Source organism: Succinatimonas hippei YIT 12066, assembly GCF_000188195.1.
GTDB classification, from domain to species: Bacteria; Pseudomonadota; Gammaproteobacteria; order Enterobacterales; family Succinivibrionaceae; genus Succinatimonas; species Succinatimonas hippei.
Genome location: NZ_GL831017.1, coordinates 30354 through 71199, shown reverse-complemented (window position 1 = coordinate 71199; position 40846 = coordinate 30354). Strand labels below are relative to the sequence as shown.

The following is a 40846-nucleotide window of genomic DNA, read 5'->3' as shown; positions in this document are numbered from 1 at the left end:
ACCAAGATATTGATCAACCTAACTTCAGTTCTAGCAAAAACTTAGTTGAATATGGAAAAGAGGAAAAGGCAATAGTTGATCTAGTTTTGCAAGATCCTAGGATTACACAGCAAGAGATGGCTTTAAATTTGGGGTGGACACCGGCAAAAGTAAAATACTATATTGCAAAGCTTAGACAACGTAAATTAATTACCCGTAATGGAAGCAGTCAAAAGGGAGAGTGGAAAATTCTTAAGAATTGATTCAACGAAAAAAGGCTGCAGATTTTTTCTACAGCCTTAAATTTTTTAACTTGTGATTAAATCAATCATTAGTTACGCTTTAAAGCACGCCAGGCAATATCCTTGCGATAGAACATGCCGTTGAAGTGGACTTTCTCAATGAGTTTATAGGCGCGGTCACGAGCGTCTTTGATATCATCGCCTAAAGCTGTAACGCATAAAACACGTCCGCCGGAGGTTACTACTTTGCCGTCAACAGATTTGGTTCCTGCTTCAAAAATTTTGGTGCCTTCAGGAGTTTTTTCATCAAGTCCTGAAATTTCGTCACCTTTGCGCGGTGATGCCGGGTATCCTTCAGCTGCAAGGACAACGCCTACTGCAGGACGAGGATCGTATTTGACCTCAAGTCCTTGAAGTCCGTTTTCCTTAGCACCTTTAAGGCATAAATCAACTAAATCTGACTGCATGCGCAACATGATAGGCTGGGTTTCAGGATCGCCGAAACGGCAGTTGAACTCGACAACGCGGGGAGCTCCGTTTTTACCAATCATAAGACCTGCATAGAGGAAACCGAAGTAAGGAATGCCGTCTTTACGCATACCTTCTAAAGTCGGATTAATGATCTCATTCATGACACGGTCATAAACGTCTTTAGTTACAACGGGAGCCGGAGAATAAGCGCCCATGCCGCCGGTATTAGGGCCGGTATCTCCATCGCCGACACGCTTGTGATCTTGGCTGGTTGCCATCGGAAGTGCGTTAATGGAGTCGGACATAACGATGAAGGAGGCTTCTTCTCCTTCCATGAACTCTTCAATGACGACGCGGGCTCCGGCATTGCCGAAAGCATGATCGTCAAGCATGGAGTGGACGGCGGAGATTGCTTCATCTTCGGTCATGGCTACGACTACGCCTTTGCCTGCTGCAAGACCGTCAGCTTTAATAACAATCGGAGCTCCTTGCTCTTTGATATAAGCGCAGGCTTTTTCGGCATTGTCGAAAATTTCGTATGCGGCGGTAGGAATGTTATGGCGCTTTAAAAAGTCTTTGGTAAATGATTTGGATCCTTCAAGCTGTGCTGCAGCTTTGCTGGGTCCGAAAATGGTAAGGCCTTCAGCTTTAAAAGCATCAACGACGCCGTCAACGAGAGGTGCTTCAGGTCCGACAATGGTCAGATCGATTTTATTGTCTTTGGCAAATTTTACTAGGCCCGCAATATCACCTACGGAGATATTGACGTTTTCCATTTTCTCTTCACGGGCGGTACCGGGGTTGCCCGGAGCAACAAAAACCTTGTCGGCAAGGGGAGAAAGAGAGGCACGCCAAGCAAGAGCATGTTCACGTCCGCCGTTGCCGATTACTAAAACTTTCATTTAAGACTCCTTTAATTAGTGGCGGAAATGACGCATGCCGGTAAATACCATGGCAATACCGTGTTCGTCAGCTGCCTTGATCACTTCTTCATCACGAATAGAACCGCCCGGCTGGATAATGCACTTAATACCGGCAGCTGCGGCGGCATCGACACCGTCGCGGAACGGGAAGAAAGCATCAGAGGCCAAAGCGGCACCTTCAAGCGAGAGCTTAGCGTCTTCTGCGCGCAGGCAGGCGATGCGGGCTGAGAAAACGCGGCTTGTTTGACCGCAGCCGATGCCTAAAGTACGTTTGTTGTTGGTGTAAACGATAGCGTTTGATTTGGTGTACTTGCAGACTTTCCATGCAAAGAACAGCTCTTCAAGCTCATCATCAGTCGGAGCGCGTTTGGTAACGACTTTAAGATCTTCACGCATAACGGTTTCGGTGTCAGCTTCCTGAACCAAAAGACCGCCGTTTACACGCTTGAAGTCCATACGCTTAGGAGAGATGCTCAGATCGCCGATTTCCAGTAAACGGATATTTTTCTTGCGGGCAACTTCTTCTTTTGCTTCTTCGGTTACATGCGGAGCTACGATTACTTCGCAGAATTGACGATCGATGATAGCTTTGGCCGCATCTTTATCAAGAGTACGGTTAAAGGCGATAATTCCGCCGAAAGCTGATTCAGGATCGCAGGCAAAAGCATTGTCATATGCTTCGACTAAAGTTTGTCCTAAAGCTACGCCGCACGGGTTGGCATGCTTGACGATAACGCAGCAGGGCTTGTCGAATTCGCGGACGCATTCGATAGCGGCATCGGTATCGGCGATATTGTTGTAGGAAAGCTCTTTACCCTGAAGTTGTTTTGCAGTGGCGATGCAGGCGCATTTAACGTCAGCTTCTTTATAGAAAGCCGCTTTTTGGTGAGGGTTTTCACCGTAGCGCATATTCTGCAATTTGATAAATTGCTGGTTTAAAGTACGCGGGAAATGGCGCTCTGCTCCGTCATCAATTCCGTAGTCAGGAGCTTTAAGACCGAAATAGTTGGCGATAGCTCCGTCATAAGCTGCGGTATGTTCAAAAGCGGCAACAGCTAAATCAAAACGTGTTTCATAAGTAAGCGAACCTTCGTTTGCATCCATCTCTTTTATGACGCGATCATAATCTTCGGCTCTTACGACAATTGCCACATCGCGGTGGTTTTTAGCTGCGGCGCGAACCATGGTAGGACCGCCGATATCAATATTTTCAATGGCTTTTTCAAGGGAGCAGTCAGGAGCGGAAACGGTTTTGACAAACGGATATAAATTGACGCAGACAAGATCGATTGCTTTGATGCCGTGCTCCTGCATAACGGCTTCATCGGTGCCGCGACGACCTAAGATTCCGCCGTGGACTAAAGGATGCAGGGTTTTCAGACGGCCGCTCATCATTTCAGGGAATCCGGTATAGTCGGAGACTTCAATGACCTTAACGCCATTTTCTTCAAGTAATTTGGCAGTGCCGCCGGTTGAAAGAATTTCGACATTGCGTTTTGCCAGTTCTTTGGCAAATTCAACGACGCCGGTTTTATCGGAAACGCTGATTAAGGCTCTTTTGATAGGACGATAAAGATCCATCTTAGAAGACTCCATAAATAAAAATAAGACAGATTAAGCAAAGAACAGAGAATTTCTTTGTAAGAAAAAATGCGTTGCTATTTTACATCAAACGAAGATAAATCCGCGGATTTTTCTCACCTTGGCGTGGAGAAAAACGCAGCTTGGGGCAGTTGACTTGAAATTATTACGCTAAAAGTTCATTAAATATTTTGATTATGGGCCCCGGTACCGCATTTTTTTCAGCTTTTTAGAAATTTCTTGTTGATCATTTAATTAAGTTGTGGTGAAATTTATTAGTTTTTTTTAATATACTTGCGCTGCGGTAGTAGCTGTGGAGCAGGAATGAATTTTCGATACTGCGATCTTTCTTGACTTTACAAAATGACATGGCTTGTAAATGTCGCAGTTAAAATCAAAATTAATAGATTATTAGGGAAAAATTATGAATAAGTCTGAACTCATTGAGCAGATTGCAAAGCGTTCCGGTTTGTCTTTAGCAGGCTCTCGCCGCGCTTTAGATGCTGTTTTGGCAAGTGTCAGCGAAGCATTATCCGAAGGTGATCGCGTTCAGTTGGTAGGCTTCGGTACTTTTAAAATCACCGAGCGCAATTCACGCGAAGGACGCAACCCTAAGACCGGTGAAGTCATCCAGATTCCGGCTTCCAAGACCCCTTCCTTTACCGCCGGTGCCGAGCTTAAGAAAGCCGTTAACGGCCGTTAATTTTTACTCTAAAAAAGATATTAACCCTGCCTTTGCTGCAGGGTTTTTTTGTTTTTAGTTGATAGTCAGTACTTCATTTAATCTTACTTTAAGCAAGGTATCTTCATTGCTTATTTGATAGTCGGTCGGTAATGCGTAATTGTTAAAATCGGCAAATTTCTGATATTCAACTAAAAATCCTGCAATTACCGCGCTTTGATATTTTCCTGACGAGTCTTTTAATGCCATGCCTTGCGGAATGCCGAGCATGATGTCTTTTAAGTCGTTTACGGGAAGGGACAGACCATAAATCTCCTTGATTAAAGATTCACCGTCATTACTTGTGTATACTTTTCCGTTAATAATAAGCTTGGCTTCATTTTTGTCGGCGGTTAATTTGCCGATTTGGCTGCCAAGAGATGAAATCAATTCAAGAGTATACGCATCGTTTTTTAAATTATATATATAGTTGGCGCTCATGCGTCCTTGAGGATTTTGAATGCCGATACGGCCTTTTAAATTTAAATTCTTAACCGTTTTTAATTTGTCCTGCATGAGAGTCCAATAGTTGTCAGAGGCAAAGCTGATTTCTTTTTGCTCAATCGGACTTTGACAGGCGGCAAGCAGTAATGCAAAAGCGCTTACGGTCAAAGGCAGCATTAGTTTTTTGATGCTTTTCATGGTTATTTCCTGATTTTTTCGTAAATTTCAATAAGTTTTTCATGAGTTTTAAAACAGTTTAAAGATAAAGCCGTTTGGGGCAGTCCGTAAAAATGCTCGGTGCCTTCAATATGATTTAAAACCTTGGTAACGGTTTCTTTACCGTAAAGCAAGGTAAAACATTTGCGTAAATCTTTAAACAACAGAGGATCGTCAAAGCTTTCAAGCATTTTTTCAAGGCAGCGGTAAAAGTTAAGATCCTGTTCATCAAAGATTGAAGCATTGAAATTAAGAGTCCATTCGGCGTAAAAGCGAGCATTGTCATAGTCTTTTACGGCAAGATAGAGCAGGCATTTTAATTGTCCGAAGCGTAGATTTTTTAATGCGGGAAAGTCATCGGCAATGATGCCTAAAGTTTCAAAAACAGGGGCTTCATCGGAAAAATCAGCGTTTTCTATTTTGCAAATAAGCTCATTAATTTCGTTTTCAGCAAAATCCTCAGAGTTAAGTTTTAAAATTTCATTAATAAGAGAAAAACCTGACGCGCAGTTATTATAAGCAAGATCGTCTATCGGATATACCTCAGACATGCCGGGGATGATTATGCGGCAGACAGGAAGGTTGTCTGCTGCGTAAAAACGCTCGTAAATTTTAAATCCTTCTTTTTTAATAAGTTCTTTTAAAAACTCATATTGCAAATAAGTTGACCCCGCAAAATTTATAGGGGCAAAGGCAAAATCGGCCTTGGATTTAAACATTTCAAGCGGCAGCACTCCGGTAGAATCGATGAAGTGGCTTTCAAGATTGGTCGGATCGGCATAAATCTCAGGTTGTAGTGAAGGTTCGGCAAAATCGTCACAATCCTTAAGATTGCGTCCTTGTAAAAGTTCACTAAGTGTTCTGTCAAGCGCAACTTCAAAAAGAGGATGAGATCCGAAAGCGGCAAAGCAGGTACCGTTTTTTTCATTAAACAAAACTACGCACACAACGGGAAATTTGCCGTTAAGCGAGGCGTCGTAGCACACGGCCTTAAAAGATCCCGTGTTTAACAGTTCAAGCGTATTTAAAAGCTTGGGGAATTTGGCGATGAAGTCTTTGGGTATTTCAGGCAGGGCATAGGCATTTTTTATGATAGTACTTTTAGTATAACGCTCAATGATTTCAGATAAAGCTTGGACGGCAGCTTCTTCTTTAGTGTTGCCGGCGCTCATACCGTTTGAAGCATAAAGATTATCGATGAGGTTTACCGGGAAAAATACGGTTTTTTTAGAAAAAGCTTCTTTAAACGGTAAAGAGCAGATGCCGCGTCCGTTTACTGCTCCTTGCTTGTCAATTAAGACTTCGATATCTGACTTATTATCGGTAAGATAAAATTTTTTTAAAGAAGCATTTAAGATCTCTTTGAAAATATCTTTTTTAGGCAGGTGCGGGTCAGTCCATTTTTCATCTTCATAATGAACATAAGCGTCGTTGCCTATTTTCGGTCCCAAATAGTAGTCGCTAAAGAACATATGCGTATAAAGACGCTCAAAAAGTTCTCCGTAAGCTGAGGCTAAAGCGGCAAGATAGCTTGATCCTTTGCCGTTTGAATACACAAAAGGACATACGGATGATTCGATATTGATTGAGTAAATATCAGGCAGCGGATGTAAAAACGGATGTTCGATAATTTTAAGATCAAGTTTTTGTGCGCGAGATCTGAAAAGGGCGATGCTTTCTTCAAGCGGAGCATCTTTTCCTGCAATATAAGTTGGCATGAGAAACAGTCTTACAATATAAAGATAAAGTCAAAAACCACCTAAAAGGATAGCATAGATTAAGAAAGTCTTAGCTTAAGAGAAAAAACACATTTTTACGTTTTTTTAGAAAAAGCTTCTACTCTGCTACAATGCAGGCGTTATGAATATATTCTTAGGTGTCATATGGATGAAGGCAAGGATCTTCGAGATCTTAATTTTTTGCAAAGATGGGGTTTATGGTTTAAGCGCAACTATAAAGTATGCTTTGTCGTGCTTATCATTTTTTCTGCATATGTAATTTATGCAGAAAAATTCCGCTCCGATGAAGAACTTTTAACTCTTAATGATTTACAAAACGCACTGCCGGTTCCGGTGGACGGGGATACGGTAATAGCAAAGATTGACGATTTACCCGATGAGCTTATTATGCATGTGGTAAAAGACGATGATCTTTATGCTAACGCCACTCAGGAACAATTAAATAAAAGTCTCGATAATATTGCCAAAAATGCACAAAGATTGTGCGCAAACCCCATATTGGGAAATATTCTTTCATCGGGACGCCGAGTTACCGTATTATTACGTAACGAATCTCACACTTATGAACGTAAAATTGCAATTGCAAAGTGTGAATTAAATAACGCAAACAAGACTGAATAGGTGTTCACAATGCAAAAGTTGGGCATGATCGGCTGGCGCGGCATGGTCGGTTCCGTATTGATGGATCGCATGCTGCAGGAACATGACTTTGATAAAGTCGAGCCTTTGTTCTTTTCTACTTCTCAGGCAGGGCAGGATGCTCCTGCCGTTAACGGTAAAAATACCGGTAAACTTGCCGATGCATACGATTTAGACGCTCTTAAATCAACAGATATTATTATTTCCTGTCAAGGCGGCGATTATACGTCAAAAATGTACGGTAAATTGCGTGAGTCGGGCTGGAACGGTTACTGGATTGATGCCGCATCAACTTTACGCATGGATGACAAAGCCGTCATTATTTTGGATCCGGTAAATAAGAATGTAATTGATGATGCACTAAATGCCGGAAAGAAAACTTTCGTCGGCGGCAACTGCACCGTAAGTTTGATGTTAATGGCATTGGCAGGCTTATTTAAAGCTGATTTGATTGAATGGATTTCTTCTTCAACTTATCAGGCGGCATCGGGAGCCGGTGCTAAGAATATGCGTGAACTTTTGCTGCAGATGGGATGCCTGCATGACTGCGTGAAGGCAGAGCTTTCCGATCCGCATTCTTCAATTTTGGAAATTGAAAAGAAAGTTCGTGCCTGCATGAACGCCGATGATTTTCCTACTGAAAACTTTACTGCACCACTTGCCGGCAGCGTGCTTCCCTGGATTGATAAGGAAATGCCTTTAGGCCAGAGCCGTGAAGAGTGGAAGGGCATGGCCGAGACCAATAAGATTTTAGGTTATGCTCCTGCAACCGTACCGGTTGACGGTAATTGTGTACGCATCAGCTCCATGCGCTGCCACAGCCAGTCATTGACCATTAAGCTTAAAAAGGATGTTCCGGTTGAAGATACCGAAAGCTTGATTGCCGCACAGAATGAATGGGTACGCGTTATCCCTAATAGAAAGGATGTAACGTTAAAAGAGCTTACCCCGGCAAAAGTCTCAGGCTCTTTAAATGTTCCTATCGGACGTATTCGCAAGATGATGATGGGCGGCGAGTATCTTTCCGCCTTTACCGTAGGCGATCAGCTGTTGTGGGGAGCTGCTGAGCCCCTGCGCCGCATGCTGCGTCTGTTGGTTGATTAAAATTAGGCGCTTTTACCTAGTTAACCCCGCTTTTGCGGGGTTAATATTATCTAAAATCAGCGCCTTGCATGCAGTTCACGGTTTAAAGCCGAAGCTTTATCTCCTTTCTTTAGAATCACCATAACCGCACCGGTTCCGCCTTTAAAATCAGGGGCACTGTGATAAGCGATAACGTCGTTCATTTGTTTTAACCAATGGGCGACATAGCTTTTCATTTGCGCTTTTTTTACCTGACGGCTGCCTTTGCCGTGAATTATCAGGACACAGCGGAATTCTTCCTGTTTGGCGTGACGGATAAAAGCTCTTACGATTTCATAAGCTTCATCGATGGTTTTGCCGTGCAGATCGATAAAATCAGCTTCGCGGTATTCACCGTTTTTAAGTTTACGCAGAAGATACGGCTGAGCTCCGGGTGTTTTCCAGGATAAAACCTCGTTAGGATCGACAATCGGGACAAAAGCGGAAGAGACATGATCATCATATTCCTGTTTGTTGTCCCGCTCGGCTGCTTCACGCTTTATATGCGACAGTTCTTTATCCATTAAAGCCGTTGTTTTTACTATAGTATCCTGTTTTAATTTGTCGACTTTGCCTACGGCCTTGGCAAAGTCGATTTCCTGCGCGTTTTCTTCCGGAAGATCGATTAGATCGGCAAAAGTTTCTTTGTCTGCGGACATTTTCGGCCTCTTAAATCTTATCGATTAGGGCACAGACGATTTTGACGCTGTTGTTAACGGCAATATCCATAAAATCTACTGATGCTTTAGGTGAATCGTCATCAGCCATATCCGATACCGAACGGATCACAAGAAAAGGAACTTTAAGATCAGTACAGACATGAGCAATAGCCGCACCTTCCATTTCAGTGACGAGAGCCTCAGGGAAGGTCTCAATCATCTTACGAGTCTTGGCTTTGTCTGAAATAAACTGATCGCCTGATAAAACAACGCCTTCATATACGTTAAAGCCTTTGATTGCGGATGTGATCTCTCGAGATTTTTGCAGCAATTTTTCATCGGCTTTAAAGTATTGCTCGAACATCGGTACCTGACCTTTTTTATAGCCGAAAACGGTAATGTCGTAGTCATGGTAGGCAGCCGCAGTGGAAAACACGATATCGGCAATCTTTAATTTGGTGGAAACGGCACCGGCGATGCCGGTATTGATTACTGCGTCAACTTTAAACTTTTCAATAAGCAATGTAGCCGTAACTGCGGCACAGACCTTGCCTATTCCCGAGCGGGATAAAACGATTTCTTTATTGTTGAGCTTGCCGATAAAAAATTCATGTACTCCGATTGTTTCAGTTTTTTTATCAGTCATAAGTGAAGAGAGTTTGGCAACTTCTTCATCCATAGCTCCGATAATTCCTAACTTCATGATTCTCTCCAAAATATTATCTTTTCTGTAAATTGTAACAGCGCAGAAGCATTTTTAGTAAAAACAGGGTGCGGATTTAAATGAAAAAATTAAGAAACGGAAACAGAATCAACACTTTTTTGTAAGAAAAAAGTGTGCGTTAAGTTTCACCTTTAAGATCTAGTTTGTCGGTTTTTTGAGAGTTATCTCAAAAGAAAGCATTTGCCGTGGTAATGAACTTTATATAAGTTCAAAATTAAAAGCAGAAAATTTTAATTAAATCCTAAGCAACTTTAAAAGAGGTGTTAAGTGGATAACGTACGTGACGTGGCTAAACAAACTTTAGCCCTTGTATTGGCCGGCGGCCGCGGCAGCCGTTTACGCATGCTCACAGACTCAAGAGCAAAACCGGCAGTTTTCTTCGGCGGTAAGTTCCGCATCATTGACTTTGCTTTGTCAAATTGCGTTAACTCAGGTATTACCAGAATCGGTGTCGTAACTCAGTATAAATCCCACAGCTTACTGCGTCATATTCAGTCCGGCTGGAGCTTTTTGCGCAATCAGTTCAATGAATTCATCGATTTGCTCCCGGCTCAGCAGCGTGTTGACGAAGAGCATTGGTATCAGGGTACTGCGGATGCCGTATATCAGAATATTGATATTATCCGCAATCACTTCCCTAAATATATCGTTATTTTAGCCGGCGATCATATTTACAAGATGGACTACGCCGCGATGGTAATGGATCATATTCATCACGGAGCTCCACTTACCGTAGCCTGCATTCCTGCTCCTAGAGATCAAGCTACCGCATTCGGCGTAATGAAAGTTGATGAAACCGGACTTATTACCGACTTTATCGAAAAGCCGAAGGATCCTCCTCCTATGCCGGGCGATCCGACCAGAAGCTTGTGCTCAATGGGCATTTATGTTTTTGATGCCGAGTATCTGTATAAAGTATTGCAGGAAGATGCTGAAAATCCTGATTCTCATCGTGACTTCGGTATGGATATTATCCCTGCATTAGTACGTGAGAAGAAAGCATACGCACACGACTTTACCAAGTCATGCATCCGCAACCGCGGCAATAAGGATATCTGCTATTGGCGTGACGTCGGAACTTTGGATGCTTACTGGGAAGCCAACATGGATATTGCTTCCGTTCAGCCTCAATTGGACGTATATGATACCAGCTGGCCTATTTGGACTTATCAGGTACAGATGCCGCCTGCAAAATACGTTCAGGATATCAACGGTACTTCTTCAATCGTAAGAAATTCAGTATGTTCGGCAGGATGCATTATTTCAGGATCGTCAATTTGTCATTCAGTGCTGTTCTCGGCAGCCCGTGTGCACTCCAACTGCTTCTTGACTGATGCCGTAGTTCTGCCTTTCTGCGTCGTTCATCGCGGATGCCGTTTGACTAAGGTAATATTGGATCGCGGCGTGGAGCTGCCTCGTAATCTTATTATCGGTGAGAATCCTGAGCTTGATGCCCGTCGTTTCTATCGTACCGAAGGCGGAGTAACTTTGGTTACGAGAAATATGATTAAGAAATTGCGCGAGACCGAGCCTGAGTTGTTCAAGGATTTTGACAACTATCGTTCCAATCGTTCAATTGAATATGTTTAGGCCTCACGTACCCTAAACTTTTATAGCCGCAGGCTTTGTCCTGCGGTTTATTTTTGCTTTTGATGTCATCACGGCCTAAATGCCGAAAAATCTACGGCAAAACAACAATATTGCCGTTGTTGTCAGCTTCTGCTGATATTTAACTTTGCTCCCCGGATTAGCTACCGTTTCTTTAGTAGGCTTTCTCATATTTGTTATTTTTTTAGGGATCAAAAGTCTTTGCCGTAAAGGTTTTAATTTAATTTTTCATATAGAAAATCGAGAAAAATACATATAACGGCTTTGCCTTGTCATTAAAATACGGTTTTGGGATTTTTTCTATATTTGCTAAAATAGTAAAGTTTAACAATTTCTTTTTTACGAGGACCCAAATGAGCGAGAGCGCTGAATCTACCATGCGCAAATTAAGCAGCGACGATCCGATTTTTGATGATATTCGTCCATGCCGAGATGATGAAATAAAAACTGAGCTTGCAAAAATTTGTTCTGATAAATCCGTTCTTGACGGAATTTTGCGTTTCCGCTATCCGATATTATCCAAATGGTGCGGTTTAGTTTTGCGTCCTTTGGTGCGTCGCTACATTAAAAATTATTGCGACAAGATTAACAGTATTGCCGATTTTCAAGATAAAGTCGCAGCTTATATGCGCCATATGATTGACGCAACTACCGACGGCGTTACTTTTAAGGGGTTTGATAAGCTTGATCCTAAGCGCGGTTATTTGTTTATATCAAATCATCGCGATATTTCCTTAGATCCTGCTTTTATCGATTTGGCTCTGCATGATGCAGGCTTTGATACCGTACGCATTGCCATCGGGGATAATCTTTTAAAAACCGAGGCGGCATCATCATTGATGCGTCTTAATAAGAGCTTTATCGTTAAACGCTCTATTTCTGCTCCCCGTGAAAAATTGAAAGCTATGACGCATCTGTCATCATATATCGGTTCATCTTTAAGCGAGGGACATTCGATTTGGATAGCCGAGCGCGAGGGACGTGCAAAAGACGGTGACGATCGCGTCGAGGAAGCCGTACTTAAGATGATTTCTTTGTACGGGCGCAGTTTAAAGCAGGACTTTAGCACTTACATGAGTTCGCTAAACATCGTGCCTGTGTCAATCACTTATGAGTACGATCCTGCCGATTTGTCAAAAGCCCGCGAACTTAAAGAGCGCGATGAAAATAACGGTCAGTATCAAAAAGGCGAGCTTGAAGATATTGAAAGCATTATCGGTGGCATCAAAGGCTATAAGGGCAGAGTCAGTGTGGTCGCAGGTGATCCTATAACCTCAGGTTTTTCTTCGCCGCAGGAGCTTGCTCAACTTATCGACAGCTTTATTTGGCAAAATTACGAACTTTATCCGAGCATTATGATTGCCTCTGGCAAAGATAGTACTGTAAAAACCGAGGATAAGGATAAATTTATGGCAAGAATCAATGCTTATCCTGAGGAGCTGCGGAGCAGAGTGCTTGCAATGTACGCAAAGCCTTATGAAAATCGCAATTCTTTAAACAATTAATATATTTGAGTTGAAACGGATAAGAATAAATATGTTTCATCCTATTTATAACGCCGACGGCAGTTTATCTCCATTTCGCCTTACTTGCCTTGGGGTTTTTGTCGTTTGTCTCCTTGCTTATGCCGTAACCGTATTAATGGCTTCAAGCGATAACTCCAAGGGCAAGGGTCAAGAAGAAAGCGTGAGTGCTGAAATCGATGCTGCTGCGCTGAAATTAAGAAGTGAAGCGTTAAGTGATTTAGCAGACGGTTATGCCTTTTTAAAGGCCTGCAATTCAATTAATAACGGTTTTAGCGGCTGTACTTGGACCGTTTCTGACGAAGTCGGCAAATCCTATAGTCATGAAGTTAAGTTTGCAAAGGAATCATTTGTCTTGTCTTTGGCGTTAAAAGATAAAAACAGCAGTGATATTTGTGCTAGATTAGTGCTTGACAGTCAAGGCAAATTTAAAGCTGAGGATATGGGCGGCCGTGATATTACGGCAAAATGTTTTCCCGAGAATTTTTTAGCTTTATCGAAAGTGCCGTAAAAACTTTGTTCTTTGAAATAAGGTTTAGCTCGCGCAATCCCAGAAGTTTTAACTTCTGGGTTAGCGAGCCTGGCGCTATAATAATTACATGAGCACCTGGAATTCACGCAATCGCCATAAGTACTTGCTTCAGTATCATATTATATTTGTATGCAAGTATAGGAAGCAGTTGTTCTTACTTCCCGGTCTCTCAGATAAAATAAAAGAATTGTCACGGATCATTTGTGTGCGTCATGATGTTACAATTAAGTATATGGAGACAGATAAAGATCATATTCACTATATGATGGAATTTCCTCCAACGCTAAGTGTAAGTAGTTTAGTGAGAACCCTTAAGGCCTACACTACATATCATGTGTGGCGTTCAGAGTTTGCGGATAGATTAAATCAGCACTTTTGGAGAGAGCGTACGTTTTGGACTGACGGCTATTTTGTTTGTTCAATTGGCAGTGTTTCAGAAAAAACCTTAAAAGAGTATATTGAGAACCAGGGCTAACCATGAAAGAAGGCTGCTTTATCAGAGCATATAAGTATTGGATTGTGCCGGAGACGGCGCAGTCTGAGCCTTTTCTTAAAGGGGTAGCAAATGCCTTTGGTCAAACTCGCTTTGTCTACAATAAGCTTAAGGATTATGTGGATAAGAAACTTGATAATCGTGAGAAACTGCCGTCAAAGACAGACTTAAATAATTACGTTAATCGAAAGCTAAAGAAACAGCACCCATTTCTTCGGGGCAGCGTTGATAAGTTTTGTTTTACTCACGCTGCCTATCAGTTGCATGATGCTTACAGCGCCTTTCTGGAAGGGAAAAGAGGTCAGCCTCATTTTAGAAAGAAATTTGATTCTGTACAAAGCTTTACCACTAATTTCACTAACAATAATATCAAGGTGGATGAGGAGAATGGAATTGTGGAGCTGCCTTACTTCAATAAGAGGAAAGGCTGTCCAGTTAAGGCTGTCATTCATCGCTCAATACAGGGTCGCATCATTGGAGCACAGGTGGTACGCCATGCAACTGGCGATTATTATGTAGTAATAATCTGCGAAGTTAAAATTGATGAGCTTCCAGAAAACGAAAAGGCAGTAGGCCTGGATTTAGGCATTAAGGATTCGGTTGTCTGCTCCGATGGTACTGTCATCAATTCAATCAGGGCTCTTTATCAGAGTGAAAAATCAGTTAAAAGAACTCAGAAGAGCTTAAGTCGCAAATATGAAGCGGCAAAAAAGCGCACTCCTGAGGGATGCAGAGTTCAACTTTCCAAAAACTATTTAAAGGATAAGGCAAAGCTTGCCAGAAAACATAAAAGAGTAAGAAATCAACGCTATGACCTGGCACAAAAGACTTCTAATAAGATTGTAAATGAAAACCAAATTATCATCATAGAAGATCTACATGTAAAGGGTATGCTTAAAAACCATCACCTTGCAAAAGCCATTGCTGATGCAGGTTTTTATCAGCTAAGACGCTGTATTGAGTATAAAGCATATGCTTTGGGGCGCATACTCGTCAGGGTTGACAGATGGCTGCCAAGTTCTCAGCTTTGCAGTCATTGCTGGTATCAGAATAAAGAAGTTAAAAACCTAAGCATTCGGGTTTGGGACTGCCCAAACTGTCATACAGTCCATCATCGCGATGTTAATGCTGCCAAAGTCATAAAGGCTGCAGGACTGGAGATGCTTAGTAAAGGTTACTATCATAGTACTAGCTGTAGGAACGCAGCAAAGTTAAGCGTATGGAGAGGAAGATATAGTCAGACTAATCTGACTAGTCCTCAATGAAGTACGAAGCCTACAAGCGTCTCGCTTGTGGGTAGTTCACACGGATAGATAAGGCAGATGCTATACTACAGCCGGATAACGGTTTATAAGTGCAGACAAAAATTGAGGCTGCAGTTATTTGTTATTTTTAACTAAACAAGGGCATGACTTGCCCAGCTTGCCTGTCGAGCGAACCTTAATAGAGGTCGGCAGCAGGAACCTTCCGAAGCTGATAACAACAGCAGAGTTGTTGTTTAGCTGTAGGAGTGCCCGGACTTTAGCCGGGGAGGATGTCGACTAAAGAGAATTCCCAAAAATAACACTTAATTAAAGAGATTGCTTATGAAAATTTCACGCGGCACCGTTGCTACGGTTGCATTTACGGTTACTGATGAAAAAGGTCAGGTTGTAGGCAGAACCGATCCGAAAAATCCGGTCGTTGCTTTAATCGGTCACGGTTTTTTGATTAAGGGGCTTGAAAAGGCAATTGACGGACATGAAAAAGGTGATTCTTTTACCGTGACTTTGCATCCTGCCGATTCATACGGTGAGTATGATGAAAGTTTGGTTCAGGAGATTGACCGTTCGCTGTTCGGTGATTTCGATATTGAGGAAGGATCTGTATTTGAAGCTGATTCTTCAAACGGACCTATGGCTGTTGTTATTAAGAAGATCAACGATAAGACCGTAGTCGTTGACGGCAATCATCCGCTTGCCGGTAAAGTCCTTAATTTCCTCGTTACTATCGAAGACGTGCGAGAGGCAACTCCTGAGGAGAAAGAGCACGGACATGCTCATGTAAACGGTCATTGTCCGTCAGAAGAAGGAGAGCATCATTGCTGCTGCGGACATCATCACGATCATGAAGAAGGCGGTGAGCATCACTGCTGCGGACGTCATCACGATCATGAAGAAGACGGTGAGCATCACTGTTGCGGACGTCATCACGATCATGAAGAAGACGGTGAGCATCACTGCTGCGGACGTCATCACAATCATGAAGAAGGCGGCGAGCATCATTGTTGCTGCGGGCATCACCACGATCATGAAGAGGGCGGTGAACATCACTGCTGCAAGCATCAATAATTGGATTTACTAATTGACAATAAAGCCTTGCCGGTGTTGCCTGCAGGGCTTTAAGCTTTTTTAATCTTCTTTTTTAGCTTAAAAATCATGAAATTTATTTTAAGACTTTTTCCTGAAATTTCGATTAAAAGCCGCCCCGTGCGTAATCGCCTTATTAAGCTTTTGTCGCAGAATATTTTAAATGTCGCTAAGCATCGTGCAATGGAATGTCATGTTTATTCCCAGTGGGATAAGCTTATCGTGCGCTTCGGGGAAAAAGAAGATACGTCTATGAGAGAGGCCGCGGTTCGTGAATTGTCAAGGATCCCGGGCATTCATTCATTTTTAGAAGTCGATGAGTTTGATTTTAAAAATTTTGATGACATTTTTGAGCACGCCAAAGTTATCTACGGTGCAAAGCTTTTAGGCAAAACTTTCGCCGTGAGAGTAAAAAGACGCGGCAATCATGAGTTTACCTCGCAGCAGGCCGAAAGAATTATAGGCGGCATGTTCAAACAGCACTTTCCTAATAACGGCGTTGATTTAACTCATCCAGAAATAACGATTAATATTGAAATCGATTCTGAGAAAGCTTTTGTCATTACCGGAAAGCATGCAGGTATCGGCGGATATCCGGTCGGATCGCAGGGCGATGTCCTTTCCTTGATTTCAGGCGGATTTGACAGCGGAGTCTCAACTTATCGTGCGATTCGCCGCGGCTGCCGCGTCAACTATTTGTTCTTCAATATGGGCGGAACGGCTCATGAAATCGGTGTTAAGCAGGAAAGTTATTTTATTTGGGATCGCTTTGCATCCTCGCACCGCGTCAAGTTCATCACCATTCCTTTTGAGGATATAGTGGGGCAGATTTTGGAGCGTACGCATCACGGTGTGCGCGGTGTAATTTTAAAGCGCATGATGATGCGTGTCGGATCTGCCGTAGCAGAGAAAATAGGAGCTGCGGCATTGGTAACCGGAGAGAGCGTCGGACAGGTATCAAGCCAGACCTTAATCAATCTTTCGCATATTGACAGGGCTGCAAGTTCATTGATTCTGCGTCCTTTAGTCATGGAAGATAAGCAGGATATTATTGATGAAGCAACTTTAATCGGTACTGCAGGTTTTGCCGAGAATATGCCCGAATACTGCGGCGTGATTTCCGATCATCCCAATGTGTGCCCGAATCTTTCTTTTGTTGAGGAAGAAGAAGCTAAAATGGACGCAGATTTGGTGGAAAAAGCGGTGGCGGCATCACGCTTTATCGATATCAAAGAAATCCCTGAAGATACTAAGCGTTTAAAGACGGATGTCGAGATTGAGGCTCAACTAAAGCGCGGTGAAGTGGTGCTTGACGTCAGATCTCCTGATGACGCGGCAAAGAGCCCGTTAAAGCTTGAGGATAACGAGATCGTGTTAATGCCTTTTTATAAAACGGCAAAAGATTTTTCGTCTCTTGATCAATTAAAAACCTATGTTCTTTACTGCGATCAGGGCGTAATGAGCCTGATGCAGGCAAGGCAGCTTAAAGAAATGGGCTTTCATAACGTAAAGGTATGGAGACCTGAGACCTAGAAAATTAAGCGGCACTTTGATGCCGCTTAATAATGTAGAGAAAAATACTATTTTGTCAAAAGCATTCCGGATCTTACTTCATCGGCAGCAGCTTTGCCTTTGAGCTCTTCAAGAATTGCAAGTGCAAACTCCATGCAAAAAGCAGGGCCCTGTCCGGTGATGAGTTTGTTTTCTTTATCAACTACTACACCTTTATCCACATAATTTTCAATATTATCAGCACATCCGGGGTATCCGGTTGCTCGGGCGTTTCCGACAAGGCCGTGAGTGGCAAGCACGAAGCCGGGGGCTGCACAGATAGCGGCTATATATCCGTCTTTGGCTTTTTGTTCTTGTAATTTTGCGATTAATGTGGTGCTGTCGCGGCAGTTTTCTGCTCCGACAAGTCCGCCGGGTATTGCGATAACGGCATAATCATCTGCGCAATCGTTTAAATTTTTATCGCAAACAACCGTAGTTCCGTGCGCTAAAGTGACTTTTAATCCGCCGTCATCATTTAGTGCCGCTTTGGTAACTTTAATTCCTCCGCGGTTTAGAATGTCGGTAATGGCGGTGACTTCCATATCTTCAGAACCGTTGGCATAAACAATGAGTGCGCAAGTCATATTTTCTCCTTTTAATTACCGCAAAGCTCTTGAGCCGGCTTTATTTTCGAGGCTTTTACCGCCGGATATAAAGAAGCGATAAAGCTCATGCATAAAGCACAGCACGCTACCATTATTACATCACTTATAAGTAATTGTGAAGGAATGAAGTCGATAAAATATATCTTCGGATTTAGCAGTTTTATATTAAAAATACTTTCGATAAAACTTAAAACCGGTGTGAGGGTTAAAGATAAAATGCAGCCGACAATAACGCCGATAAAGGTACCGCAGGCTCCTGAAATAACGCCCATCACGGTAAAAGTGCGGATAATAAGACCGCGCGTAGCCCCTGCAGTTAAAAGAACCGCAATTTCCCGGCTTTTTTCGCTTACCGCCATGATTAAATTTGACACGATATTAAATGAAGCAACCGCCATGACAAGCAGCATAACAAGATTCATTATCGATCTGATCATTTGAATATCGTGATAGAGTTTTCCCTGGGTAGTCATCCAGGTTTGCAGCTGCGCGCTTTGCGGGAAGTTTACTGCAGCTTTGAGAACCTCATCGCGAACGTTAAGCATATCTTTGACTTTGATATGAAAAGAATTGGGGCCTTTTATATCAAGAATGCTTTTGGCACTGTCTATAGAAATTAAGGCAAAAGAGGCATCGAGTTCACCGCCTATTTTTAAAGTTCCGACAACTTTTAAGACAGCATCGGCAGGGCGGCTTAACGGATTGCCGTTATTATCTTTAAGGGCATTTGACAAAATCACTTTGACGCTGTCGCCTGCTAAGAGGTTAAGCCGTCGCGCGCATTCTTCTCCCAAGATAACGCTGTATTCATTTTCACTGTCGGTGTTAAGAGCATCAAGCTTTACGCTTAAAAAGCGTTCAATATCGATAACTTTCGCTTCTTTTTTCGGGTCAACGCCCAAAAGAGCGATAGGGGCGAAGTTGCCGCCGTTATTTAAAACGGCTTCGGTGCGGACAACGGGAGCGACGGCAAGTATATCGGAAGAGGATAAAAGAGAATCAATGCATTCCTTTTCATTAACAAAATAGGGACTGTTTGAAGTTATTTCGGCTGCGGGAATAACTGAGAGAACGCGGTTTTTCAGTTCGTACTCAAAACCGTTCATGGCGGAAAGTCCGACGATTAAAGCAAAGACGCCTACGGCAATGCCGGTGATGGAGGCAAAAGACATGAAACGGGCCAAAGCGCCGTAGCGCTTTGAACGATAAAAACGCAGTCCTAGAGTAAAAGCTAGCATTTAATCTTCAATAACTCCGTCTTTAATAACCACTTTTCTATCGCAAAGCTTAGCTAAAGATTCATCGTGCGTAACCATGATGACGGTAGTTTTTTTCTCTTTAACCAAAGATGAAAAGAGTTCAAAAACAGAAGCGGCATTGGATGCATCCAAGTTCCCAGTCGGCTCGTCGGCAAGGACTAAATCAGGATTATGGCACAGAGCTCTTGCGATAGCGACGCGTTGTCTTTGTCCGCCTGAAAGTTCTCCGGGGTGAAAATCAACTCTGTCTTTAAGACCAACTTTCTCTAAGATGTTAAGAGCTTTTTTTCGTGCTTCTTTTTCCGGGCATCCGCCGATAAGGCTTGGCAGCATTACGTTTTCAAGGGCGGTAAAGTCACCTAAAAGATAATGAAACTGATAAATAAAACCTAAATTTTTATTACGAAAAGCAGCTTTAGCGTCATTTGTGAGATTTGTAAGATCTTTGCCTTTAAAGATAATTTCTCCTGAAGTCGGTTTATCAAGAGTCCCTAAAATATGCAAAAGCGTACTTTTGCCCGATCCTGATTTACCGGTAATTGCGGTAATTTTGCCTTCTTCTATTTCAAGATTGATGCCTTTTAAAACCGCAGTGGATACTTTGTCTTCAATATAAGTACGGGTTAAATTTTTAACTTTAAGGATAATATCGCTCATATTCAGTATCCTTGCTGTAAATGTAGTACCGGATCGGTTTTTGCTGCTTTATAGGCAGGGTAAATGGTACACAGAAGCGATAAAAAGAGAGCTCCTGCAATAATTAATGAGATGTTTAACGGAGATATTACCGTAGGCAGTTCAGTTGCTTGCGTGGTAACGGAAATCTTTAAAAGTTCAGTTATTTTGGTGATGTTTTGCGTAAGCGGGATACCTAAAAGAAGACCGATTAAAGTGCCGGCAATACCGCAGCCTGAGCCGGTCATTATAAAAATAAGCAAAATAGTTTTTTCTTTCATGCCTAAAGTTTTGAGTACGGCAATTTCGCTAAGGCGCGAGCTTACCATCATTGCAAGAGCGGATAAGATATTAAACGCTGCGACGATGATAACCAGAAAGAGCATGAGCGACATGGTAAGTTTTTCCATGGCTACGGCTTTAAAGAAATCACCTTTGCTGTCCTGCCATGTAGTGTATTTTAAATTTTGCGGCAGCTTTTCTACGGTTTCGTTTATTAAAAACGGATCGCTTAAATATAAACGGTAGGAAGAACTTTTATTATTTATTCTTAAAAGCTTTTTGATATCAGAATAATTACCTTTAACCGTAGGAATCGAATTATCTCCGGTAAGCGACGGAGTTGCGCCTTTTATATAAAAGATGCGCTGGGATGGGGTGAGACCTAAGGGAGTATAGCGGGCATTTTGCGTACTGATTAATCTTACTTTGTCATGAAGGTTAAGATTAAGTTTTATTAAAAGCCCCATATCGGCATATAGTTCAAAAGAGCCTTCCGTAAGTTTGTCGTGCGGCACGTCAGCTTTTTTTATATCAGAGTCAAGATCTAAAGTATCTTCGCCTTCAACGTTTACAAGAACAATACCGTTATCACTTTGCAGTAAGGCCTGCCCTGATACGAAAGGAGCTATCGCAATAACATGAGGAAGGGCTTTAAGAGCAGCAGCATCAAGAGCGGCATCTGAGGAAACGATAAGATGCGGCGTAGAACCCAAAAGATTATCTTTTAATCTGTCTTGAAGTCCCTGCATTACCGAAGTGACAACAATTAAAGCGCTTACGCCCAAAGCGATGCCGATAGTGGAAATAAGTGCGACGAAGCTTGCAAATTTATGGGTTTTTCTGGCAAGCAGGTAACGTACGGCTATGGATAAAGTAAGCGGTTTAAACATCGGTTTTATACCTTAATATTTATTTTTTTATAAATTTTTAAATAAAAAATACTTTAATTTTTATCCTTTTTTAAGCTTTAGCGTTGTTTTTAAAATATCAGAAGCGTAAAACGGCACCCAGTTTTAAAAACAGATGACGATCTTGCCGTTACGTGCGATAATTATATGATCGTTTCAGTTTATTTTTGGGAAAAATTCCCGTTACTGTGTATGGATTAAACCGATGGACAAATTAGTCGAAGCCAAAGAAAATGGCGTAAATGCCGCCAAAGGCGCTAAAACTCTCCAAGAATTAGATACGGTCCGCGTTAATTATTTAGGCAAAAAAGGTATTTTTGCTCAATTTATGAAAGAGCTGGCCGCTTTGTCAGCAGAAGAGCGTCCGCAGCGCGGCGCTTTGGTTAATGAAAACAAGCAGGCCGTCATTGCCGCAATTGAAGAACGTCGCATTGCTATTGAAAAAGCCGTGATGGATGAAAAGCTTGCCAAAGAAAGAGTCGATATCTCATTACCTGGACGTCACAGTGAGCGCGGCAATATTCATCCGGTGACCCGTACTATCGAGCGTATTGAAGAATTATTCGGATCCATGGGATTTACTACCGTAGGCGGTCCTGAGATTGAAGATGATTATCATAATTTTGACGCTTTGAATCTGCCTCCGCATCATCCGGCCCGTGCTTCTCACGATACTTTTATGCTGGAGAACGGACTTTTGCTGCGTTCCCAGACTTCTTCCGTACAGATCCGCACAATGGAAAATAAAAAGCCGCCTATCCGCATCATCGCCCCGGGCCGAGTTTATCGCAATGACTACGATATGACCCATACTCCGATGTTCCATCAGGTGGAAGGCCTTTTAGTTGAGGAGCATTCTTCTTTTGCCGAATTAAAGGGCGTTTTATACGAATTTTTACGCAACTTCTTTGAAGAGGAGCTTGAAGTGCGTTTCCGTCCGTCCTACTTCCCGTTTACCGAACCGTCGGCAGAGGTTGACGTTAAACGCAAGGGCGGCAAATGGCTTGAAGTTTTAGGCTGCGGCATGGTTCATCCCAATGTGTTGAAGAATGTCGGCGTTGATCCTGAAAAATATGTAGGCTTTGCCTTCGGTATGGGCGTTGAGCGCCTTACCATGCTGCGTTACGGAGTAAATGATTTACGCGCTTTCTTTGAAAACGACATGCGTTTCTTAAAGCAGTTTGCCTAATCGGAATTTAAGACGGAATTAAAGAAAATGAGATTTAATAAAAAGTGGATTGATACTTGGGTTCCCAATACCTTAAGTGCAGACGAACTTTCCGACATGATCACCATGGCAGGTCTTGAGGTTGATACCGTTTTTCCTGTCTGCGGAGAGTTTGACAAAGTTGTCGTCGGTAAAGTCGTTGAGTGTTTTAACCATCCTGATTCCGATCATCTGCACGTAACTAAAGTCGATGTCGGAACAGGAGAACTGCTGCAGATTGTTTGTGGTGCACCCAACTGCAGGGAAGGGCTTAAAGTAGCCGTTTCCCTGGTCGGAGCCAAGCTGCCCGGTATTACTATTAAAGCGGCCAAGCTGCGCGGTGTAGATTCCTGCGGCATGCTTTGTTCCTATGCGGAGCTTGGTATGGCAGAAGAGTCGGACGGAATTATCGAGCTTCCCGATGATGCTCCTATCGGCATGGATGTACACGAATACATGCAGCTTGATGACAGCGCTATTGAAGTAGATCTGACCACCAACCGTCCCGACTGTCTCGGAATTCGCGGACTTGCCCGTGAAGTAGGTGTTCTGCTTAATACTGATGTTAATGAGCCTGAGTTTAAGACTGTTCCTCCTTCCTGTGAGGATATTTTCCCGGTTGAGGTTAAGGCACCTGAAGCCTGCCCGCGTTATTTATGCAGAATTATTCACGGTGTCAATCAAAAGGCAAAAAGCCCATTGTGGATGACCGAAAGACTGCGCCGCTGCGGTATCCGCTCCGTATCTCCCATCGTTGACGTCACCAATTACGTAATGCTGGAGCTGTGTCAGCCGCTGCATTCATTTGATTTAAATAATTTAAATGAAAAAATTATCGTCAGAATGGCGCAAGAGGGCGAGAAGCTTACATTGCTTTCAGGCGATGAAGTTGCATTAAAGCCCGATACTTTGGTAATTGCCGATGCTAAAGGTCCGGTTGCTCTTGCCGGTATTTTCGGCGGCTTGAATTCGGGCATCAATGACGCTACCACCGATGTTTTACTTGAAGCTGCTTTCTTCTCACCCGTTGCCATCAAGGGACGCGCCCGCGAATACGGACTTAATACCGACGCTTCGCATCGCTATGAACGCGGTGTTGATCCTTTTGTCCAGCGCCTTGCTATGGAACGTGCTACCGATTTGCTCTTACAAATTGCAGGCGGCGTGGCTGGTCCGATAAACGGTGTTGAGCATGAAAATTTACTGCCTGAATACGCTCCCATTCCTTTGCGCCGCGATCGCCTTGCTAAAGTTTTAGGCAAGCGCATTGACGATGATGAAGTATTCAATATTCTGTCACGCCTTGATTTAAATCCGACTAAAACCGCAGACGGCTTTACCGCCACCTCTCCGAGCTTCCGTTTTGACATCGCCATTGAAGAGGATTTAATCGAGGAAGTAGCGAGAATTCACGGTTACAACAATATTGAAAACCGTTTGCCGGTTTCCGACTTGTATATGACCCATGAGGCCGAGCATGTAGTCAAGGATAGAAGAATAAGAGACGTAATGACTGATAACGGTTATCTTGAAGCCATTACTTATTCGTTTACCGATCCTAAAGTATTAAGTGTCTTTGATGATGCTCATCCTTTAATGCTGACCTCTCCGATTTCATCTGAAATGTCAGCGATGCGTACCACATTGCTTGCAAGCCTTGCCGTGGTAGCAAAATATAACGTTAACCGTCAGCAAAAACGTGTGCGTTTGTTTGAAAACGGCTTGCGTTACATTATTGACAAGGATGCGGAAAACGGAGTTCGTCAGGAAGCTATGCTTGCCGGCATCTGCGTGGGTGATAATGATGATGAGCTGTGGAATATAAAGAGCCGCCAGGTCGATTTCTTCGACATTAAAGGCACTGTCGAGGCTGTTTTGTCATTAACTGCCGATCCTAAAGCTTTCAAGTGGGTTCGTACTCAAAGTAAGTTCCTGCATCCTGGACAGGGGGCTGATCTTTATTTAAACGGCCGTAAAGTAGGCGTAGTCGGCATGCTGCATCCGCTTGCGCAAAAAGCTTTAGGCTTTAAGCAGAGCGTGGGCGTCTTTGAAATTGAAAAATCTGCGATTATTACGCGAAAGATCCCGCTTTATGCACCTGTTTCCAAGTTCCCGTCGGTACGTCGTGACTTTGCCTTCGTTTTAAATAAGGGTGTTGAGGCAGGATCCGTCGTTGATATGATTAAGGGATTAAGCCCGATCATTAAAGAAGTCCGCGTCTTTGACGTCTTTGAGGACGCATCATTAGGCGATAAGCGCAGTCTTGCTTTAGGTGTTATTTTCCAAGATCCTGACCGTACTCTTGAGGACAGTGCGGTTGAAGATTTGGCAAATAAGATTGTGTCAGGCGTCAAACAGAACTTTGACGGCGATTTGCGCGCTTAAAATCGGAGCAAATATGGCAGGTAAAAAAGAGCCTAGTTTGGAAGAGCGCCTTGGTGAGCTTGAACGGCTTGTGGCGGAGCTTGAAAACGGTCAGATGTCAATTGACGAGGCCATTGCCGCTTACGGCAAAGGCATGGAGCTCGTGCTTTCCTGCCGTAAAAGCCTTGATGAAATGACGCAGAAAGTCACTTTTGCAAGGCAGAAAGTACAAAAGCAGCTTGAAGAAGCGGATCAAAGCAAAGCGGACGCATCTTTGCCCGATGACGTCCCTTTTTAGGAGGAAGCGTGGAGTTAAATGAATTTGCCCTATGGGTTAAAAATAGGGTTAACTCTTTTATGCAGGCGCGTCTTGATGCTTTTGACGCTGATGCTCCGGCATTGAAGGAAGCGATGAGCTACGGGCTTATATTAGGCGGAAAGAGATCGCGCCCGCTTTTGGTTTACGCAACCGGAAAAGCGTTAGGTGCAAGTGATGCATCGCTTGATTATGCTGCTGCCGCAGTCGAATGCATTCACGCTTATTCCCTGATCCATGACGATATGCCTGAAATGGACAATGATGAGCTGCGCCGCGGTCATCCTACGGTGCATAAAAAATTCGGGCAGGCTACCGCTTTGCTTGCAGGCGACGCTTTGCAAACTTTAGGCTTTGAATTTGCCAGTGATAAAAATTCAGGCTTAAGCGGAGAGCTTAGGGGAGAGTTGTGTGCAGTTCTTGCCAAAGGGGCGGGCTTTTCCGGCATGTGCGGCGGACAGGCTATGGATCTTGATGCCGAGGGCAAGCATATTCCGCTTGAGAGGTTAAGAGTGCTCCACTCTAAAAAAACCGGGGCTCTTATTCGTGTTGCGGTCGCAATGGGGGCCGTATGTGCCGACGCTGATGAGAAAACTAAAGCTGTTTTGGATGAATATGCTGCTTTGACGGGACTTGCCTTTCAGGTTTGGGACGACGTTCTTGACGTTATCGGTGATACTGCGGTTATCGGTAAGCCCGCAGGCAGCGATGAAGGTCTTGATAAAAGTACTTATCCTGCGCTCATGGGACTTGAAGAGGCAAAGCTTTATGCCAGGCAGACTGCACAGAAGGCTCAGGACAAATTAAGTTTATTGAGCCTTGATACCTCAATTTTAAAAGCTTTTGCAGAATTTACCGTAAGTCGCGATCACTGATAATGGAAGAAAAGGATTTAATGCCGCTGCTGGATAAAATTCACAATGCGGCCGATGTCAGAAAATTAAGCCGTTCCCAGCTTCCCGAACTTTGTCGGGAGGTAAGACAAACCTTAATTGATACCGTAAGTAAAACCGCAGGTCATTTAGCGTCGGGGCTTGGCGTTGTCGAGCTTACCGTGGCGCTTCACTACGTTTTTGATACCCCTGATGATTTTTTAATTTGGGATGTCGGTCATCAGGCCTATCCGCATAAAATTTTAACGGGACACCGTAAAGAGCTTGCCACTATCAGACAAAAAGGCGGTCTGCATGCGTTTATCTGGCGTGGAGAGACTCCTTATGATGTTTTATCTACGGGGCATGCGTCTACATCCATCGGATCCGCTTTAGGCATTGCCGTAGCGCAGCATCAGCTTGGCACCAAGCGCCAGGTGGTTGCGGTTATCGGTGACGGCGCTTTGTCGGGCGGCATGGCTTTTGAAGCTTTAAACCATGCCGGAGCCTTTATGGACAAGGGCGTCAATCTTCTTGTGATCTTAAATGATAACGAGATGAGTATTTCAGAAAATGTCGGCGGTCTTGCCAAAGGTTTGTCGCGAGTGCTGTCAAACCCTCACTACGCCAAGCTTGTCGAAGGCGGCAAAAAAGTTTTGGAAAAGCTGCCGGCGGTAAGACGTTTTGCCTTGAGGGCGCAAGAGCATGTCAAGGGCATGATCATGCCCGGAACTTTGTTTGAGGAGTTCGGCTTTAATTATATAGGACCGGTGGACGGGCATGACGTTAAAGGATTGGTGCAGATTTTACAGAACGTAAAAGAAATCGGCGGTTTGCAGTTTCTGCATGTCGTTACTTGCAAAGGCAAGGGTTATCCTCCTGCAGAAAAAGATCCGATTTGCTATCACGGCGTGCCGCGTTTTGATCCTGCAGAGGGCGTTCATCCTACGCCTTTTCCGTCGGATCGCTCTTTTTCTGCGGTATTCGGCCGCTGGATGTGTGATAAGGCAGCGCAGAACGATAAGTTAGTCGGAATTACTCCTGCCATGCGTATCGGATCGGCACTTGATGAATTTGCCAAAAGATATCCCGATCGCTTTTTTGATGTCGCTATTGCCGAAGAGCATTCTTTGGTGTTTGCCTCTGGTCTTGCCGCAGGCGGTATGCGCCCAGTGGTTGCGATTTACTCAACTTTCCTGCAGCGCGCTTATGACAGCGTGTTTCATGATTTGGCATTGCAGGATCTGCCGATTATGCTGGCTATCGACCGAGCCGGTGTTGTAGGCCCAGACGGTCCTACTCATCACGGTGCTTTTGATATTGCCGCTTTAAAGGCAATTCCCAATCTTACTATTATGGCGCCGTCATCCCGTGATGAACTTTATAAAATGCTAAATACCGGATTTAAGTTAGGTCATCCCTGTGCGGTACGTTATCCGCGGACGGAAGGGGTCGGCGAACTTGACGGCATCACGCTTGATGATACCGTAGAGATAGGTAAGGGAAGAGTCTTAAGTGAGGGAGCGAAAATTGCAGTGCTGTGCTTTGGCGTTTTCTCACAGGATTACCTTGAATATGCAAAAGAACAAGGCTACACCTTAGTTGATATGCGCTTTATAAAACCGTGGGATGAGGCTTTGGTTGAAGATCTGATAAAAACCCATGATCGCATCATTACCGTCGAGGACGGAGTGGTAAAGGGCGGCATCGGTGAAGAGATAGCATCCTTCGTGCAGCGTAAGATAGGTGATAGGAAGGTTAAGGTTTTGAATTTGGGACTTCCCGATCGCTATATCATGGAAGGAACCCGTAAAGAAATAATTCATGATTTGAGGCTTGACGTTTCTGGTCTTGATGAAACTGTGGCAGCTTTTCTTAAGGAGTAAGTAAATATGCCGTCATTTGACATTGTTTCGGAAATTAAAAAAGATGAATTGCAAAACGCCGTGGATAATGCCAATCGCGAACTGCAAAGCCGTTATGATTTTCGCGGCGTTGAGGCGGCATTTACTTTAAATAAGCAGGATCTTACGGTTAAAGTCGAGGCTGATGAAGAATTTCAGGTGCAGCAGATGGATGATATTCTGCGCGGCAAACTCGTTAAGCGCAATATTGAGGCTACGGCTGCCGAATTCGGGGAAATTACCCGTTCTGGGAAAAAATCGATTCAGACTGTGAAGTTTAAAGAAGGTATTGATAAAGATCTGGGCAAAAAGATTATCAAGCTTATCAAAGATTCCAAAATTAAAGTTGATGCTAAAATCAATGACGATACCGTAAGAGTAAGCGGTAAAAAGCGCGACGATTTGCAGGCGGTTATCGCATTGGTGCGCGGCGCTGAGCTTTCGCAGCCGCTGCAGTACAATAATTTCCGTGACTGATATGGAGTCAAAAACAGCGGCAGGTACAGAAAACAAGCCGACGCTTGCCGCGCAAATCTTTTCTAAAAATATGGGCATCTGTCTTATAACCGGATTTTCATCCGGTTTGCCGCTTTTTGTGCTCTTAAATTTGATGTCCGCTTGGCTGCGCAAGGAAGGAATTGATCTGAAAATAATCGGGATTATGTCGCTTATCATGATCCCTTATACCTGGAAATTTTTGTGGGCACCAGTTTTAGATCGCTTTACTCTGTTTAATTTAGGCAGAAGGCGCGGCTGGATGCTTGCAACACAGCTTGTCCTTATCGCCTTAATCAGCGCCTTAGGATTTTTAAAACCGCAGTATTCGATGGGCTTGGTGTCTTTGGGGGCGCTGTTAGTTGCTTTTGCTTCGGCAAGTCAGGATATCGTCATTGATGCCTATCGGCGTGAAATATTGTCTGACAATGAGCTGGGACTTGGCAACTCGCTTTTTGTTAACGCATACCGTATTTCAAGTTTGGTCCCGGGCGGTTTATCGCTTATATTGGCCGATATTATGCCTTGGCATGCGGTTTTTACCATAACAGGCTGTGCCTTGGTGCCGGGATTTATTCTCAGCATATTTTTAAAAGAGCCCAAGGTTGCGCATAAACCGCGCACTTTAAAGCAGGCCGTAGTGGAGCCTTTTTCTGAATTCATAAAAAGACGCGGCATTGCGGCGGCATTGTTGACCGTAGCTTTCGTTTTTTTATATAAAATCGGCGACTCGATGGCAACGGCGCTTGCCACGCCGTTTTATATGGACATGGGATTTAATCTTACGACAATAGGCATCGTAGCCAAGAATGCCGGATTATGGTCAATGGTGGCAGGCGGCCTGTTAGGCGGGGTTATCATGCTTAAAATCGGTATTAATAAAGCGCTGTGGCTTTTCGGTATAGCGCAGATGGTAACGATTTTAGGCTTTGTGTGGCTTGCCCATGCCGGGAGTGAGGGAAGAGCCGGTGTGTGGCTGCTTGCACTGGTTATCGGTGCCGAGGCTTTAGGTACGGGGCTTGGAACTGCCGCTTTCGTTTCTTTTATCGCGCGCGAAACCAATCCTTCCTATACCGCTACGCAATTTGCGCTTTTAACCTCTTTCTCTGCCGTACCCCGTACTTTCTGCAATGCCGCGACCGGATTTTTGGTAGAGAGTCTCGGTTGGGAGAGTTTCTTTATTTTATGTACGCTTTTGGCCGTTCCCGGAATGCTGCTTTTATTTAAAGTCGCTCCGTGGAACGGAAACGGATCGGTTTTTGAGTAGGGCATAATTTATCAATCTTTCAACTTACAAAATTGATAAATTTGTATCAGTCAAGATGCTTTTTTAATTTTTTGAGCGTTGGTGCATATTTTTTGCAAAATGTTGACGCAGTACAAAAGCGCGTAATTTTCGTAAATTACTTTTTAATATTTATGATAAAATTTATCTGATTAAGTCTGCTTATTTGAGTTTGGCTTTTATTACCAATAAAAATACCGCTCAATTTAAGAGGATTTGCAGTGGAGTAGTTGTTTTCTCCCAGAAGTTTAGGATTGGAACCGCCTATGATTAACATCAAAAAAGGATTGGACCTGCCGATCGGCGGCCAGCCTCTGCAATCTATAGGAGAGTCTCCAGCGGTAGCTCACGTCGGTATTTTAGGCGTGTGTGATCATCCCGGCTTGAGACCTTCCATGGCGATTGAAACAGGCGACGTCGTCAAAAAAGGCCAGGTTCTTTTCGAGGATAAGAAAAATCCCGGAGTACGTTTTACCGCTCCGGTTGCGGGAAAGGTTGTAGCCGTAAATCGCGGTGAAAGACGTGTCCTGCAGTCAGTAGTAATTGAAATTGATCCGAATGGCAAGAGTGTTGAGTTTAAAAAGACCCCGGCCGATAAATTAATGGATCTGACTTCAAAAGAAGTTATTGATGAGCTCGTCGAATCCGGCATGTGGACAGCTTTCCGTGCCCGCCCGTTTGACAAGATCCCTGCCGTTAATACTTTACCGCACTCTTTATTCGTCACGGCAATGGACACTAATCCCCTTGCCGCAGATCCGAAAGTGGTAATTAGCGCCGATCCCGAAGCTTTCCTCAATGGCCTTAAGGTGTTAAGCCGTTTAGGCGATTTCAAGGTATACGTCTGCAAAGCTGAAGGATCTTTACCTTCCTGCACCGCAAATAATGTAACTGAAGAAGTTTTCACCGGTCCGCATCCTGCAGGATTGCCGGGAACTCATATTCATTTCCTTGATCCTGTTTCCGAGACCAAGACCGTTTGGCACATCGGCTATCAGGATGTAATCGCAATCGGTCATTTGTTTACCGAAGGTCAGTACTACGGTAAGCGCGTTATTTCCGTTGCCGGCCCTTGCGCTAAGAACCCGCGTTTGGTATCTACCTATCAGGGGGCTTCAGTAAGCGAGCTGACCGCAGACGAAGTAGCCGACGCTCCGCACGGCGTCCGCGTTATCGCAGGCAGCGTGCTTTGGGGCAATAAGGCAGTAGGTCCGTTTGCATACCTCGGCCGTTATCACCTTCAGGTTTCCCTTATCGAAGAGGGTACCATGAATGAGTTCTTGGGTTGGATGGGCCCCGGCTTTAACCGCCATTCAGTATCCCGTGCATTCGCTTCTGCTTTCTTCAAACCGGCATCTTACACCTTCAACACCGCTTTAAACGGCGGTCCGCGCCCGATGGTTCCTATCGGACAGTACGAGAAGGTATTCCCGTTTGATATGGAACCTACCATGCTGCTGCGCGCCATTGAGATCAACGACGTTGATCAGGCAAAGCTTCTCGGCTTATTGGAGCTTGCTGAAGAAGACGTGGCTTTGTGCACTTATGCATGTCCTGGCAAGACCGATTACGGTCCTTTGCTCCGCAGAAGCTTGACTAAGATCGAGCTGGAGGGTTAAGCCGTGTTGTTAGAGATAATGAAAAAATTTGCGCTTATGTTTGAGAAGGGTGGCGTCCTTGAGAAGCTGTATCCTCTCTACGAAGGCACTTTCACATTCTTATTTACTCCGGGTAAGGTAACCACCGGATCAACTCATGTTCGCGACTTCGTTGATTTGAAGCGCATCATGATCATCGTATGGTTTGCCGTTCTCCCGGCCATGTTATGGGGCTGGTATAACGTCGGCAATCAGACTGTAGGTGCCATTGCATCATTGCCTAATGCCGAAGATATCGTTTCCGCATCATACAGACTCTTCAGCAACGACTATCATTATGCTTTAGTGCAGATGTTAGGCGGTACGCTCGGAGCTGATGCCGGATTCTACAGCAAGATGCTTATCGGCGCAGTTCACTTCCTCCCGATTTATATCGTCGTCTTCGCCGTCGGCGGTTTCTGGGAAGTTTTGTTCTGCATCGTCCGCAAGCACGAAGTTAACGAAGGCTTCTTCGTAACCTCCATCTTGTTCGCCCTCATCGTTCCTCCGTCACTTCCTTTGTGGCAGGCCGCTTTAGGTATTTCCTTCGGTGTTGTCATTGCCAAGGAACTCTTCGGCGGTACCGGACGCAACTTCATGAACCCTGCTTTGGCAGGCCGTGCCTTTTTGTTCTTTGCATATCCTGCAAGCATTTCAGGTACCAACTGCTGGGTTCCGGTTGACGGCTTCTCAGGTGCTACCCCTCTTGCACAGTGGCAGGCAGGCGGCGTTGACGCTTTGGTCAACTTTGCCGGTGAGCAGATCACCTGGTTTGATGCTTTCCTGGGCAACATCCCCGGCTGTATCGGTGAAGGTTCAACCTTAATGATTTTGGTCGGTGCTGTAATCATTTTGGTTACCGGTATTGCTTCAGCCCGCATTATGCTCGGCGTCCTTATCGGTGCTTTCCTGTGCTCCACTTTATTTAACGCCATCGGCTCCGACACCAACCCGATGTTCTCCATGAACTTCATGTGGCACCTCGTTTTGGGCGGTTTCGCCTTCGGCTTGGTCTTCATGGCTACCGATCCGGTATCCAGCTCCTTTACCAACAGCGGTAAATGGGCTTTCGGTATTCTGATCGGCGTGATGGTAATTTTGATTCGTGTCGTTAACCCGGCATATCCGGAAGGCATGATGCTTGCCATCTTGTTCGCCAACTGCTGCGCTCCGTTGTTTGACTACTTAGCAACTTTGCGCAATATTAAGAAGAGGAGAGTTAGCCGTGCTTAAGCTGAATAAAGATTCTGCTGTCGGAACTTTCGTCATCATCATTGCATTCTGCTTGGTCTGCTCCGTCTTGGTATCAAGTGCGGTAGTTGCTTTAGGACCGTTCCAGCAGGCTGCTATTGCCAATGACCGCCAGGTCAACATTTTGAAAGTTTCCGGCTATGACGTGGAAACCACCGTTGCCGACACTTACGCTAAGCACATTGAAGCCAGAATGCTTGATGTCGCTTCAGGAAATCTCGTTCCTGAAATGCAGGCTCAGGCCGACGGCTACAATTTTGCTTCTGCCGCAAAACAGGCAGGTGCTTCCGAAGCCATTCCGGCTGATAAAGATTTAGCCAAAATCCGTTCACGTTCCAAGTTGATGCCTATATACATCGCAAAAGACGATAACGGTACCCCGACCCGCATCATCCTCCCGTTCTACGGTCAGGCATTGTGGAGTACCGCATACGGCTATTTGGCCTTGTCCACTGATGCCAACACCGTTGAAGGCATAGTTTTCTACAGCCACGGTGAAACTCCGGGCCTGGGCGGTGAAATTGACAATCCGCGCTGGCAGGCAATTTGGCAGGGCAAAAAGCTTGAAAATGCCGACGGTGAGTACGCTTTGAACATTACCAAAGTACCGGACCGTGAAGGTCCGCGCAAGGACTTTGACGTTGACGCATTGTCCGGTGCTACTTTGACTTCAAATGGCGTTAACAATGCCGTTCATTATTGGTTCGGCGATGCTTATAAGCCGTTTCTTGACAACCTTCGCAAGGGGGAGATCCTTAAATGAGTGATGTAAAGGTCCCTACTTGGAGAGAAGCTTTCCTAGAGCCTCTTATCACCAATAACCCGGTGATGATTCAGATTCTGGGTATCTGCTCCACTCTTGCTGTTACCTCAAGTATGAAAACAGCGTTCGTTATGGGTATTTCCGTAACGGCGGTTACCGCATTGTCAAATTATGCGGTATCCCTTACTCGTAATTACATTCCAAGCAGTGTGCGTATCATCGCTCAGATGACTATTATCGCTTCCTTGGTAATTATGGTTGACCAGATCTTAAAAGCCTTTGCTTACGATCTGTCAAAGCAGTTGTCCGTATACGTCGGTTTGATCATCACTAACTGTATCGTTATGGGTCGTACCGAAGGCTTTGCTTTGAAATATCCGCCCGTCCAGTCATTCTTTGACGGCTTGGGCAACGGACTTGGATACATGGTGGTGCTCTGCATTATCGCAACCTTCCGTGAAATCTTCGGTTCCGGATCCTGGTTCGGTTTTACCATCATGGAAACCGTCAACAACGGCGGCTGGTATGTTCCGTGCGGTCTCCTCGTAATGCCTCCTTGCGGATTCTTCTTCGTCGGCATTTTGATTTGGGCCGTCAAGAGCTATCGTAAGGAATTAATCGAGCCGGCTGAATACGATACTCATAAGGAGGATTACTAATGTTAGAGCATTATCTTTCCCTCTTTGTAAGAAGTATCTTCATTGAGAACATGGCTTTGTCCTTCTTCCTCGGTATGTGTACTTTCCTTGCCGTATCAAAGAAAGTAACCACTTCCGCAGGTTTGGGCCTTGCCGTAGTTATGGTGCAGGTTCTGGCCGTTCCGGTAAATAACCTCATCAATACCTACATCTTAAAGCCGGATGCCTTGATCCCGGGACTTGACCTCTCGTTCCTGAGCTTCATTACCTGGATCGGCGTTATTGCCGCTTTGGTACAAATCCTGGAAATGTTCCTTGATAAGTTCGTACCGAGCCTCTATAGCGCTTTAGGTATTTTCTTGCCGCTTATCACCGTAAACTGCGTTATCTTCGCCGGCGTATCCTTCATGGTTCTCCGTGAGTATACCTTCGCCGAATCCGTCGTCTACGGTTTAGGTTCAGGTCTTTCTTGGGCATTAGCCATCGTATTGCTTGCCGCTATTCGTGAGAAATTAAAGTACTCCGATGCACCGGCAGGTCTGCGCGGCATCGGCCTGACTTTCATAACTGCAGGACTGATGGCCTTAGGCTTCATGTCCTTCTCAGGCATTCAGCTCTAAGGAGGAAACATGTTTACAATTATGTCCGGCGTTGTGATGTTCGTTGTCATCATTGCAGTGCTGGTTGGTTTGATTCTCGTTGCCAAGCGCTTTTTGGTGCAGGAAGGTGACGTAACCATCGGCGTCAACGGCGATCCTAATCTCGCTTTGACCTGCCCTGCCGGCAACAAGCTGTTAAACGATTTGTCCGATAAGGGCGTGTTCGTTTCCTCAGCTTGCGGCGGCCGCGGTGCTTGCGGTCAGTGCAAGGTAAAAGTCGTAAAAGGCGGCGGTGACGTTCTGCCGATTGAGTATTCTCACTTCACCAAGCGTCAGATCCGTGAAGGCTGGCGTCTTGCCTGCCAGGTAACCGTCAAGAACGATTGCGAAATCGAGTTGCCTGCCGAGGTATTCGGCGTTAAGAAATGGGAATGCACCGTTATCTCCAATGATAACGTAGCAACCTTCATTAAAGAGCTGCGTCTGCGTATCCCTGAAGGCGAAGAAGTTCCGTTCCGTGCCGGCGGCTATATTCAGATTGAAGCCCCTGCCCATACCGTTCACTACAAGGATTTTGATATCCCAGCAGAGTATCGTAAGGACTGGGAGCATTTCCATCTGTTTGATCTGGTGTCAAAAGTTGACGAGCCGACTATTCGTGCATACTCTATGGCCAACTATCCCGGTGAGAAAGGTCTTATTATGCTCAACGTCCGTATCGCAACTCCTCCGCTTCGCCAGCTTAAGGAAATTCCTCCGGGGATCATGTCCTCCTATATTTGGAGCTTGAAGCCTGGTGATAAGGTTACTATTTCAGGTCCGTTCGGCGAGTTCTTTGCTCGTGAAACCGACAATGAAATGGTATTCATCGGCGGCGGTGCCGGTATGGCTCCGATGCGTTCACACATCTTCGATCAGTTGAAGCGTTTGAACAGCAAGCGTCGCATCTCTTTCTGGTACGGTGCCCGTTCCTTAAGAGAAGCTTTCTATGTTGACGAGTTCAATCAGCTTGCCAAAGAGCATCCTAACTTCACTTGGCACTTGGCTTTGTCAGATCCTCTTCCTGAAGATCATTGGACCGGTTTGACCGGCTTCATCGCCAACGTCTTGTATGAACAGTATCTTAAGAATCATAAGAATCCTGAAGATTGCGAGTTCTACATGTGCGGTCCTCCGATGATGACCAAGTCTGCTGTGGATATGCTCCACTCTTTGGGTGTTGAAGACGAAAACATCCTCTTTGATAACTTCGGCGGTTAATAAAAAGCTGAGGTTTAAGACAGAAGCCGGCCTAGTGCCGGCTTTTGCGATCTTTTTTAGAGTAAATTTAATTTTATTTAAGCAAAAGTAAAAAAAAGCATTAATATATGGGGACAAAAATTTTGGATTATTTTTAATTTATGAACTTAATTTTTCTGTTTCTTTTCATGGTGATAGCTCCTATAGCGGAGTCAGCCGAGTCATGGGAAGCGGGCAGAATCGACTATGATGACGGCACTTCGGAAATAGCCGCCTTCGTCAACACTCCGGAGAAAATTCAGCTGCAGATTGTGCTTTGCGCCAGAAACGAGCCGATAAACTATCGTTTTTCCTTAATTTTCCCCGAATCTTTAGATTACTCAGCCTTTTTTAAAGTAAAAGTATCGTCAGCAGGTGATACTACACAGGCTTATGCCGAGTTAAACGGCAATACTCTTGATTTTCAGCTCGATCCGTCCGTGTTTGTGAATTTGCCGGATGCGCCTGACTTATCCATTGAGTTTGAAAAGGATGATGCCGACTTTTTAGGTATCGCGCAGGTTTTAAATATTCCGGTATACGGGGCGGATGTCACGATTAAGCAGATTGCAGCAGAGTGCGGATATCTTTGCGTCAATGAAGATTTTAAATGCGAGTCGCCGCTGGTGTCCGCAATTTTGTGGCCCAGAAGCGGTTTTATTGATGATTCGGTAAGCGAGCTTGATGAAATTTGTACGCGCGGCAGTAATAAAGCCTATAGTTTTAATTTAAATGACAAGTGCAAGCAGGCGCTTGATTTACGTTTTGCGGCTATCGGTTTTGAGCCGTTGTCGTTTTTAGACAAGCTCTTTCACGGTAAGGATTCTTCATACGCTAAATACCGCAATACCTGGAACGAAGCTTTAAGCGTTTTAAAAACAAAACAGGATCCGCAGCATCCTGACATAGAGACTGAGATTGCTTCTGAAGTTGATGATTATGATTGGTATTTGGCGCTTTACTCAATATTAGGATCGCGCAAGCTTACCGATTACCCTGCAAGCTACTTTGCGGTTTTGGATCTTGAAGAAGATCCGACAACGCTTTTGTATAACACGGACTCACGATATGATGTTGAGAGCCTTAAATATATGTCGGTATTACTGCGCAACAGCGATGATGAAGCAGATAAGCTTATTGAAAAGGCTATATCCGACTGGCGTATTTTTTATCGCGATTTAAGCATGTCTTTACCTTTAATTAAAGAAGCGCAGGCGCTGCGTCCGCTGTTATATCGCTGCATGCTGTTAAGATTGTGGATACTTGCCGGCAAGCCGCAGCCGATTGAATTAAAGCAAGATCAAATGTTTGTTCAGGGCACGGATCATAAGTACAGTACGGATGATGCGCTTGAGAAAAAATGTGCGTACTTTGACGGCGTACGCGGTGATGAATTTTTCTATGCTTCGCATGAGTGTGTGGATGCGATACGGCAAACTTTAAAGCAAAGCGATTTAATCAATGATGAGTATTATTCGTTACGAGAAAAATGGGATGATTACGCTAAGGACTGGAAAAAATCCATATTTTACTCGGAAAGTGCAGATGACGCTGCCGGCGAGCACCTGCTTACGGGCTTGAGCTTGCCGATGCTTTCGGCCTATAAAATTTACGGTTTCGGCGATTACTTTTTGCTTCGCGACTGTATCTCAAGCCGCGATCAGGATATTTGCTCGTTTGAAGAGCGCAGTCTCTATAACACCTATCAGTTAGAGCTTAATAATCGTTTGGCCGCAATTGACGCGGTATCGAAAGATGACGCTTTGGCGCTTAAAGCTTTAAATGATAAATGGCAGATTTATTATGAAGAGCTTGATAAATATTTAAAATCACTTGTAGCTGTGCATAAAATTCCGGCATGGCGAGCCTATATGGTAAAGGGCGTTGCCGCCATTATGCAGACTAACGCGGTATTGAATGCTCCTTACTATAAAGAAGAGCTTCCTGACATATCGCTCGACAGTTTTGACGGCGATGTGCAGGAGTAGTTAAGTTTTTTAGTTAAGAGTGCGATCAATTTAAAGTTTTGATGAAAGGTAAAACCGTACATTGTAAAATTTAAAAAGACAATTTAATTATTAAAATCTTGGGAAAGTAAATGGCTCAGTCTCTTTTTAGTTTTGTTACCAATGTGTTGTTTTATATCGCTATGGGCGGTATCTGCGTGTGTGCTTTCTGGGGCTATGTGATTGTAAAAGATCCTGTAAAACGTAGAAAAATCATGTCATACGGTTATTTTATTGCCGGCGTGTATTTTGCGGCTTTGGTTTTGTCATGCCTTTTGATGTTGATGGGAAGGCATTTTTAAATAAAACAATTCGTATTGGGGAGCTTTAAAATGGAAAATATTACTTTTTGGGCTGTTATTTTGATGATGTGGATGTTTTTAGGGTTTATGGCTTATTATGTTTATTTGCTTGGTAAAAAATAGCATATAAACTTACATTTTTAATAAAGCTTTGTTATGTAGCTATAATCTTAATTTACATGTGATATCAAGATAGGTGGTTGTATTAAATCTTTTATTAGATAAAGTTCGCTTTAATTTCTATTTATACAAGTCTAATTACTATTAGAAAATTAAAATAATTTCATGATAATAGATATACGCTTAAGTAATTTTTACTCAATTGATAATGATATTACGCTATCTTTGCAAGCTGTGAATTTGAGGGGAAAGCAGGCTTTGGCGCTTAAAAATAATGTTTTTGAGTGTGGAGATGAAAAATTACTTAAAACTGTAGTTATTTGCGGAGCTAATGCGTCAGGTAAGAGCAATATTATAAAAGTAATACGATTCTGTTTGAAGCTTATACTAAACTCGCATAATCATAATGAAAATACTGTTTTTAATTTTGAGCCGTTTAAATTTGCAGATAGTGAAAAATTAAGCTGCTTTGATATCCGCTTTTTAATTGACGGTATTGAATACGAATACTCTTTTTCGTTAACGAAGACGGAAATTTTTACTGAGTCTTTGTATTTTTATCCTCATGGCAAAAAAGCTTTGGTTTTTACCAGAGATGAAACAAAGGGCAAAAATAAGAAAGATATTTACTCATTTGGCAAGATGATTAAACGTCCTTTGGACGTAGCGGAGAGCTCTTCACGTAAAACGCTCTTTATTTCAAGAGCAAGCCAGATGGATTGCGATATTGCCAAAAAGGTTTTTTCATTTTTTAAAAATAAGATAGTTCCTGATTATACCGATTTCTCGCCAATTATTTTCGAGGAAAGTTTAAGGGACAATAAGAAAGATATATTGAGGCTGTTAAAGAACGTTGATTGTGATATTGTCGATTTTAGAATTAAAAAAGATGCTCAGATATCAAAAAATTTATGTATTACTACATTCCATAAGCCTAATCCGTTAATTCCTTTTGATTTTGACAGTGAAGAAGCAACAACAGGTACTAAAGATTTGTTTAAGCTATTGCCGATAGTTTTTACTGCAGTTAAAGAAGGCAAGTTGCTGTTGATAGACGGATTGGACAAGTGTTTGCACACAAAAGTAATTGAATTTATTTTAAGTTTGTTTAATGACAGTGATTCAGCTCAGCTGATTTTTACGACGTATAACACCAATTTGCTTAAGAGGTTCAGAAAGGATCAAGTGTATTTTGTAAATAAAGACGCCAAGGGATCTTCTGATTTATATTCTTTATATGATTTTAAGAATGTAAAAGACGGTCTTGATGTTGAAAAGGCTTATTTACAGGGCCAGTTTGATGCCATTCCGTACATTAATGACTTATATGATAAAATCATATAACCATTAATCTTTAATTTATAGATATAAATAAGAGTCAATAAAGCTCATTATTGATAATGATTTTTTGATGTTTTTAACATTTTATAAAAAATATGCATAGCCATGATCTTAAGGATCGTTAAAATTTATGTAAATAAGCAAATATATTCTTGGTTTGTAAGATAAAAATTTGTTAAGAAAGGATCAAAAAGAAGGCATAGAAATCTCTAAAATTAAATCAAGCAATATAAAAATCAGAGGTTCCTATGCCACGTCTATTATCTATCGGAAAAGACCGTAACTGCAAGGCTCAAATTAATGAACGTTCTTTAAAAAAGTATTTTTCTGCTGCCGTATCTCCCTCACTCATCGGTCGTTGGGCAAAAATAGTAGGTCTTAAGCAGAGAAAGAGCCGTTTCAATCCCGTCAGTTTTATTACGGCAATCATTGTGCAAGCAGGCTCGCAAGCCAAGTTCACCATAACTTCAATTTGTGCCCGCTATGCCGCCCTTTCAGGGCAGAGTATGGAGGTAAAACCGTTTCACAATAAAATCAAAAGGCCGGCGGTTACGGAATTGACGGGTATGCTGCTCAAGCACTATGCGGATTTACTCAGTGCAAAATTTGTAAAACCCAAACAGGGAAGCTTATTATTAAATACCCTGCGAGAGCACGGTCTTGCCGTTGATGATATCGAAGCGATTGACGGCTCTTATTGGCATGTAAATAACAAACTTGCAGCTATTTTTCCGGGAGCTCGTACTGCCGCTAAGGGTGAAGAGCTCAGAGATACTTATGATGAAACAGGTAAACTTGTAAGAAAAACCCCCGAGAATGCACAAATCGGTATGCAGACGGTATTTTCTTTAGTTTCCGGCATGTTTAAAACCGTAACCTTTACTGCAGGAAGCGCCGATGAAAGAGCTTTTGTTCCGGCAGATAAAAAACATCCCGTACTTAAAATCATGGACGCGGGCTATGTCAGCTATGCTTTACTTGAACTCATGCATAAAGCCGGCTCTTATTTTATGCTGCGCGGCAAATGCAATATGACGGGGAAAATCACCTCCTGCTTTCTTAAAGGCAAAACCTTAACTGATTTTATCGGTAAAGATTTAAAGGAGCCGCTGACAAGAGCCTATCGTCCTCACGACATTCTTGATATGGATGTAACTTTAAATAACGGACTTCAGGTAAGAATACTAAGGGTATGGAGCATCAACAAAGGTACCGTATCTT

At 43.6% G+C, this 40846-nt stretch carries 38 protein-coding genes; 28 read left to right on the top strand and 10 right to left on the bottom strand.

All coding sequences use genetic code 11. The features are described from left to right. The coding region (locus HMPREF9444_RS06850) for a winged helix-turn-helix domain-containing protein (RefSeq protein ID WP_040909364.1) at positions 1–242 on the top strand (242 nt) is incomplete at its 5' end. Positions 243–310: 68 nt separating this feature from the next. Here HMPREF9444_RS06850 and purD read toward each other — a convergent pair. Both purD and purH read right to left on the bottom strand, forming a co-directional pair. Continuing rightward, the gene (purD, locus tag HMPREF9444_RS06845) at positions 311–1594 is read right to left on the bottom strand and encodes a phosphoribosylamine--glycine ligase (RefSeq protein ID WP_009143679.1); all 1284 of its coding nucleotides are present in this window, start codon (positions 1592–1594) and stop codon (positions 311–313) included. Between the two features lie 15 nt (positions 1595–1609). Next, the gene (purH, locus tag HMPREF9444_RS06840; RefSeq protein ID WP_040909363.1) at positions 1610–3196 is read right to left on the bottom strand and encodes a bifunctional phosphoribosylaminoimidazolecarboxamide formyltransferase/IMP cyclohydrolase; all 1587 of its coding nucleotides are present in this window, start codon (positions 3194–3196) and stop codon (positions 1610–1612) included. A 424-nt stretch (positions 3197–3620) separates the two neighbouring features. Between purH and HMPREF9444_RS06835 the strand changes: the two genes are divergently transcribed. Continuing rightward, complete coding sequence (locus HMPREF9444_RS06835; RefSeq protein WP_009143677.1) at positions 3621–3899, top strand: HU family DNA-binding protein; 279 nt, start codon at positions 3621–3623, stop codon at positions 3897–3899. Between the two features lie 54 nt (positions 3900–3953). Here the strand turns inward: HMPREF9444_RS06835 and lolB are convergent, their stop codons facing one another. Both lolB and HMPREF9444_RS06825 read right to left on the bottom strand, forming a co-directional pair. Continuing rightward, complete coding sequence (lolB, locus tag HMPREF9444_RS06830) at positions 3954–4559, bottom strand: lipoprotein insertase outer membrane protein LolB (protein ID WP_009143676.1); 606 nt, start codon at positions 4557–4559, stop codon at positions 3954–3956. Positions 4560–4561: 2 nt separating this feature from the next. After that, positions 4562–6295 carry a YcaO-like family protein gene (locus HMPREF9444_RS06825; RefSeq protein WP_009143675.1) on the bottom strand — a complete coding sequence of 578 codons (1734 nt, stop codon included), beginning with the start codon at positions 6293–6295 and terminating at the stop codon, positions 4562–4564. A 165-nt stretch (positions 6296–6460) separates the two neighbouring features. Between HMPREF9444_RS06825 and HMPREF9444_RS06820 the strand changes: the two genes are divergently transcribed. After that, on the top strand, positions 6461–6937 hold the full coding sequence (locus HMPREF9444_RS06820; protein ID WP_009143674.1) for a hypothetical protein: 477 nt from the start codon (positions 6461–6463) through the stop codon (positions 6935–6937). Between the two features lie 9 nt (positions 6938–6946). After that, positions 6947–8059 (top strand): aspartate-semialdehyde dehydrogenase, encoded by a 1113-nt coding sequence (asd, locus tag HMPREF9444_RS06815; protein WP_040909362.1) that lies wholly within the window; start codon positions 6947–6949, stop codon positions 8057–8059. 56 nt (positions 8060–8115) lie between these two features. Here asd and HMPREF9444_RS06810 read toward each other — a convergent pair whose 3' ends face one another. Next, entirely contained in the window at positions 8116–8736 is a 621-nt protein-coding gene (locus HMPREF9444_RS06810) for a Smr/MutS family protein (protein ID WP_009143672.1), read from the bottom strand. Between the two features lie 10 nt (positions 8737–8746). Further along, entirely contained in the window at positions 8747–9439 is a 693-nt protein-coding gene (locus tag HMPREF9444_RS06805) for a 5'-methylthioadenosine/adenosylhomocysteine nucleosidase (RefSeq protein ID WP_009143671.1), read from the bottom strand. Positions 9440–9727: 288 nt separating this feature from the next. Here HMPREF9444_RS06805 and glgC point away from each other — a divergent pair, with 288 nt between their 5' ends. From glgC to thiI, 7 genes are all read left to right on the top strand, one after another. Then, positions 9728–11050, top strand: coding sequence for a glucose-1-phosphate adenylyltransferase (glgC, locus tag HMPREF9444_RS06800; RefSeq protein ID WP_009143670.1), 1323 nt, complete (start codon positions 9728–9730; stop codon positions 11048–11050). 371 nt (positions 11051–11421) lie between these two features. Then, entirely contained in the window at positions 11422–12573 is a 1152-nt protein-coding gene (locus HMPREF9444_RS06795; RefSeq protein ID WP_232196273.1) for a 1-acyl-sn-glycerol-3-phosphate acyltransferase, read from the top strand. Positions 12574–12604: 31 nt separating this feature from the next. Then, the gene (locus tag HMPREF9444_RS06790) at positions 12605–13102 is read left to right on the top strand and encodes a hypothetical protein (RefSeq protein WP_009143667.1); all 498 of its coding nucleotides are present in this window, start codon (positions 12605–12607) and stop codon (positions 13100–13102) included. An 88-nt stretch (positions 13103–13190) separates the two neighbouring features. Continuing rightward, entirely contained in the window at positions 13191–13598 is a 408-nt protein-coding gene (gene tnpA, locus HMPREF9444_RS11420; protein ID WP_009143666.1) for an IS200/IS605 family transposase, read from the top strand. A 2-nt stretch (positions 13599–13600) separates the two neighbouring features. Next, on the top strand, positions 13601–14881 hold the full coding sequence (locus HMPREF9444_RS06780; RefSeq protein ID WP_009143665.1) for an RNA-guided endonuclease TnpB family protein: 1281 nt from the start codon (positions 13601–13603) through the stop codon (positions 14879–14881). Positions 14882–15202: 321 nt separating this feature from the next. Further along, positions 15203–15946, top strand: coding sequence for an FKBP-type peptidyl-prolyl cis-trans isomerase (locus HMPREF9444_RS06775; RefSeq protein WP_009143664.1), 744 nt, complete (start codon positions 15203–15205; stop codon positions 15944–15946). A gap of 87 nt (positions 15947–16033) precedes the next feature. Continuing rightward, the gene (gene thiI / locus HMPREF9444_RS06770; protein WP_009143663.1) at positions 16034–17497 is read left to right on the top strand and encodes a tRNA uracil 4-sulfurtransferase ThiI; all 1464 of its coding nucleotides are present in this window, start codon (positions 16034–16036) and stop codon (positions 17495–17497) included. Positions 17498–17544: 47 nt separating this feature from the next. Here thiI and HMPREF9444_RS06765 read toward each other — a convergent pair whose 3' ends face one another. The 4 genes from HMPREF9444_RS06765 to HMPREF9444_RS06750 are packed head-to-tail and all read right to left on the bottom strand — an operon-like array spanning position 17545 to position 21229. After that, positions 17545–18102: a DJ-1 family glyoxalase III gene (locus HMPREF9444_RS06765; RefSeq protein ID WP_009143662.1), complete on the bottom strand. Its 558-nt coding sequence runs from the start codon at positions 18100–18102 to the stop codon at positions 17545–17547. Positions 18103–18113: 11 nt separating this feature from the next. Further along, positions 18114–19361: a lipoprotein-releasing ABC transporter permease subunit gene (locus HMPREF9444_RS06760; protein WP_009143661.1), complete on the bottom strand. Its 1248-nt coding sequence runs from the start codon at positions 19359–19361 to the stop codon at positions 18114–18116. Further along, positions 19362–20039 carry a lipoprotein-releasing ABC transporter ATP-binding protein LolD gene (gene lolD / locus HMPREF9444_RS06755; protein ID WP_009143660.1) on the bottom strand — a complete coding sequence of 226 codons (678 nt, stop codon included), beginning with the start codon at positions 20037–20039 and terminating at the stop codon, positions 19362–19364. 2 nt (positions 20040–20041) lie between these two features. Next, positions 20042–21229 (bottom strand): FtsX-like permease family protein, encoded by a 1188-nt coding sequence (locus tag HMPREF9444_RS06750; protein ID WP_009143659.1) that lies wholly within the window; start codon positions 21227–21229, stop codon positions 20042–20044. Between the two features lie 223 nt (positions 21230–21452). On the opposite strand from HMPREF9444_RS06750, the gene pheS reads away from it, so the two are divergent. The 17 genes from pheS to HMPREF9444_RS06665 form a co-directional block, all read left to right on the top strand. Then, a complete protein-coding gene (pheS, locus tag HMPREF9444_RS06745) occupies positions 21453–22436 on the top strand; it encodes a phenylalanine--tRNA ligase subunit alpha (RefSeq protein ID WP_009143658.1) in 984 nt (327 codons plus the stop codon). Positions 22437–22463: 27 nt separating this feature from the next. Beyond that, positions 22464–24839 carry a phenylalanine--tRNA ligase subunit beta gene (gene pheT / locus HMPREF9444_RS06740; protein WP_009143657.1) on the top strand — a complete coding sequence of 792 codons (2376 nt, stop codon included), beginning with the start codon at positions 22464–22466 and terminating at the stop codon, positions 24837–24839. Between the two features lie 13 nt (positions 24840–24852). Beyond that, positions 24853–25116: an exodeoxyribonuclease VII small subunit gene (gene xseB / locus HMPREF9444_RS06735; protein WP_009143656.1), complete on the top strand. Its 264-nt coding sequence runs from the start codon at positions 24853–24855 to the stop codon at positions 25114–25116. 8 nt (positions 25117–25124) lie between these two features. Continuing rightward, positions 25125–26009, top strand: a complete 885-nt coding sequence (gene ispA / locus HMPREF9444_RS06730; RefSeq protein WP_009143655.1) for a (2E,6E)-farnesyl diphosphate synthase — start codon at positions 25125–25127, stop codon at positions 26007–26009. A 2-nt stretch (positions 26010–26011) separates the two neighbouring features. Continuing rightward, positions 26012–27892, top strand: coding sequence for a 1-deoxy-D-xylulose-5-phosphate synthase (dxs, locus tag HMPREF9444_RS06725; RefSeq protein ID WP_009143654.1), 1881 nt, complete (start codon positions 26012–26014; stop codon positions 27890–27892). Positions 27893–27898: 6 nt separating this feature from the next. Next, positions 27899–28387 carry a YajQ family cyclic di-GMP-binding protein gene (locus HMPREF9444_RS06720; RefSeq protein ID WP_009143653.1) on the top strand — a complete coding sequence of 163 codons (489 nt, stop codon included), beginning with the start codon at positions 27899–27901 and terminating at the stop codon, positions 28385–28387. A gap of 1 nt (position 28388) precedes the next feature. Continuing rightward, on the top strand, positions 28389–29672 hold the full coding sequence (locus tag HMPREF9444_RS06715) for an AmpG family muropeptide MFS transporter (protein ID WP_009143652.1): 1284 nt from the start codon (positions 28389–28391) through the stop codon (positions 29670–29672). 284 nt (positions 29673–29956) lie between these two features. Beyond that, positions 29957–31309, top strand: coding sequence for a Na(+)-translocating NADH-quinone reductase subunit A (locus HMPREF9444_RS06710; protein ID WP_009143651.1), 1353 nt, complete (start codon positions 29957–29959; stop codon positions 31307–31309). Between the two features lie 18 nt (positions 31310–31327). Beyond that, positions 31328–32560: an NADH:ubiquinone reductase (Na(+)-transporting) subunit B gene (locus HMPREF9444_RS06705; protein ID WP_009143649.1), complete on the top strand. Its 1233-nt coding sequence runs from the start codon at positions 31328–31330 to the stop codon at positions 32558–32560. Then, positions 32553–33341, top strand: coding sequence for a Na(+)-translocating NADH-quinone reductase subunit C (locus tag HMPREF9444_RS06700; RefSeq protein ID WP_009143648.1), 789 nt, complete (start codon positions 32553–32555; stop codon positions 33339–33341). Before HMPREF9444_RS06705 ends, HMPREF9444_RS06700 begins: the two co-directional genes overlap by 8 nt. Then, positions 33338–34000, top strand: a complete 663-nt coding sequence (locus tag HMPREF9444_RS06695; RefSeq protein WP_009143647.1) for an NADH:ubiquinone reductase (Na(+)-transporting) subunit D — start codon at positions 33338–33340, stop codon at positions 33998–34000. The genes HMPREF9444_RS06700 and HMPREF9444_RS06695 overlap by 4 nt, the downstream gene beginning before the upstream one ends. Next, on the top strand, positions 34000–34599 hold the full coding sequence (nqrE, locus tag HMPREF9444_RS06690; RefSeq protein WP_009143646.1) for an NADH:ubiquinone reductase (Na(+)-transporting) subunit E: 600 nt from the start codon (positions 34000–34002) through the stop codon (positions 34597–34599). Before HMPREF9444_RS06695 ends, nqrE begins: the two co-directional genes overlap by 1 nt. Before the next feature lie 9 nt (positions 34600–34608). After that, a complete protein-coding gene (gene nqrF, locus HMPREF9444_RS06685) occupies positions 34609–35838 on the top strand; it encodes an NADH:ubiquinone reductase (Na(+)-transporting) subunit F (protein ID WP_009143645.1) in 1230 nt (409 codons plus the stop codon). Positions 35839–35978: 140 nt separating this feature from the next. Beyond that, positions 35979–37844, top strand: coding sequence for a hypothetical protein (locus HMPREF9444_RS06680; RefSeq protein ID WP_009143644.1), 1866 nt, complete (start codon positions 35979–35981; stop codon positions 37842–37844). Between the two features lie 110 nt (positions 37845–37954). Then, positions 37955–38164, top strand: coding sequence for a hypothetical protein (locus tag HMPREF9444_RS06675; protein ID WP_009143643.1), 210 nt, complete (start codon positions 37955–37957; stop codon positions 38162–38164). Between the two features lie 378 nt (positions 38165–38542). After that, on the top strand, positions 38543–39628 hold the full coding sequence (locus HMPREF9444_RS06670; protein WP_198002766.1) for an AAA family ATPase: 1086 nt from the start codon (positions 38543–38545) through the stop codon (positions 39626–39628). Between the two features lie 245 nt (positions 39629–39873). Next, positions 39874–40846: hypothetical protein (locus HMPREF9444_RS06665; protein WP_009143641.1), on the top strand; the 973-nt coding region annotated here is incomplete at its 3' end.

Bases quoted from the DNA above. Each gene is read 5' to 3' on its own strand.
- purD (WP_009143679.1), bottom strand. From the start codon at position 1,594: ATGAAAGTTTTAGTAATCGGCAACGGCGGACGTGAACATGCTCTTGCT.
- purH (WP_040909363.1), bottom strand. From the start codon at position 3,196: ATGGATCTTTATCGTCCTATCAAAAGAGCCTTAATCAGCGTTTCCGAT.
- HMPREF9444_RS06835 (WP_009143677.1), top strand. From the start codon at position 3,621: ATGAATAAGTCTGAACTCATTGAGCAGATTGCAAAGCGTTCCGGTTTG.
- lolB (WP_009143676.1), bottom strand. From the start codon at position 4,559: ATGAAAAGCATCAAAAAACTAATGCTGCCTTTGACCGTAAGCGCTTTT.
- HMPREF9444_RS06825 (WP_009143675.1), bottom strand. From the start codon at position 6,295: ATGCCAACTTATATTGCAGGAAAAGATGCTCCGCTTGAAGAAAGCATC.
- HMPREF9444_RS06820 (WP_009143674.1), top strand. From the start codon at position 6,461: ATGGATGAAGGCAAGGATCTTCGAGATCTTAATTTTTTGCAAAGATGG.
- asd (WP_040909362.1), top strand. From the start codon at position 6,947: ATGCAAAAGTTGGGCATGATCGGCTGGCGCGGCATGGTCGGTTCCGTA.
- HMPREF9444_RS06810 (WP_009143672.1), bottom strand. From the start codon at position 8,736: ATGTCCGCAGACAAAGAAACTTTTGCCGATCTAATCGATCTTCCGGAA.
- HMPREF9444_RS06805 (WP_009143671.1), bottom strand. From the start codon at position 9,439: ATGAAGTTAGGAATTATCGGAGCTATGGATGAAGAAGTTGCCAAACTC.
- HMPREF9444_RS06795 (WP_232196273.1), top strand. From the start codon at position 11,422: ATGAGCGAGAGCGCTGAATCTACCATGCGCAAATTAAGCAGCGACGAT.
- HMPREF9444_RS06790 (WP_009143667.1), top strand. From the start codon at position 12,605: ATGTTTCATCCTATTTATAACGCCGACGGCAGTTTATCTCCATTTCGC.
- tnpA (WP_009143666.1), top strand. From the start codon at position 13,191: ATGAGCACCTGGAATTCACGCAATCGCCATAAGTACTTGCTTCAGTAT.
- HMPREF9444_RS06780 (WP_009143665.1), top strand. From the start codon at position 13,601: ATGAAAGAAGGCTGCTTTATCAGAGCATATAAGTATTGGATTGTGCCG.
- HMPREF9444_RS06775 (WP_009143664.1), top strand. From the start codon at position 15,203: ATGAAAATTTCACGCGGCACCGTTGCTACGGTTGCATTTACGGTTACT.
- thiI (WP_009143663.1), top strand. From the start codon at position 16,034: ATGAAATTTATTTTAAGACTTTTTCCTGAAATTTCGATTAAAAGCCGC.
- HMPREF9444_RS06765 (WP_009143662.1), bottom strand. From the start codon at position 18,102: ATGACTTGCGCACTCATTGTTTATGCCAACGGTTCTGAAGATATGGAA.
- HMPREF9444_RS06760 (WP_009143661.1), bottom strand. From the start codon at position 19,361: ATGCTAGCTTTTACTCTAGGACTGCGTTTTTATCGTTCAAAGCGCTAC.
- lolD (WP_009143660.1), bottom strand. From the start codon at position 20,039: ATGAGCGATATTATCCTTAAAGTTAAAAATTTAACCCGTACTTATATT.
- HMPREF9444_RS06750 (WP_009143659.1), bottom strand. From the start codon at position 21,229: ATGTTTAAACCGCTTACTTTATCCATAGCCGTACGTTACCTGCTTGCC.
- pheS (WP_009143658.1), top strand. From the start codon at position 21,453: ATGGACAAATTAGTCGAAGCCAAAGAAAATGGCGTAAATGCCGCCAAA.
- pheT (WP_009143657.1), top strand. From the start codon at position 22,464: ATGAGATTTAATAAAAAGTGGATTGATACTTGGGTTCCCAATACCTTA.
- xseB (WP_009143656.1), top strand. From the start codon at position 24,853: ATGGCAGGTAAAAAAGAGCCTAGTTTGGAAGAGCGCCTTGGTGAGCTT.
- dxs (WP_009143654.1), top strand. From the start codon at position 26,012: ATGGAAGAAAAGGATTTAATGCCGCTGCTGGATAAAATTCACAATGCG.
- HMPREF9444_RS06720 (WP_009143653.1), top strand. From the start codon at position 27,899: ATGCCGTCATTTGACATTGTTTCGGAAATTAAAAAAGATGAATTGCAA.
- HMPREF9444_RS06715 (WP_009143652.1), top strand. From the start codon at position 28,389: ATGGAGTCAAAAACAGCGGCAGGTACAGAAAACAAGCCGACGCTTGCC.
- HMPREF9444_RS06710 (WP_009143651.1), top strand. From the start codon at position 29,957: ATGATTAACATCAAAAAAGGATTGGACCTGCCGATCGGCGGCCAGCCT.
- HMPREF9444_RS06705 (WP_009143649.1), top strand. From the start codon at position 31,328: ATGAAAAAATTTGCGCTTATGTTTGAGAAGGGTGGCGTCCTTGAGAAG.
- HMPREF9444_RS06695 (WP_009143647.1), top strand. From the start codon at position 33,338: ATGAGTGATGTAAAGGTCCCTACTTGGAGAGAAGCTTTCCTAGAGCCT.
- nqrE (WP_009143646.1), top strand. From the start codon at position 34,000: ATGTTAGAGCATTATCTTTCCCTCTTTGTAAGAAGTATCTTCATTGAG.
- nqrF (WP_009143645.1), top strand. From the start codon at position 34,609: ATGTTTACAATTATGTCCGGCGTTGTGATGTTCGTTGTCATCATTGCA.
- HMPREF9444_RS06680 (WP_009143644.1), top strand. From the start codon at position 35,979: ATGAACTTAATTTTTCTGTTTCTTTTCATGGTGATAGCTCCTATAGCG.
- HMPREF9444_RS06675 (WP_009143643.1), top strand. From the start codon at position 37,955: ATGGCTCAGTCTCTTTTTAGTTTTGTTACCAATGTGTTGTTTTATATC.